Source organism: Halococcus sediminicola, assembly GCF_000755245.1.
GTDB classification, from domain to species: domain Archaea; phylum Halobacteriota; class Halobacteria; order Halobacteriales; family Halococcaceae; genus Halococcus; species Halococcus sediminicola.
Window position 1 is genome coordinate 1 of the sequence record NZ_BBMP01000025.1, and the last position, 57,286, is coordinate 57,286.

Sequence of the window (57,286 nt, forward strand, 5' to 3'; positions counted from 1 at the left end):
GGTCGACGACGGATTCTGGCTGTACGGCAGCATACCGGTTTGGATCACTTGACTGCCGCCAAATCAGATTTCGAGCCTCGAGTCCGTTCACCACGTCGTAAATACGGCCTTTTGGAACACCACTTGTATCGGAGAGCTCAGCCGCGGTTACTGATCCGGTGACCAGAAGCGTCCGATAAACCTTCTCCTCGTAACTTGAGAGCCCAAGTTCGCCCAGTACCGTCATCAATTGTTGTTGGGCACCCAAACGAATTGTAAGTGCCGTTTTGTTTCAATAGGCGTATATCGAAGACTTCGGGATATAGCGATATGCATCCGTACATGCTGCTCGCTGGTGCAATACTCTCCGAACTAATCGGGACAACTGCCCTCAAACTCTCCGAGGCATCCGTTCTAGGCTAACTCGGAAGCAGGCGAAGAACGCCAGCCGTTAGCGCTCTGAGAGGCCGGTGGGAAGTGTATGCAGCTTCCACCGGATTCGGTAATCGAGGAACGGTTGGTGAAGACGTTTCCGAACACCCGGCTGCGCGAGCTTGCTCGCGCAACCGGGCTGATCCAACGCGAGAGCGGGAAACTGAAAGCTGACGCTCTTTTCTGGTCGCTCGCTATTGGCTTCCTCTCTGGCAACTACAGAACTCTCGAAGAGTTCCGGCAGGAGTACATCGACACCTTCGGCGGGTCGCTCGAATACTCCTCCTTCCACGAGTGGTTCATGCCTTCTCTCTGTGAGTTCCTTCGAGAGGTCCTCCAGCGCGCGCTGGAGGACCTCGAACACGAGAATGACCGTCTTCAGGGTCGCTTCGAGCAGTTCCGTGAGGTCTTCATCGCCGATATGACCGTCATTACGCTGTATCAGTCGTTATTCGAGACGTTTCCCGGCTATGGCGACGACCACGCTGGAGCGAAGCTCCACGTGGTCGAAGCCGTTAGTAGCGGCCTCCCGGCTGAATTCAGCATCACTGACGCGCGCACGCACGAGTTCACGCAACTCTCCACTGGACCGTGGGTAGAGAACGCGTTGCTGCTGTTCGATCAGGCCTACTTCGATTACCGGACGATGGACCTGATCGACACCAACGGCGGCTGGTTCCTCACGCGGCTCAAACCCAACGCAAACCCGGAAATAACGGCTGAACTCAGGAAATGGCGTGGCGACGCCATTTCCCTCGAAGGCAAGCAGGTGCAGAATATCCTCGACGATCTTCACCGCGACGTCATCGACGTCGACGGTGAAGTGGGGTTCAAACGTCGCATCTACAACGGCACGCGGAGCCGTGCCGTTGAGACATTCCGTGTCGTCGGCGTTTGGAACGACGAGGAGGAGCGCTACCACCTCTACATCACGAATCTGCCCGCAGAAAATTACTGCGCGGCTGATATAGCGAAGCTCTATCAGGCGCGCTGGGAGGTGGAGCTTCTATTTCGGGAACTCAAGACCACGTATGGACTCGACGAGCTCAACTCGGGAAAACCGGAGGTAGTGGAAGCGTTGATCTTGATCGGGCTGCTTTCGTTGGTGGTAAGCCGCACTCTGAGAGAGCTGTTCATCGAGATCATCGAGGAACAGCAGGATGACGACAGCGACGACGTTGAAGCGTCGTCGCTTCTTCCTCGGGAGCGGTGGGCACGGGCGTTCGGTCGGCGAAGTGACCGGATTCTCCGCCGAGTCGCCAAGCGACTCGGCTACGAACCGCCGAAGTTGGTCAAATCACTGCTCAACGATGCGTTGAATCCGAACGCGCACCGCATCTCGTTGCTCGACGAGGTGCAGCACGAACCGTTCGCCGCTGATCTCGCGTAATCCGGCGCGACGCGCCGGATTCGTGAGGTTCCCCAGCTACAGCACTCGGGTTCATCGAAGATTTTGGAGCGCTCACGCCGATGAGCGCTCCTGAATACGTCTTCATCGGTGAATATCGCCAACAGGCGTTCCGAATTTCTCATCGAAGAGCGGAGTTCAGACCAATTCGTCTCGATCACGATGGGATTAGCCTAGAACGGATGGGGTTCAGCTGTATCTTCGATATTGAGTCCACAAGCGGCGGTGAACTAGTCAAGATGGTTGTCACGGCCAATGAGAGGGGGAGTGTATTGATCCAAGAGGAGAAATGGGATTGTGAGACTCCCGTGAGAGTTGAGATCAGTATGTCGCCGATCCCGTGTCGGCGACATACCGAAATGGCTCACAACGATCCTTATCAGGCGTCCGAGTACCGAATCAGATCGAGCTCTGCCAGCTGTGCCAAAAAGTACGACAGGGTGTCGCCGACGGGCTCGATGCGCTCTTCGGGGACGGTCGCGGCGAGTTCGTCGGCGAGCTCGGCCACCGTGGTCTCGCCGTCGCAGTGACACCAGACGACACTGCCGACCGAATCGAGTTCAAGTTCGCGTTCGGTCGGTGTGTCGAACAAGTCAAAGAACAACTTGTCGACGCGGTTCCGCGGCCGGCGCGGCCGCTGGATCGTCACGCTGGGGTTACCATCGACGTGTTCACAGTTCCAATCCTCGGTCGTCCGGATTGGGGTCACGCTTTGAGACTGGCCCGACATGGCGCTCAGTATAGCTCCTCCGTATCGCCCGTATCTTTCGCCCCGCGAATCGTGCTCGCGGCGATGAACGTGAGCAGTCCGCCGACGGCGGCGACGCCGAGCCACAGCGAGAACTGGTTGCTGATGCCGACTGGGAACGGGATCTCGCCACCGGAACCGACACCGAGAATGCGGATCGCGCCGACGACGATGCCCATGATCGCTTCACCGGCAATCAGGCCCGCGGCCACGATACGACCGTTAAGGGTGGCCCGTTCGGTCGCCGCCTCGTCGCCCGTCCGCTCGACGTAGCGAGTGACGACTGCCTTCAACACGCCGCCGAGGAAGATCGGCGTCGCCAGGCTGATCGGGAGATACATTCCGACCGCGAACGGCAACACCGGAACGTCCATCATAATGAGGATGACCGCAAACGTCGCGCCAATCAGCACCATCCCCCAATTCGCGGTCCCGTTGAGGACGCTCTCGGCGATCAACGCCATGAGCCCGGCCTGGGGCGCGGGGAGGGTCTGACTACCGAGCCCGTAGGCTTGGTTAAAGAAGACGATAATCCCGCCAGCGAACAGCGCCGATAGTCCGATTCCGACGAGTTGGGCAATCTGCTGTTTTCGCGGTGTCGCGCCGAGCAGATAGCCGGTCTTGAGGTCTTGTGAGGTGTCGCCAGCGACTGCAGCCGCGATGGCCACGACCGATCCCGTGACGAGCACGACGACTGGGTCCGAAACGCCGATAGAGCGGAGCACGACCGCGGCGATCAGGATCGTCGCGACGGTCATTCCCGAGACGGGGTTCGACGAACTCCCGACGATGCCGACGAGATACGAGGAGACCGCGACGAACAGGAACGCCGCGAGCACTGCGATGACCGCCCCCAACAGCCCGACGCGGACCTGGGGAATGACAACAAGCAAGATTGCGACGATGGCCGCGCCGACGACGACGATCGCCATCGGGAGGTCGCGAGCGGTGCGTTTGTAATCCGTGTTCCCGTTGAGCCCCTCGCTGAACTCCGCACTCGCCAACCGGATAGCGTCGAAGATCGTTGAGCGCATCGAGGCGATCGCGTACAGCCCGCCGACGATCATTGCGCCCGCGCCGACGTAGCGGATGTAGCTGCTCCAGACAGCGTTCGCCTGCTCGAACAGCGTCCCGCCGACCGCATCGGGCGGCACCATCCCGCCGGTGACGAGCAGCGGGATCAGCATCATCCACGAGACTAGGCCGCCACCGAGGATGTACGCCGCGATGCGCGGCCCGATGATGTAGCCGACGCCGATGAGCGCGGGGGTGAAGTCCCCGCCGAGCGCGAACCCTCGAGTGTTGGTCACCGAGAACGCCCCCTGAATCGTCGTCTGAATCACGCCCCAGATGTTCGCGAGCGCCGTGTAGACCGCGCCCACGACGAACCCGACCGAGACGAACCGGACTCCGCGCCCGCCGTGTTCGCCCGCTTGGAGCACGTCCGCACACGCGGTCCCCTCGGGATAGGGGAGCTCTTGGTGCTGTTCGACGATGAGGTAGCGTCGCATCGGGATCATGAACAGCACGCCGAGGATCCCGCCGAGCAGCGATACCACCGCGGTGGTCACGACATCGATCGACTCGCCGAGGAAGGCGACGCCGGCGAGCGAGAAGATCACGCCGGCGGTCAGCGACGAGCCGGCCGACGTCATCGTCTGGACAATGTTGTTCTCTAGGATTGTCCCCTGGATGCCGATACGCGAGAGACTGTAAAACAGCCCCATACTGATGACCGCCGCCGGGATAGAGGCACTGATCGTCAGCCCGGCACGCAGCCCGAGATAGGCGTTTGCCGCCATCAGTACGACGTTGAGCAAGAGTCCGAGTAGGACCGCCTTCACTGTGAGTTCGGCCATGCTGGTGTCGGCCGCAACATACGGGTCAACCGCTGTCGTCTCCGTGGATTTGCCACGCTCGGATACCATATAAAAGTATAATCGACTACTTTCCAGAATTGGGAAAACATTACGTTTTCCCCTCTATCGCAGTGTCGGTAGTTCCCAATTGAAATCTCACCATCTCCTCTGAACCGGTGAGCTGTCGAGGTGAACGTAGTAGTGGACCGGTTCACTGGAGTTCAGAAGCGCTGCTGTGTACTCAACGACCCACAGCACCGATTTCTCACGAACCCAGCTGACAGCTGGTGCTCACGAAGGGCACCCTGAGGCCGCGGGCTGGCTCAGCCCGCGGCCGCGGTGTACGCATCCGGCACGCCGACTCCGTTCATCTCGATCTTCCACCGCCGCTCCAACTCCTGCTCCAGAGCATGTCGGATCCAGTCGCAAAACACCGAGAACGTGAACTCCTCGGGCAGGTCGCGCCCGCCCCGGCGAGGGCGGGCGACGACCGCCCATCGTATACTCTCGGCCGGAAGTTTCGATAACCTCCAGCAGCAAGCCAGAGCATGACGAAATCCGGAAACAAGATTTCCGGTTTGACGAAAGAACGAGTCCGCGAGCAACTCGCGGACGAGGCTGATCCGAAGGCGATCAAGCGCCTTACCGCTGCCCGCGAGTACTTAGAGGGACTTTCGCCAGAAACAATCGAAGACAAGTACGGCTGGCACCACCAGACCGTCTACAACTGGTTGAACCGCTTCGAAGAGCGCGGCTTCGACGCCGCGCTCTACGATAAATCTCGTCCCGGGCGACCTTCCGAACTTAGCGACGACCAGTTCGAACGGTTCACTACTGTACTCCATGAACCGCCTGAAGAAGCTGGATACGACGACCCAGCGTGGAGTACAGCTCTCGCCCAGCACTACCTCATCAAGGGGTTCGATATCGCTTTCTCCCGTCGTCACACTCGCCGACTCATGCACAAGGCCGGGGTCTCACCGAAGAGACCCCGGCCGGAGCCTGCCTCTGCCAGTGAAGCCGAACGCGAGGAGTTCGAAGAGACGGTCGAAAAAAAGTAGGCCGCCGTGACGAGGACGCCACGGTCGTCACGATCGACCAGACGCGAAAACGGTTGGAGCGGATCTCTACGCGGCATGGTATCCGGTTGGCGAGAGGCCGACCGTGGGCGTGTCGGCCTCTCGCGAGGGAGTGAACCTGCTGGGAGCAGTCACTGAGTACGGTGAGACGACGGTGCTGGAGTGTGGCGGATCGTTCACCGGTGAGGTGACGATCCGCTTTCTGGAGCATCTCCAAGCGGAGTTCGGCGAGAAGCTGGTCGTACTGCTGGACCAGGCGACGTACTTCACCGCTGGGGCGGTGAAGGACTTCGCCGCCGATGAGCCGATAGAGTTGGTGTATTTCCCGACTGGATCGCCGGATCTGAATCCAACCGAAGAATACTGGCGACGACTCAACTCGCCTTAGCAAACCGCTACTGCGGCAGTTGTGCCAAAATCCGATCAGCAGTCTGGACAGCACTCGAATCGATTAGTCCACCAGGTGTCTATCAATACCTCTGTCTCTGAGTATAGCACCAGCCATAAGTTTTCAAGGAGGAAGCTCACCACCACGAACGCAAACCGCACGATCGGGTCTTGCGTCGACGTTACCGCTCGTGCGCTCCGAAACAACCGATAGCTGGATTCGATCGCCGATCGCTTTCGGTAGCAGTGTTCGACCTGTGCAGGCGTGCGATCGTCCAGATCGCACGCCGCGTACCCTCGGACCACTTCACCATGCTTGCCGCGATTGCCGTTCTGATACGAAACTGAAACCGCGAGCGGGAAGCGTAGTTCCCGCTCGCTGTCTTTGTACATCCGGTAGGTCGTCATGTACGATTTGTGCGTCTCGAGTTTCTCTTCGAGCCGGTCGCCTTTCTCGGCGACCGGCACGACTGTCGCAGCAATCTCGCGTGAGCGGCGGATGATGCGCTCGTTGTAGAAGCCGGAATCAGCCAACAACAGCTCGATTTCGAAGGGATAGGCCTCGACGCGGTCGAGGACGCGCTCGACCGCGTCGGCTTGCTTCTCGTCGCTGCGGACGTACGTCATCGCGAGCGTGATCGGTTTGCCGTTCGAGACGAGGTAGGCGGTGCAGTATCGGTGGCAGGTCGTGGTACCATCTTTAGGGCTCATTCGACAGAGTTCGCCTATCTCGTCGCTGTAGGTGCCGTGATAGGGGTTATCGACGAAATCGATGGAGACGATCCTCGACCCTGAGCGGTCGAGGATCGTCATGGCCAACTGCATGAACAGGAGGTTAGCGGCGAATTCGAGCCAGCCTCGATCAAGCGTATGGAGCCAGTCGAAGACAGTATCGTCGCAGGGAGCCTCGTGGTTCTCGGCACAAACCTCTCGAACGGAGCTCTGATTGGTGCTGGCAAGTATAACGACGGACCAGATGTCGCCAGGATCGAGGGGCGAGCCCTCGATCCCTGGCAGAGGAAGCTCTCCGATCACATCCGCCGCTACACCTTTGACATCCCACGCCGAAAGGAATCCGTCTGGTTGGGGTAGCTGTAGCACATTCACTCAACCAGACATCTGCTCCAATCAGACCGATGCGTTAGCTCCGCCTCTCAACTCGATTGGGAACTACCGAGGATGTCGATGACACGAAAAAAAAAGCATGTCGTCGATCTCTCCAAGGATGAGCGCGATGAACTCGAATCATTCGTCTCCAGCGGCATTCATAGAGCCGAAGACATCACGAGAGCACGGATTTTACTCAAAGCTGACGACGGCGCGACTGATTTCAGCATCAGTCGCGCGCTTGAGTGTGGCGAATCAACTCCCTACCACGCACGCAAACGCTACGCTGACCGAGGGATTGCGGCGATTCATCGCCGCAACCCCGACCGTGAATACGAACGCAAACTCGATGGCGAAGACGAAGCTCATCTCATCGCCCTCGCGACCAGCGAGCCGCCCGACGGGCGCGCTCGCTGGTCGCTTCGCCTTCTCGCCGACGAACTCGTTGTTCTCGAAGAGATCGAGCACGAATCGGTCTCCTACGAAACCGTTCGCCAAGTCCTAAAAAACGAGCTACAGCCTCACCGATCCAAACAATGGGTGATCCCGCCGGAGCAGAACACCGAGTTCATCTACCACATGGAGGACGTCCTCTCGCTCTACCGCGAACCATACGACCCAGACCGGCCTCTTGTTTGTTTCGACGAGCATCCCAAACAGCTACTCAAGCAGGTCGGGCAACCGTGCCCGGTTGAGCCGGGCACGGTTGCCCGTGAAGACTACCAGTACGAGCGTAACGGCACCAAGAACCTGTTTCTGGCCTCCGAACCGCTCGCCAGCTGGCGAGCGGTCAGGGTCAAAGACCGCTGAACTACCGAAGACTGGGTACATTTCATCCAGCACCCCGTTGATCAGCACTACCCGGATGCGGACTGCATCCGGGTGGTGCTAGACAACCTCAACACGCACAATCCGGCAGCCTTCTACGAGTATTTCGAACCAGCCGAAGCACGTCGCTTGCTCGACAAGCTCGAATTTTACTTCACGCCGGTACATGGAAGCTGGCTCAACATGGCGGAGATCGAGTTCAATACGCTCCAGCAGCAGTGTCTCGACAGACGCATCCCCGACGCGGCGACGCTCCGTCAGGAGGTCGCCGCGTGGAAAAAGGAACGAAACAGCGCTGATACCGACATTGATTGGCGGTTCACGACCGACGATGCTCGCATCAAACTGAAGCGACTATACCCTTCATTTGATGACTGACAAGACACTAGGTAGATCTGACTTGTGCGATCGATGACCGCGTGTGACGCCCAAATCCGGATTCCAGCCGGTTTCGGGGTGTACAAATGCCCACTTCTGCCTGCACAAAAACGAGATTTCCGGCCGAAATACGTCCTTATAGCATTAATATTCTACCACAAATCAAACGTACATCTATTTAATGCCCAAAATATCCACTTTTGTAAACCGAGGGTTTATGTGCTACCATATTGTGACTCTTTCGCGTGGAACAGACGACAAATGCGGGCGAAAATTATGAAAATGTGGACGAATGGTGTATAGATAGCGTCAGATATTGCGAGGTGAGATACAAATGATAGACGTGTTCTTGCAGTCGGGAACCGATCTCAAGACGCTGGCCAGCGGCGTCAACAACGTATGGGTCCTAACGGTGACGTTCTTGATTTTCTTCATGCATGCGGGCTTCGCCATGCTGGAGGCCGGACAGGTTAGAGCGAAAAACGTCGCCAACCAGCTCACCAAGAACATGCTCACGTGGTCGATCGGCGTGATTGCCTTCTTTCTGCTCGGGCAGGGTATCGCCAACCTTACTGCCGGACTCACTGGTCCGGCTGGGATTGGCGGTGCGTTCGGTTACATCGGTGGTGGCTCTGATGGATGGATTAGCTGGCTGTTCGGCGCGGTTTTTGCGATGACCGCCGCGACCATCGTGAGCGGGGCAGTCGCGGGTCGGTGTAAGCTCCGTGCGTACGTCACCTACACCATCGCGCTCGCGGCGGTCATCTATCCCGTCGTCGTGGGCTTTACGTGGGGCGGCGGCTTGCTCGCCGACACAGGTTTGTTGGGTACTGGCTATCAGGACTTCGCCGGCGGGATGATCGTCCACGGACTCGGCGGTATCGCCGGGCTGACCGCGGCGTGGGTACTCGGTCCGCGCATGGGCCGGTTCAATGACGACGGGAGCGTGAACGTAATCCCCGGCCACTCGATGACCTTCGCCGTTCTAGGGACTCTCATCCTCTGCTTTGGGTGGTATGGCTTCAACGTGGGCACCGCTGCAACGGTGTTCGTCGTCGAGAACGACGTGCTCGCACTCGGTGCGTTCGCCAGCGACGTCGGGCGTGTCGCGCTCACGACCACCCTCGGGATGGCCGCCGGAGCACTCGGGGCGGGCGCAGTCTCGCTCGCCAAGACCGAGAAGGTTGATACGCTATTCGTCGCCAACGGCATGCTTGCCGGACTCGTGGCGATTACCGCAACCACGAACGCCATCACGTGGTGGGGTGGTCTCGTAGCCGGGCTGCTCGCGGGCGCACAGCTTCCGCTCGTCTTCGAGTTCGTCGAAAAGCGCCTCAAAATCGACGACGTCTGTGCGGTCTTCCCGGTCCACGGGTCGGCGGGCGTGCTCGGTGCGCTCTTGTTCCCGTTCATCGCCGTAGATGGGTTCTCAGTGGATGCACTGGTCGGTCAGGTCGCCCTCGTTGCGGTCATCGGCGTCTGGACCGTGGCAGCTACGGCGGCGATTTTCGGTGGCCTGAAAGCACTCGGGCAGGCTCGCGTGGCGCCCGAGCACGAACGCGACGGTCTCGACAGTTCCGAACACGGCGTTGATACCTACCCCGAATTCGGCTTCGGCGACTCGGGGGGACCGGTCACCGACGGCGGTACGCGGGTCTACTCGGCGGCGGATGGCGAGGAACTCCGTACTGATGGTGGGTCGCCGAACGGGGGCGATATCAAGATGGTGACGGCTATCGTCCGGCCCGACAAATTAGGTGCAGTCAAGAGCGCGCTTGCGGAGGTCGGTGCGCCCTCGCTTACTGTGACGAACGTCTCCGGCCGGGGAAGCCAGCCGGTCAAGAAGGGCCAGTGGCGTGGCGAGGAATACACTGTTGACCTCCACCAGAAGATCAAAGTCGAATGCGTGGTGGCCGACATCGCCGCCGAGGATGTGGTGGATGCAATCGTCGAGCGCGCCGCGACCGGCGAACCCGGCGACGGCAAAGTATTCGTCACACCGGTCGAGGACGCCGCACAGATCCGAAACGACGTTCGTGGAACAGAGGCTGTATAGATCTACAACATTCGTCTTTACCTATGGAAATTCTGCTGGCTAAGTAGACCACCGCCGTCAGTTAGTTGTTGCGGGAAACCACTTGCTGATGCGCTTGATACGGAAAACCGCCGGAAGGTGGTGCTGTCTATCCGCATGCGGTCGGTGCTGTGCGGTGCTGTCTGTGATCTCAGTTCATTGACCAGTTGCTCACCGACCGCAGCGCCCCGTTAGTGAGCGACGCCGCTCAGGCGTCGCTCACGCAGTTACTCCTGGCGGGTCATACACCTCCTCTCGGTCAAGCATGTGGTAGATAGATACCAGCAACTTATGACCAGTTGCGACGATTGCCTTCTGCGAACCCTTCTTTCCCACTAACCGATCATAGAACCGACTCAGATACTCATCTTCGCATGTATGGACGGCTGTCCGCGCACACTGGACAAGGATCCATCGTAACTGCCGTGAGCCTCACTTCGATATCCCGCCCTCGATCCGCGAGTCGCCTGGCTCGCGGATCACCGGATTCAACCCAGCGTAACTCACTACTTCTTTGTCCCGGTCAAATCGGTCTATCTCGCCCACCTCCGCATAGATCATCAGCGCTGGGCAGTAGCTCACACCGGGAATCGTCATTAACAGCTGGGTCTCAGGCAGAGACCCAGCGCGTTCTTCGATAGTAGCTTCGAGCCGTTCGATCTCATCAGTAAGCGTCTCGATCATCTCCAAGTACGACGCTAACAACGTGTTCCATGGCGTCGGGAGCGAGAGGTCCCGTAGGGATTCTCGTCCCGATACACTCAGGGGCTTGATCTCTTGGGTGATTCCATGATCAGACAGTAACCCGTGAATCTTGTTTGCGTACTCGGTGCGGTTCTCGACCAACTTCTGTCGCCCGCGCACGAGTGCGCGGGCTTCCCTGATCTCGTCGGTGGGGACGTAGCTCTCCGGCACTGAATCCAACCGAACCATCCGTGACAACTCTTTGGCATCAACGCGATCAGTCTTCTTGTCCGTGTTAGCGATCAGCGTCAGTTTGCTAGGGTGGGCAACAGTCACATCCAGATGTTCCGACAGCGTATCGTGGATGTGGTAGTAGTTGCTGGTGGCCTCGATCGCGGCTTCAGCTCCAGCATAGTGCTGGGCGAGTTCATCGAGGTTCGCGTTCTCAACGCGAACCTCTTCGACGATCTCACCAGCTTCGCCCATTACTGCCACCTGTGCGTACCGCTTGTGGATGTCTATTCCAAGATACATAAGCAATCACTCCGGGATGCCTGTGCGTGAAACAGAGGTTCACCTATTCGGGCTTTCCCGGCTGCCGCGCCACACGGCAGCCGGGTTGTATTGCCCAAGACTCGGCTTCCTACGCACTCGGACCAGTCAGCTAAACGTGCTCGATGGCACGAAAAACGCATCGGTCTCTTGCGTCCCATATCTTGTTTCACGCTCTCATGGGATAGCAGAATTTTTCATCGAGTCAGCTAACTCCAGCGGTTGGTTGAGCGGCGGTAGCGAACCACTCTTGGAAGATCGGACGCTCTTGATGGATCTTCTGTGCGTCGGCAACCATCCGATCTAACGGGCGATGAAGTATTGCCTATCATTACCCGAACTTGCCGGTGATGTAGTCCTCGACGCGCTGGCTCTCGGGGTTCTCGAAGATCTCGTTGGTGTCGCCGTACTCGACGAGCTCGCCGCCGGTGAGGAAGACCGCCGTTTGGTCCGAAATTCTCGCTGCCTGCTGCATGTTGTGGGTGACGACGACCACGGTGTAGTCGTCGGCGAGCTCCTCGATGAGGTCCTCGATCTTCGCGGTCGCGATCGGGTCGAGCGCGCTCGCGGGTTCGTCCATCAGAATGACTTCGGGGTCGACGGCGAGACAGCGTGCGATGCAAAGACGCTGTTGTTGTCCACCCGAGAGTCCGAGCGCGTTGTCGTCGAGCCGGTCGTCGACCTCCTCCCAGAGGGCGGCCTGCCGGAGCGCGTGCTCGACGAGTGCGTCCTCGTCGCCGGCGTCGTCGCCGAACAGCCGCGCGAGCAGCCCGGTCTCGACGTCGCCGTGTTTGCGCGGGCCGTACGAGACGTTCTTCCGGATGGACTTGGGGAACGGGTTCGGCTGCTGGAACACCATCCCGACGCGCTTTCTGAGCTCGACGAGGTCGACGTCGTCCGCATAGATCTTCTGGCCATCGAGCGCGACGCTGCCCTCGACACGCGCGGCCTTGATGCGGTCGTTCATCCGATTCAAACACCGAAGAAACGTCGATTTCCCGCAGCCCGACGGGCCGATGAGCGCCGTGACGCTCTCTGCGGGAATGTCGAGGCTGATCCCTTCGAGCGCCTGCTCGTCGCCGTAGAAGACGTCGAGGTCGTCGACGGCGAACTTCGTCCCGTTGTCGAGGTCGTAGTCGGTCCACTCGTCTTGACTCCGTTCGTCGCTTTCACCGACAAATGTCTCGACACTCGTTGTTCTGTTCCTTACTGAGGATTCCGTCGTGGTTCGGGTGTTTGTGGCCATTCGGAGGTCCTGATTGCTATTTTGTTCACTCATGATGGAGTTTCCCTCTGAAGTATTTGCGCAGCGCGATACCGACCGCATAGAACGACAGTACGACCAACAACAGCACAAGCGCTGTCCCCCAGCCGAACGCCTTCGCATCCGCCGCGCCGACGCCGGCAGTAATGGTCGCGTACAGCTGGTAGGGAAGCGCGCTCGTAGCAGTCAGAAGCGCGTCGTTGGTCACGAACGGCGGCGTTGTGCTGAACTCGAACGCCGAGAACACGCCCGGCGTGTCGCTTGGAAATGGCGAGCCGGCCATCACGAGCAACAGCGGCGCGGTCTCGCCCGCGATACGACCCACCCCGAGAATGACGCCCGTGATGACGCCGGGCAGCGCCGCCGGCAGCACGACACTCCTGATAGTCTGCCACTGACTCACCCCGAGCGCGGCGCTCGCGCCGCGGTACTCATCGGGGACGCTCTTGAGTGCCTCGCGGCTCGTGATGAGCACCAGTGGCAACAACATGAATCCGAGCACGAGAATGCCCGACAGCAACGAGTTTGTGTTGCCGAATCGTGGGACTAAGAACGCGGCTCCAAATAGCCCAAAGACGATGCTCGGCGTGCTCCAGAGGCCATTGGTCGTGACCTCCACGGTACGGGTGAACCGGCCCTGTTCGGCGTACTCGGTGAGGAACACGGCCGCCCCGACGCCGAGGGGCACCGCGAACAGTATCGTGCCGATGACGATCCAGACGGTGCCCATGATTGCCGGCAGCACGCCCGGAACATCGACGTAGATGCCTTGCGAGACGTTCATCACGAATGGCCAGTCGATGGGGAGACTCACGCCGAAGATTGCCGGCCCGACGCCGAGACCGCTCTCGATACCCTGCAACACCTTCGAAGCGCCCTTCATCACGACGAACGTGACGAGTGCGGCCATGATCGCGACCATCGACAGCGCGTTCAGCCCCATCAAGAGGTACGCCCCGTTCTGTCGGCCCCGACTGCCGAAACCCGAACTGGCTTTCGCGGCGGCCCACGTGACGGTCAGACTCGACAGTGCCACCAGCGCTCCCGCGACGAGCGGTGCATAGAAGGTCGCTTCGAGGTTTGTGGGGTCCCACGACCACTCCGAGCCGACGACCCCAGTGAGCAACACGGCACCGACGGCGATTGCGATGCCGCCGGCCGGAACCGTCGAACCGATGTCCTCGCGCGGGAGTACGGTGACGGCGACCATCCCGAGGGCAGCGAGCACCGAAATCGAGAGCCAGACCGCAATCCCGAGGGCGAACGTCTGCGAGGCAATGAGTCCGCCCGCCACCCCACCCAATATCCCGAAAACGCCGCCGACGGGAAGCCCCACCGTGTCACTGGGTGTCGTTTCGACTGCGCCCAGTCGAGAGGCGACACCCAGAGCGATGACGGCCCCGCCGGCCACACACAACACGATGGAGAAGAACGTGAACAGTCCAATGCCCAAAATTTGGGTTTCGAACCCCGTCACGTCGAACATCGACGCGATCGCGAACAAGAAGGTCAGGACGCCGAGACCGACGACGGTGGCGCTAGTTCGCTCGAACGCGGAACCTCGCCCGTTCACCAGCGCGGTCTCATGGGACTCGCTCATTGCTCACCTCCGAGCCGGCGCACCATCCGGAGCTCGATGAGCTGTGAGACCACCGAGATGGCCATCACGGTGACGAACAACACGACGCCGGCGGCGAACAGCGCGTTCACGTGCAGGCCGCTCGCGTTGCCGTATTGGCTGGCGATGAGGCTCGTGAGCGTGACCGTGTTGTCGAAGACGTCGAAAAACGGGTTCGGTAAGTCGGTCACGTTGCCGAGAATCACGGTCGCGGCCATCGTCTCGCCGACGGCACGGCCGACACCCAACAGGACGGCGGCGGAGATGCCCGAGAAAGCTGCCGGCATCGTAATCCCGGTCATCGTCTGCCACTCGGTCGCCCCGAGCGCGAGCGAGCCGCTTTTCATCGACTCGGGGACGCTCGAAATCGCGTCCTCGGCGACCGATACGACTGTGGGCAGCGCCATCACGCCGACGACCAGGCCCACAGCGAGCAGGCTGCCAAGCCCCGGCAGGCCGAACGCACTGCTCGACGAAAAGTACGGGTTGAGCACGACCAGCCCGAGATAACCGAACACGATTGAGGGGATGCCCGCGAGAATCTCGATGCCGGGTTTGAGTAGCTCGCGCAACCATCCCGGAGCGACCTCGCTAATGAACAGCGCACCGGCGATGCCGAGCGGCCCGGCGATGGCCACGGCGAGTAGCGTTTCGATGACCGTCCCGACGATTGCGGGCACGAGCGAGTAGATCTGCTCGCCGCCGGTTCGCCACATCGGCTCGCCGGTGTACGAGAGGAGGTCGACCAGTCCCATGTACCGAAAAGCAGACAGCGCCTCGCGCAGGATGAACGCGATGATCAGTCCCATCGTGAGCAGCGTCGAGACCGTCGCCAGGAACGTCAAGCTCTTCGCGGTGAGTGCTTGCCGGGCGTACCAGCCGTAGCCGACAGTGAGGAGAAAGCCGAGCAGAAACACGGCCGTCAGACTCGACTTGACGAGAAAGCCGACGAACGCGCCGAGGAGACACACCACGCCCGCAGCCCCCACAAAGAGTACCGTTCGGTCAATAGCCCTCATTGAGCGCGCGATTCGATTTGGCACCTTGTTATTTATGGAGGACATATGGATGAAGGGGTCACGTCAGTCGCTGACGGACCGATTCAATCGAAGTTAGTTGCTCTGTGTGGTCGTCTGATTCGCGTTCGTGCTCGCACCGTAGTTGACCTGTTTGTCCGGCTTGGGGAGCTTGCTGCGCTGCTTTTCCCGGCGCTCGGGCGGGAGCGTGAAGTAGTCGTTCGCCTCGACGAATTGTTTCTGACCGTACTCGGTGAGCAGCATATTGATGAAGGCGGCCTCCTTCTTGGAAGTCCCCTTCCACGTATAGCAGTGCAGGTCGCGTGAGAGCGGGTAGCCCTTCGCACCGAGGTTTTTCCCGAGTTTGTAGGTCGTTCCGTCGAGTTCGAGCGCGACGGCAGGAGCCTGTCCGCCGACGAACGCGAGCGCCATGTACGCGATGGCGTTGTCGCTCTGTTGTACGGACGTGCGGACCTGCTGGTTTTGGCCGATGCGCGAGTCGCACTTGATAGGCGCGTCGGGACTGCCGAAGAGGTTCGCGCGGAACGCCGTATCCGTCCCAGACCCTTCAGCGCGACAAATAGCTTGTATCTCTTTGCTCGGACCAGAATACCCATCAACATTCTTCCAGTCGGTGATTTCACCCTCGTAGATAGCCTTCAGCCGGTCGCCAGTAAGCTTCGTCACGCCAGCGTCGTAGATTGGCTTGCTGACGACGACCGGCTGGCCATCGACGCCGACCACATGATCGGTGAAGTTCTCGTAGCTCTTGCGCTCGGGCAGCTCATCTTGGACCGGCGCGCTGGAATCACCGATGTCGACCTGACCGTTCGTGAGCTTCTCGATGCCAGTGCCAGAGTGGCTGAGACCGACGTTGACCGAAAACGGTGGCTGACTCTCGTTACTCGCTTCGAAGCCGTAGATGCCAGCGAAGAAATCCGCCATCCGTTCTTTGGTGTTAAAACCGTACTGGTCCGGTCCCCAGTATTCCTCGTCGTCGGCCGGCGGGTTCGAGTTCCAGACTGACGCACCGTTGCTCGTGATTGGATACACCGTTGAAGAACCGTCGGCGGTCAGCGGCTCGCTGGCTGCCTGCTGGGAACCGCCACTGGTACTGTTTCCACCATCCCCACTCGCGGCGCTCCCATCTTCTGCGCTACTGCTTCCGCCGGTGTTCCTGGTTCCTCCCAAGCATCCGGCGGCTCCAATCGTGGTACTGGCCCCGACTCCCACTAAAACGCGGCGTCGCGTCGTTTTTCGCGTCATCACCAGAACCGTCCGCTGCTGAATATATAGTTGCTGCTAATTTTGATATATCTTACCCTAAATACCCATGTTCTTCTATATATACATATGATTCTGAGTTCGGAAGGAGGAATCAATTGTAGATCCAGTTCAATGAGCAATAGATCAGTATTCTGCGAAAGGACTACAACACCAAAAATCCTTCCTCAGTTCGCCAGCATGGAGTTCGCTTACAATGCTATCGACGCCGCCTACGTCTGGACCCGAGGCGGCTACCAAGTCTCGCGCAACGAAACGGACTACCCGCTGTTCATTGCTATCCTCGAACGGTTCGGGATTCCCACAGCTTAACAGCGCCAGTCACCCGACGAAATCGATGGGGCGCTACAAATCGTTCTCGAACCGCGTGCGCAGATCGATCCAGAGGCCATCGACGGGCGGCCAGTCATCTCTCGTTCGGAAACGTTGCGTTCGTGCGAACCATCTGTGTTCGGTTAAGCTGAGAAACCAAGAGACTGCGCCCTATTGATAAAGTTATCGCTGTAGGCCGCATGGGGAGAGATTGTGCTATCCGAACTCTCCCCGGACCTCATTCGACGGCGGCTGACTTCTCTCTTTCCAGCAGCGCTTATCGAAGACATCGCGCGCGCGAGCGCGATGTCGTCCAGCGCGAACGGACGATCGACATTACGATGCTCGTCTGGACGCTTATCGTGGGCTTCGCCGTCGACGGCGAAGCCCGCACTATCGCCGGATTTCAGCGCGCCTACTCCGCCGCTACCAACCAGACTGTTGCTCGCTCCAGCTTCTACGATCGGTTTACACCAGCACTCGCTGCATTGTTGAGCGACCTCCTCGAGCACGCTCTCGAGGAGGTCGCGGTTCCCCACACGATCGCTCCACAGTTCGAGTTGTTTCGTGAGGTACTGAGACTAGTGAGGCTGAGATTGGTCATGCGATTCGCACACGCCGCTGGAAGTACTCGGTTGCCGCACCGATAACCGACGGTTGGCGGGGTGGGATGGGCGAACAAGCTAGTGACTATTACGTCGAACGCTATCTCTACGATCTGTCATCCGATCCGGCCGAGACCGTGAATCTCGTTGGTCGGGCGGACTACCGTAGCGTGGCCGAGGACCTCCGAGAACAACTCCGTGAGCGAATCATCGCAGCCGGCGAACCGAACCCCGAGATTCATCCATTCGTGGACCTGGCTACCGGGAGTTCTGATGGCGAGACGCCACGTGTCACGAGATGTCGGTCCTGATCGTGTGCTCTCGTCTATCGGAGTTTCCTACGCTCATGTAGCATGTCGGCATTCACAAGAAAAGCCGACTAAGGGCAGCCTCAGCCGCCGCTGCAACAAGACAGGTAATGTTCTAATTTTTGAGTTCGTCTCGCGCCTCGTGATTCTTGCAGTGTTCATTCGTTTGCTACTACATGCCAAGAAGGACGTATCCTATAGTTCATCGCCACATTGACCATTTGGCACCGTTCTGCCTTGCGAATGGCTGAGAAACCCACTAGGTTGACACATTACTTCAATCGACTTACTTATGCTTAGCTCTCCAAGCTCGAGTTAAGCTCGATATCCGTTCTCAGCCAGTAAATCACGGAATCCAAACACAACAGGGATATCCGTTTCAACGCTATTCGCCGACGAATTGGTCATTAATCGCTACGGTTAGTCTCTCAAATACTTGTGACGGAGCCGGTTGAGGTACTGTTCATCCCACTGTTTCGTGTCGCCATAGTAACTCAGGGCAGCATCGACATACTCAGGAGGAATAATCCCTTGCGATGCAAACTTACAGAGCACGTGTGGCGTTGTAAACAGCGTATTGCGGTCATCGAGTGCCAGACTAACGAACAGATAGTTCGTTGAGTTGAACTCATCGGTAATGAACAACGCCGCCTCAAGATCGTTCGCTAGCCAGATACCATCTGATTCGCCTTGGTCAAGCCCATAGTCGAGTGGTTCGTCGATTTTGGCATCGACATCATGTGTCGTCAGGTGGTGAGACGCGTTCAACACCAGCTTAGCGGCCGCCGAGAGCAGATCATCACTCCCCGTCGCCATACTCAGTTCACCAACGACGCTCGCAGGCACATGAACGTTATAAGTGACGAGCAATGCTTTGAGCGGGTCGGCACCAGTGGGGGCCGCTGGTCTTCCATCGACAACTGGTGTTGCAAGGTTCAACAGGACATTGGTATCGACAACACTGATGGGTCTGTCAGCCACTGTTAGGCGCTTGACTCGACATCTTCGTTGTCGGCTGCCTCCTCAGACTGCCAGACAGGAACCTCGCCGTCGTAGAACTTTTCATCGGTGGGTAGTTCCGCTTTCAGCTGGGGTTCGGGTGGTTCCCTATCGATCGATGCTCGAAGGAGGTTCATTCGCATCGCTTCCTCCTGCCCGAGAACGGATTTCACGGTCTGAAAATCGATTCGCTCATCATAGTACGCGTCTCGAAGATGAGCTCGGAATCCTTCTTCGTTGATGAGTTCGTCGAGTTCGTCTTGGAGAGCATCGATAAGGAGTCGAGTGCGAGAGATGTCGAGCAACTCGGCGACATTGTCGGCCCGCTCGACGATCGAAGCAGGTGCGTTGAAATCAACCCGTGTTTTCTCTTCGGGCATATTCATGTGTAAAGTCTACACATGGATAACTGTTCTCCCTCTATTGTCGATAGGAGAGAATTCTATGATGACCACTCCGCATCGAGCAGCGTCTGCTGGACAACTTCTTCACCAACAGCGTTGATGAGCGCCTCGAAGCCCGCGCTCGCTCCGGTCACTCGCGTTCGCTACCAATCGTGAGACAGTGACGGACCCGTGGCTGGCAGGCGAAAGAGACGAACGAGGAGTTACAGAAAATATACACTCACCAACCCAAGGTACACACCAAGACTTGTTGCTACAGCTTGTCTCCCCGAACCGCCGAAAACCGACACCTCAACGAGCGTCAGCCCAACGAAAACGGAAAGCAGCCCATCGACTCCAAACGGTCGTCCGAACACTATAACCGTCGAGAACAACACCGTGACTCCGAGGAAACCAGCAACCAACCGCTGAGTGCGAGAGTTTTGCCAGAGTGCAGGCACTGCCGGCCTCAACAGCAACGGATCGTCCATACCTATCTCTCACCAACCTCACCACATGAATACTTTTATGAAATGCTGGTATAAAGCCACACTGTGGGAAAATACGCCTCTAGATACCGAATTACAAAAGTAAACGGCTGGAATTTTGTTTGTTTATATTCAATATGGAATCAGAATCTCATTACAGGAGGATTGCTCGCACAGCACAGTCACCGGTTTTCCAGATATGAGAGCGACCGAGATCGCGACCCCACTTGAGCACTGGCTCAGGTGTCATCCGTAGCGACCGATTGTCCGGCGGGTCGTGAATTCGCAATATCCCTCCGTCCGCCTCGGCCCCGACGAACAAACGTGAGTGCAACGGCGAGTGCTGCGAGCGTATGGAAGGCGTACCCAACGACGATTAGCAGACCAGCTGGGCTTCCGGCCCCAACGATTGTACCGAGGTAGATTCCGATCGGAACACCCCACTGGCCACCAAGGGCGGCGAGTGTCAGGAGGTCAACCCACCCTCGGAACACCTCGTCCAAGACTGTTCCATAGAATAGCACTGCGAGCGACCCACCAAGCAGGGGAAAGATGAGTTCACTCATCCATCCCGGCACGCTCTGTGCACCATCGAGAAGGATTGGATCTCGAAGTAATGCGATAGTGAGTTGGACAGCGAAGCTAGCGACTAACCCAACGAATCCGGAGGCTTTGAGTATGTATGTAAATCGGCTCATGATAGTGTGGAAACCAAGTGGCTTAGACCGTCGTGGTGGTTTCGTCCGCCGAATCGGCGCCGGTTGCGGCGGCGTTCGAGGAGTCGATGGTTGCGGTCATGGTCCCATCGGGGTTCTCAACAGTGACATCGAAGCTGAGGGTAGCTGCTTCGGCGGAGACGTTTGTTCCGCCCATCGAGGTAACACCGCTCGCAGCAAGCGAGAGGCCCACGGTCTGGGTTTCGGAAGCGCCCTGTGCGACCGAGGTCGGGAACGAGGAGCTCGAGATGGTGTTGCCCATAATGCTGGTTTCGGGGAACGTGACCGTAGTCGAGCCAGTGTAGTTTCCAGGACCGTCACCCTGAATCGACGCAACACCCGGAGATGCAAACGACCCACTGTCAGACGTGAGGTTCACATCGAGCGGTGTATTGGCATCTCCATTCACATCCGCGCTGACAGCTAGATCTAGCGCATCGACACCACCACCGAAGTTGTCCCAGTTGAGCGTGACAACGGGGGCGATCATGACGTCGATGACCTCACCGGCGTTGGTGGTGACGGTGACGTTCCCATCCTCGCCTGCTTCATAGGTGCTGGCGGCGAGGGCGGGCTGGGTCCCGTACCAGAGGCCCATGCCGGCGAGCGCGCCTGCGCCAATGACACCGGCGGCTCCTTTCATGACGCCGCGGCGGCTGAAGAAGGTGGTTGGTTCGGTAGTGGTGCTGCTGGATTGGGTGTCTGCGTTGTCTGCCATTGTCGATTTTCCTTGCACAGGCTTCATTCCCATGCGAAACCAAATGAATCCCAAGTTGTGTTAAGGCTGATTTGGTTATTACAATAGCCGTTCCGGAAGTATATATAATTATCTCTGTCCCCTGTGTTGACATAGCACTCTTTAGGGTTAGTATAATCTGTGATGATAGAAGAATACATTGTGCTTGATTCGGAATGAGCATGAGCTGACATCAGACGATATCGTTCTCAGGAGAGAGGTACAAAACCTGTGGACGCCGGATCGACAGCGAGCGCAACGGTTGTTGTGCATTACTCTCTGAAATCGTCCATCACGATCCAGAACATAAGCAACACCCGCAAGTTGCTCCAGTGCTCTACTCTTACACGATGACCGTCTACCAGCGCTGTCCATTTTGTCATCGAACATTCGAAATCGGCTCTACAGGCTACAAGCCACTAAAGAAGCATATCAGACACAAACACAGCGAGAAAAAACAGAAAATCCCCCTTGCGTGATATGTCCTGTATCCTCAACCCACATCAAGCAACACGAAGACGGACGAGAGCCCGAATGGGGAACAGCCACCGCGACAGCACCACCGAGGAATCCCGGCCCGAAGGGCCAGCCAAAGCCTGACCACGTACCCACGGAAGCCCTCACTGTCACGTCCTGCTCGCGCACAACGCGCTCTGTGGGCTTTCGTCGATAGAAATGAGAGAGCTACCCTCGAAGAGCCACTCGATACATACCCGTTAGGCCGGAACCGCCGAAGGTAGCTCCCGCACCACACTCGGCAACTCGTCGATATCCGCTTCACGCAGCCGATCATCGCCCACCAGCAAGCGCAACCGTGGCCGCCCAACGTCGATCGGCACTTTCTCGGTCTCAATCAACCCTCGCTCTTCGAGGCGGGTTTTCGTCCGCGAAAACGTCGCCTTGCTCGCCACGCCGGTGTCCTCGCCCCATTTCGAAATGTCGTACAACATCTTCTCATGTCTGGCTGCCACGAGTAAACTCACCCCTACCTCGTCCAGAACGGTCTCATCGCGCGTACTCCCGAGCGAGTCCAGTACCACCCGGAAGTCCGATTCGACCTCTGAGCCGAACTCCTCGCCAAGCGACTGCTCGACACGCGAGCGCGCTGGCGTCCGCAAATCGAACTCCTCGCTGCTCTCCCACGCGCTGTACCAGCGCTCGCGGGCCGCCTCGACGAACTCCGCATCGTCAGTCCCGAGTGCACCGACGAGTCCTTCCGATGTGACAACCGATACCACCGTCTCGTCGGTCACTAACAGCGTATTCTCTAACTCCTCTGTGGCGGCCCGTATTTCGAGCATCTCTGCTTCGATCAACTCCGCTGCCGTGCTCGCCAGCACGAAATCCTCCCGGAGCCATTTCAGCACGTCTTCTCTAACGAGCAAGCGTACTTCCGGTGACTCTTCACTCTCGGAGAGTACCTCGACGAGCCCACTCGTTGCCTGTTCGCTGAAGTTGACCGCGAGAATCTCCCCAACCTCTCCATCGAGAAGGGCGCGAAGACTCTTACTAACGGACGTCTCTATGCTGTGTGATGCTGTGGTCATACAGTATCAGTAAGCGGTGAAGCTATATCCCCATTGTGCCATTATCTTAGCTCACTCGACCATGCATCAATAGGATGGAGGTTCACACGCGACGGGTTCGGGATTCGCTCCCTTCGCCAGCAATCTATCACAAAAAACTCAATCGAGCCTCACGAGTGGCCAGCCCAGCCGCTGCTGCTGAACATCCTTATGTAACTCTTCGTGGGCAGTAGATGGCGATTGTTACACAAGGCGCGCTGGCTCGCTCACGGTTTTCCGAGGTACTCCGAAGTGAGCGTCCCGCCCTCGCGATAATATCGGTAGAGGTACGGCCCGTGCTTTTCGCCGTCGGTCATGCACGCACACGACTCGTCGCCACAGGTCACCATCTCCTCGACCACTGTTCCCTGCCCGTGGGTAGATTCGTCGACTGGCTCGGCTGCTTCAGGAAGATCGTCCTCGTCGACCGGCCGCTCTCTCCACGCGAGCAACTCCTCGATGTACTCGCGGGTCTCTGCAAGCGTCTCGCTGTCCTGTTTAGGCAGGCCTTCGGCGAGGTATTTCGGCAACCGCCCCGGCGGATCTGGTGGGTCCGGTTCGATCGTGGTTGCCTTATGTAGAATTCGAGGGCACATGAAGCCATCGGGTGTTACATAAGGTCAAATCCTAACGCCCTGCAAGGAGAGATCACCACCAGAACACAACCGTCCGTAGTCGCCGTCTCAACCGCTTTCCACCTGCGTCTCGAACGAACTCGCCAGCGAGAACGAATTAATGGCTTCCAGTATATTTATCAGACAGTTGTGAGAGAAATTACGGTACGATGAGCATGTCGAATGTCTCCGAGGAAGAGATGGAAAGCGCTCGTTCACCAGGAGTGATTGAGGTTCTCAAAGAAGGGGCGTCAATTGCGACAAACGTCCCGATCCTGTTTGGTCTCTACGTTATTGCGGCTATAGCAACCGTCTTCTCAAGCAGTCTCAGCGGATTCGTCTCGATAATCGTCACCGCGATCGGGACGCTAGTCGCCTACAAAGGGATGGGGAAAAACATCGATACGGAGGGGTCGCGGGTCATCTTGATCGTGTACACGTTTCTCGCATCGTTGGTTGCGGGTATTATCGGTGGATTCGCGACGCTTCTGTTAGTGATACCGGGTATCTACGTTACATTGCGATTCCAGTTCACGACGGCGGCTGTGATGCTCGATGAGCGGGGTCCGAGCAGCGGTCTCCAGCAAAGCTGGGCGATCAGTAGTGGGAATGTCTGGACGATTTTCGGTATCGCTGCGGTGTTTTTCGGTATCTCGCTGGTCTTTTCGGGTGGCTCGATTCTCGCGACAGGGGGTATTCCGATGGGAACGACTACAGAGGTGGTCGAGAGCCTTTCCAACCAGATTGTCTATGGGAGCGCTGTTCAGTCAGTCCTGCTCGGGCCGGTACAGCTTTGCTGTACGGTCTATATGTATGAAGCCTTCCGAGCAAAGTAAGTCGAAAACCAGCTCTTCGAAGAATCCGATGAGCTTCGAAACCTGCTCTCGCTGTACTCAATTCCATTGAATCGTTGAACCTATTCACGTATTGCGTCCGTGAATATCTGATAGCTGTAATCAGCCCCTGACATCACATCTTCCGTCATCATTCCACTCAGGAATTGGTGTTGATTCCAGCCGCAGTCATGCGATTCGTCTCTTAGCTAACGACAGATGGCTTTATGCTACCGTATCGAAAGCAAGCAAAATCAGTCAGCGTGCTATCCGCGACTCAGGACATTCGCACTCCCACACTCCGGACACTGTGTCATCGTTCCGAGCGGCGGAGCCTCCACGTGGTCCCACTCGTCGCTACCAGGGGCTGCTTCGAATCTACACTCCAGACACCGCGACGGCAACACTGTCGAGTCACGCTGACTCATATCGATTCCCTGGTTGTGGGAGCGACTCCAACGCTTCGATTTCCGACTCTGCATCGTCATCAACCCGGATGAGTCCTCCTATCATACTGACAGCCACCACGCCATACTCTGTAAAAGTTGCTCCCACCCCTCAGAATGATCGTTCGACCCGCTCCGTTGGTTAAGCCGGAACCGCCGACAACAACTCACGAGCGACGCTTGCTAACTCCTCAGCATCCGCCTCGCGCAGGCGCTCATCGCCCAGCAGTAGACGCAAGCGCGGACGTCCGACCTCAATCGGTACCTTCTCCGTCTCGATCAACCCCTGCTCTTCGAGGCGGGTCTTCGTTCGTGAGAACGTCGCCCTACTCGCGACGCCAATATCCTCACCCCACTGAGAAATATCGTACAGTAACTGGTTGTGTTTCGCTGCCACCAGCAGGCTCACGTCGACCTCATCCAGTTCATCGTCGTCCATCTCCCCAACTGACTCCAGCACAGTCCGAAACTCCGACACCATCTCCGAGCTGAATTCCTCGCCGAGCGAGTCCAAGACGCGCGTGTACGCCGGCGTTCGCAGAGCGAACTCCTCACCGCCCTCCCAGAGGTCGTTCCGGTGGTTACGAGCCGTCCCAACGAATTCCTCGTCGTCGGTCACAAGCGCGGCACTATGCTCGTCATCCGGCGTCAGAAGCGAGATAACTCTCTCCCCAGTCACCACTACCGCGCCATCTAACCGATCGGTGGCCGCCCGTACTTCCAGGATATCCGATTCGAGCAATTCCGCCGCTGTACTCGCCAGTTCGAAATCATCGCGCACCCATTTCAGCACGTCTTCCTCGACGAGCAGGCGCGCTTTCGGCGGGTCGTCGCTCTCGGCGAGTATCTCGACGAGCTCGCGCGTCGAATCTTCGTCGAGATCGACAGCAATGATCTCTCCACTCTCCTCGGCAAGGATCGTCCGGAGGTTCTTGTCAACCGATGTTCTCACTTGGCTCGATCTAATTGTCATAGAGTATCGGTAGCCGTTGAAGCTACATCCACCTTTTGGCTATATTAATGAAAATCTACGAGAATGAATATGGTAGAGAATCTCAAACGCCTGTTTTCGAACGAACGCTTCTCAAGGGAAATCAGCAGCGCACAATAGCTGAACCAACTGACGAGATAGGGAATCCATGCTCTCTTCTCAGCCTTGCTCTGGCTGTGTCTCGAACGAACTCGCCGGCGAGAACTCGGTCAGCTCCTCGATCTCCTGCTCTAAGCGCTCGACTTCCTGCCGGAGGACATCCGCCTCGGGATCATCGCTGACCGCCAGCCGATCTTTCAACCCCTGTAAGCGCGTCTCTTTGCGCTGTTCATCCACCTCAGCCTTGCGCACGTACTCGCTCTCGCTCACGTCGTACACCGCTGATTCGGACACTGGGACGACATCCAGCGCTTCCTCGACCTTGCTCCGATCGACACCGAGCAGTTGCTCGCGGCCGATGCCAGTCTTCGCGAACGCCTCGAGCACTTCCTCGTCGTCCTTGAGCGAGCGGTTCCGCCGTGTCGTTCGCTGGACCGATCCATACTGACCGTGCAGCGGCCGGTCGTGTCCGACACGCTCTAACAGAACATCGGTTACATCCTTGCGCAGGTCGTTGGCGTTGCGCTGGACATCCGAGAGTAGCGTGTAGAGGTTGACCAACACGGGCGTCTCGACATCGCTGAGAGCACTCATATCTTCGCGTTCGAGTGCATCGATCAACAGCAGCATGTCCGAGTAGACATCGATCTCGGGCACCTCGCGGGAACTATCCTGTTGATCGTCTGTACCCGCAGTCGTCGACAGGTGGGGTTCATCATCCAACACCGCGCTCTCGTCAGCCTCGTCAAGCTCGGTTAACGTGTTCTCGCGTTCGTCGAGTACGTAGCGTGGATGGAGTGCGAGCACTGCGGCATACGGCTCGGCTTTCGGCGGGAGGCGTTCGAGGTCGTAGCCCTCGCTCGCGTCGCGTGTGTGCTCGACGAGCGCTTCGAACTGCTCACGCTGGAGAGGTTGTGATTCGCCCGAATCGACGTCCTCGATAATGATGCGCTGGTCCTGGACACCGGTCACTCGGAATCGTTTCGACGCCAACGGCGTGATGAGCGTCGCCTCTGCAGGGAGTTCCTCGCAACGCTCGATCAACGTTCCCCACGTCGCGCCGAACGGAATCGTCATGCCACTACTCAGAGAGGCGCTATCTAAAGAGCCGTGGGCCACACACCCGATTCCGAGTGTAAGTCCAGCGCTTCGAACGATCTGCCGCACGACGAGAGCAAATTATCAATGGCCGCTCATTCGTCGGTTGGGGTGATGCGGACCTGCTCTTCGACGAAGTAGATGTAGCCGCGGCTTTCGAGCTGGGCGAGCGCGTCTTCGGCGTCCGCTTCGGTGAAATGCTCGACGTCGGTGATCGCGTCGACAGCTTCGTCTCTCGGAAGTTCTTCGCCGGTCCCGCCGGCCGCTTCCGTCAACAGGGCAAGCGTATCTTCGGCGAACGGCGGTATCCGCCGCTCCTCATCCATACTTAGTGTTTCAGCCGGCTGTATATGTATCTGTATTCGTCAACCGAGATTACAATTCTTCAAGATGCTCGATACCCTCTTTCGAGACGTTCGCTTCGGTAATCGTCTCAGGCATCCAGTCGGGTTTGTCATCTGGGGCGTCGCTGCGCCACGCCCACCCCTCGTAGTTGTGCAGTTTCTTCGTTCCTTTCTCCCGGAGACGGAACTGACTGCGTGATGCCTGTTCTTCGCTCTCTGCCGGGTCGAATTTCCGAGCGGCTTTGAGCGCTGCCTGTCGTGGTACCTGTCCCGAGTACACGCTCGTCTCCTCGCCGTTCTCCTCGCGCAAAACGAAGTTTCGCTTGTCGCTTGCCATGAGTTTCTCACCCGAATATCGCACTACTATGTGATAAATGTACTCCAGTCCAGCGATTTTCCACGACAGATAGCCGCTCTCTACGGCCGAATAGGACTGTTATCGATCTGGAGAACTGTCTGAGTCGTTCTGCACTCGCGTGAACGCGAAATTCTCGCGAACATCGGTGATCTCGACGGTCACTTCATCCTCGGGGCGCGCTTCTGGGACGATCAGCACGTATCCGCGCTCGACTTTCGCGATCCCATCGCCTTGGTCGCCCAGCGTCTCGATGGTCACCTCGCGGATGTCACCGCTCGATACCGGTGGCGTTGACGGCGACGACGTCACTGCTGTCGCCGACGGTTCAGCCGGTTGACTCTCACTTCTTGGCTGGGGCTCGTCCAAGATCACCACGCGATAGGTCTCGCCAGCCGAAACCCGCCCCATGTCGAGTTCCTCTCGTGGTATCTCGATACTGTAAGAGCCTTCATCCTCTTCGACCGATGCGGTGAACAGACACTCCAGCTGGTCAGGGATCTCGACCATTAGACGCTCTCCGTACTGGTAGTGTTCAATACCGTTCTTGAGGAGTAGCTTCCCAAAGATCGAATACCGCGAAGAGAAACCCTATTCATGGATTTCAGGCTTCGGCTTCAACAGTCACGTACTGCTCTTCCCACTCGCGGCGGGCTTCGATCTCGCGGTGGCCTCGCTGGGTGACCTCGTAGGAGTTCGTTCGCTTGTCGATCTGGTCCTTCTCGATAAGTCCCTTCTCGACGAGTGTATCGAGGTTCGGGTAGAGGCGTCCATGGTGGACTTCTGTCTCATAGTAGTCGTCGAGTTCGTCCTTGATTGCCAGCCCTTTCGGCTCGTCTTGTCCGGCAGCAGCGTACAGCAGATCGCGCTGGAAGCCAGTCAGATCATACATGCTCCAAAGGTGGTTGTTCTATCAGTTAAAATATATCGATATACAGATGTCGGGCGAACTATTGAACCTATACACTCTTCGAAACTGCCAAGAAACTTCATAACAGAGGCGTTGTCCTGCCAACTCTCATCACACATCATCTCCGAGAAGACGGTTTGCACCTTAGACCAATCCTAACCAGGCGAATTTCTCAAAGTCGCACTCTCGCCGAAGATGAATAGGTCAGCTGTGAACAACGGGGGTTGGAGCTACTCCCAACAACGATGTGAGTGGCACCAGTGGATCTTTTTGTCATGACTACCTTGTGTAACAGACGAAGGTCATAGGGCCACCAATTGTTACACAAGGCTAGCTGTCAACGTCAGAAGGTAGATCCATCCCCCTGAGACGCAGCATCCTCGGTATCTCTCATCCCACCTGCTTTCTGCCGGTCTCGAACGTGCTCCATACAGTCCAAATTTCGATAATTGGTCGATAGAATAAAGTGTCACGGCTCAACCGACTCTACTATGCCCGACTGTCTGAATTGTGGTGCGGTCGTCACCGAACAGTACGTTCGCGTGTTCGCTCCCACGGGAATGGAATCAGTCCGCGTCTGTCCGAACTGCCCCGACATGGTTCGAGAGGGAAGCGAAGTGCGCGAGGCGAGATCGTCTCGACAGTGACCGCTGACCGCTCCGCTGATCACCCCGACATCAGTCCCTCTCAATAGCGACGAGTGTCGAAACAACCACCTATGTGCCAGAGAGTAGCATTGCCATCTGAGTCTCACATCGCAGGGTGCTGTCTTGTTGAAATCGGCCTGCGAGATGGAGCGAGAGTGCCTGCTACCCTGTTGCAGTTGGGTTCGTATTCGGGGGCAAAAACGAGTTCCGCATAGTCATTATAGCCGTTGTTGGAGGATGAGACGTAGCTTTGAGTGCTCGGGTTCAGTTGTTGAGGTCAAATCACGTCGTCTGGATCGTGAGTGTCTTGCATTCGCTGTACTTCGGCAGTGTATTGCTCTTGAAGGTCGGGATCGTCGACAGAGCCGAGATTGTTCGGATCAGCGTTGACGGCCGCCGTGGTGTCGCGGGCATCAGTAAAGGAGGTTAGTGCCCGTTCTTTGCGGTAGTACTGCTCACCATCGGGAGTTGCGTAGGTGAGGATAATCAGATTCTGCTCGTCGTCAGAGTAGGTTCGTTCGACCAGCCATACACGGACACCATTGTCCAGTTGCTCCGTCATATTCGCCTGATTACTGCGCCGCAGGATTAAATGGTGGAGATGGTAGATGAGTGAATTGCCAGACACACAGAAAACAGATTTGCAAGATACGCGCCCTGTATCTCACACGCTGTATCTCTCAACTGCTGGAGAGGACTCGTGCAAAACTATGGATTGTTCCGATAATCCCCATAGCTTCTTCCGTATTCAGAGTCCATCGACCGTCGATCTAGATGCTCCCCCATTCCGGCTCAGAGAAGCCACTCAGTTCATGGGTCGATCTCGTAGTGTGCGATCTCAGTCGAGGCGCAGAATGGGCATGTCTCAGTCTTCGGTTCGACGTTCGCCCCGCAGTTGCGGCACTCGACGACGGACTCCTGTGTCGAGTGTGAGAGCATCCGTTTGACTGTCTGTATCATGAAAGGGAAAGAGAGCGTGTGACAGTGCTCTTTCGAGGTCCAGACTGTGGTCCTCAGCGTGGATAGCTCCCAGCTGATTATAGAAGCTTTCGAAGCGCACTGAAAGTGAACTCTCGTCAATTTCGATGTGCTGGTCACCCGTCGGTCGGCGTAATGCGAACCTGCTCGTCGACGAAGTAAATGTACCCGCGGCTTTCGAACTGTGCGAGCGCGTCTTCAGCGTCCGCCTTGAAGGCCCGGTGCGAGCAATACTATTCATACTATCTATACTAGCCATTCAACTCATATTTTCCATAAGATTCATGGCAAGAGAGATGATATAACCACGTGAACCAATGCGACCGTTTTCGCGCCGATGTCAACGACGACTTCGACGAGGTGGAGTATGAGAGTTAATCGGCGAGGGGGACGGCAGTGATGCACCGCCGCGGTCATATCGGAATAACGATGCTCGCGTACGCCCCTATCGCTTTCTTTCTCCTTCGTGAGCGCCGATTGAGTCTCGCTTTGCTGGGCTTATTAGGTGTGATCGTCGTCGAGCCGCTCCCAGACAACGATATGTGGATTCCTGGTCTCTCTCATCGTGGAACCAGCCACTCGCTGTTCGCAGCACTGGTAATCGGAAGCGTGCTCGGAGCGCTCGGCTGGGCCGTTGGCGACCAACTGGGCGCGTTCCTCGCCGGTCTCGACCCATCGGCGATCGGACCCTTCGCCGCTGTCTTCGAGATCGTCGGCGAGCAGCTGCGCGGACTCGACGAGCGTGCGCTCGCCACGTTCGGCTTTGCGGTCGGAGTCTTCGGTGTTCTCGGTCATCTGCTCGGCGACGTCATCACCGTTTCCGGCATCAAGCCACTCCTCCCGCTCTCACGCTGGCGTCTCTCGCTCAGTTCACTCCGCGCCAAGAACACGCTCGCGAACAACACGCTGCTCATCCTCGGTGTGGGGGTGCTCGTGCTCATCGCGTTCATAACTGCGCCGGCAGGCATCGCGATGCCTGCCGATGTCTCGCCGGTCGGAACCGCCGCTGGCCAGAGCACCAACGCGACGAACGCGACTATCGAGTTCGCAAACCAGACGTCTAACGGGTCGAACGTCACTATCAAGAGCGTAACGCTCCCCGAGGGCGGCTTCATTGCGCTTCACAGCAGCGGCTATACGACCGGAGCCGCGTCCGCAGAATCCTCGATTATCGCTACGTCAGGATATCTCGACGCGGGCGAGCACACGAACCTCACTCTCCCAGTTGACCAAGCACCGTGGGGCAACTATCCGGGCTTGAATCGTTCACAACTGAACGAATCGGCACCGCTGACGATGGTCGCCTACCGGGACACGAACAATAACGAGCGGATGGACTACGTCGCCTCAGTCGGCGCGAACGATACGGCCTACACCATCAATGGAAGCCCGGTTGCAGACTCGGCGGGCGTCAGCGTGCCGACCAAATCCCCCGAGCAAGCATCGGTGACCGTTCGTAACCAGACGTTTCAGGATGATTCGCTGACGATCGAGAACGCGACGCTCCCCGAGGGTGGATACATCGTCATCCACAACGACAGTTACCTCCCGCCGGAGAGCGCGCCCACCGAGAGCGCGGTCGGCATCACGTCATATCTCGAACCGGGCAACTACACCAACGTCGACGCCCCGCTGATTAAGGGCGCTGTCGCATCCGATCAGACGCTGGTCGCGGTGCCCTACCGAGACACGAACGACAACCAGCGCTACGATTACGTCGCCAGTGATGGCTTCCAAGACACAGCCTACGAGAACCGAACGCGAAACCAGACAACAGTCGTCAACGACACGGCCAGCATCGTCGTCGAGGAGGCTGAAAGCGGCTCCGAGAGCATGGCGGGTACGGAGACCACCGAACGCCCAGCCAATACCTCGACGCCGTTCCTCATCACGAACCTCTCGGTGAGCAACCGGACAGCGTACGTCGACGACGAAATCATGGTCACAGCATGGGTTGAAAATCCCACGAACAGCCGTCTCGAAGGCGAGCTCGCGCTCGCTACGGCTGGAGACACGGCCGAGACACAGGACGTTGCGCTCTTTCCGGACGAGAGCCGGGCCGTAACGTTCGAACATTCGTACGATTCGGCCGGCGAGTACGTCATCAAGGTCGGGAACCGGACCGAGCGCGTTCGCATCGCCGAAGAGGGCGCACCGCTGACCACGACCGCAGCCCCGGAGACGAACGCGAGCGCGAACGGGTCGGCGAAGGGTGCTCAGTCCGGCGGGGCAATCGGCCTTACCAGTCCGCCGGTCCTCATCGCGGCGGCGCTCCTGCTCATCGGGGTTGGCTGGTACGTCAAGCGCCAACAGAATCAGAACGATTTCTGATATGGGGACGTCCAGACGGAGGTTCCTTGCCGGATGCGCTGGCTGCGCGGCGGCGGTAGCGATGCCGACCGCGGCCGAAGCGCGGACGTTCGGCGACGAGAACGGGCCGAGTAGGCCGGATTTGCCGAGTTCGTCAGTAGGAGATGTCTCGCTTGAAGGCCAAGCGGCGATGGCCGATGTCGGGCGTCGCTTTCAGCAGCAGCGCCCGCAGATGCAGCGCACGGTCAGCGCCGTCGACGATCTTGGTCTTGATCCCACAGGCAACGAGCCGGTCAACGGCACGCTCGGTTCGGCCCTGTCGGGCATGTCGAACACGCGCGTCGTCTTTCCGAGCGGCGGGACGTTCGCTCTCTCAGGACAAGTGACGGCCCGGCCGAGCGGTCCTATCGAACTCGTCGGCAACGGTAGTTCGTTCGTCATTCCAGCAGGAGAGGAGACAAAGAGTCTGACGCTCGTATTGGAGGGCGGCAGTCTCGTACGCGATATCGTTATCGACCAGAGCACCGAGGGAGTCGTCCAAGAACTCAGCATTCAGGCGGGTAACGGGGTTGTTCGTGCCGAGAACGTGACTATCAAAGGCTACGCGCCGGCGAAGTCGAACGTCGGCCCGACGGGCAATGACCCGGAGGTGGACGCAATGTTTTCGCCCATCGCACGGAGTAGTGGTTCGGTCGTTCAGGTCCGTAACCTCACCGCGGTCGGTGGGACGGCCGCCGGGACGCACGACGAGGCGGACCTCCCCGAATCAGCGCCGGAAAATCGTCTCGGAGCGCCGATGGGGGTCTGGGTCGGGAAGGCCAACGCGGGCACGATCCAACTCGTTAATCCAGAACTCCGGGCTTGGTCGAACGGCATCTACGGCGGACGGACAACCGGAATCGTCGAAATCCGTGGCGGGACGTTCGTCAACAACTTCAACGCACAGACGCGCGTCGGCGGTGGATCGGTCGTCGACGGGGCCTCGATGCTACTCGATGACCGCCAGTGGTCGGACAAGGGACCGTTCAAAATCGGCCATCAGGGCGTCTATGCGGTGCGAGTAGATGCGAAATACGGGAACCAAACCGACCCGGCGGAGTTCAAGAATCTCAAGATAGTGGCGAACTCGATGCGCGAAGGATCCTCGCTATTCGATTGGGAGAGCGCGTCTGGCCCCGGTATCGTTCGCAACTGCCACATTACGAACCACCTCGACCGCCCGGTGTTCCTCGGTGAGAGTCCGTCGGCTCCGGCAACGACGAACATCATGGTCGACCAGTGCCTCATCGACGGGAACTCCTCAGCGGCTGTGATGGAGATGCAGGGCCGTCCGCAGTCGAAGATTCAGCGAACATGCGTCACGACGCCCGAGGCGGGCCCAGAAGGCGTCAGCGGGGCGCAAATCGGGCCGGGGATGAGTTTCGGGCAGTGCACGAGCGCGGGTGGATTGGCTGCGCCGGACAAGGTCGGTGCCGGCGGAAACATCAGCGCGCTCCCCGCGCCGAGCTACAACGGCACCGGAGCGGCTGGCATGGGCGGAATGGGTGGGGCTGGCATCGGAAAAGCAGCGCTCGCCGCGGCTGGGTTACTGGTTCTCGTCGGGGCTGCTATCCTAATCGGCGTGCCGGCGGGAGCGGCGGGGCTGGGGGTGCTCTCGTCGCTGATTTTAAGCTATCTCCTCGACGATGACTGACCCGAAACGCTTCGTCAGACCCACGGACGAGCAACGAGTACCGTGGCGAACACGAGCGCCGCCCACAGGAGCAGCGACACGAAGTCGTGTAGATGGCGACCGACTCTCAGCTGGCCGAGCGTCACAATCGGGCGCGTCAGCGGGAATGCGACCGCGCCCGCGACTATCATCGGAATCGCTGCCCACAGGTAGCCAGTCATCACGAGCATCCAGACGCCCAACAGCAGGCAGAACCCGCCGACGAGGGTCGCCGACGTCGAGTCGACACTCGACCGGAGACTCTGTGGCTGATTCGTTCTCATGCCGGCCTTTTCACGTCGCTGACCTTTATTGTTCCGACGATTCAATACATACGTCGTATGGGAAATATTGGTAGCAAAATATTTATGCACCGAATTCAAAGCGGAAAATGGACATGGCAGACAGACCGGACGAATGGATTGAGGAGGCAAAACACATCGTAACTGAGCATGAACGGCCGGCTGGAGCGGCCCTCATCGTCCAAGGAGTGGCGCTGGCGCTACTCTACTTCTCGGCTGCAATCCCCGCAGCGGCACAGGAGAACGTCTGTGCAACGCCAATCGGCGACTTCACGAACGGGCTGATTACGGCCGCACTCGGAGTCGGGCTGGCGCTGGTGTTTCTGGGCCTCATCGTGAGCTTTGGCGGCCGCCCGCTCGCCTTTTCGGGGAACGCAATGGGCAAGCTCTCGTCGATGTCTTCGAACGCCATCATTGGCCTCATCGGCATCGTGTTCGTCGCCGTGATTTTCTCGTGGGTGCTCGCGTACGCGCCCATCGACATCCCGCAGGGCTGCGTCCCGCTGGGAGGATAGTGACCCGAGCAGCTGCCCGACGGCTCTGTGTTGTTGCTGTCGGATTTTTTCTCGTCGCAAGCCTCGCCACCATGGGTATCTCCGGCGGTGGAGTAGTAGCGGGGCAGGCGACAAACGGGACGAACGCCTCCGCGACCACACCCGACGGGCAACTCGGCCAGCTCAACGGATCGAACGATACCGACACGGATTCAAACCAGACGACGCCGCTCGATGCGTCGAATCAGCGCAATCAGACGGGTGCTATCGGCGGGGCGAGCGGTGGGCTGACCGGCGGGAACGTGAGTGCGAGCATTCAGGGAAACGGCAGTAGCACCACCAGCGGCAGCAGCGGTGGCGGGCTGTTCGGCTTCTCGATGAAGAAGGACGTCATTCGGCCGACGATGAACTCGACGCGGACGATGCTCGCCAACGGCACGGTGTGGATGCTCAATCAGTCGCTCGAAACGACTGTCGGCACGCCGGTCCCACAGGACGACAACGACGACGGTATCGTGTTCGTGCCGACGAACGACCCGTGGCAGGGTCTCTACAACGACTTCTTCATCCCGTACATCTTCCCGCTGGCGACCGTCCTCGCACTGCTCGGGATGATCATCGAGTGTGGTATCATGCCATGGGAGGCGCTGCGGAATCCGACCTACTCACAAACCCGCGCGTTCGTCACGTTCGTGCTGACGCTCGTGGCGATTGTATTCACGATGCCGATTATCACCGTGATGCACGCCTTCGTCGACGTGCTGGCGACGAACGTCGCACCCGATGCGGCGGAGCTGATCCAGAGTACGAAGGGATTGATGAACCTCGGTGCGGGGTCGATTCTCGGCATCGTCACCGCCTACGCAGTTGGCTACACCGAGGTACTCATCCTCGCGTTCATCTACGCGCTTCGCTACGGCGCGCTGTTCATCCTGCCGTGGTTCCTCCCGCTACTGATTGCGCTTGCGTACAACGCGCCGCACGACCGCCTGTCGAACCTCTCGTCGGAGCTGCTCTGGCAGTACATTGGCCTGTTGATTCAGGCGGTGCCGGTGGCCTTCCTGTTCCGCGGCGCGTACGAGATGGAATGGGACTTCGGCATCGGCGGGCTAATGGGACTGCTGGCTTCGGCGGCCATCTTCCTCGTCGCGGCCGCACTCCCGATTGTCACGTCGATTGGGATGTTCAAAGCAGCCCCATCAGTCCAGTCGGTAGCATCGGGCGCGGCCGGCTACGTCGCCGGTTCGTCGGCGAGTGACTACGCTCGCCAAGCGCCCGGACAAGCCGCTCGCGGTGGCTATCAGCGCATGGCGAACGTGAAAACAAGCATTAAGGAGCGTGTGGCATCGCTCACCGAAACGGACGAAGACGGGGATCCATACAGAAACGGAATCCCCGCAAGTGGAGAACTCTAAACCATGTCACACCAAGACACACCCAGCGAGGAGCACGTTGACGACCGCATCCTGTCGGATTTTTCGACTGACCCGGAGCTGGTCGGCTATTCACACAAGACGTGGGCGCTGGCAGTCCTGTTCGTCGGTATCATGACGTTCGTGCTGCCGCAGTTCTTCCCGTTGCCCGTCGCCCTCATTGGCGGTCTCGGGGTCGTGGCCGGTGTCGGCATCCTCTTTTCGGCGACGCCGCCGCATCTCACCCCATGGGAGTTCGCCTATCGGCGTCTCACTTCCCATACTCAGCAGCAAATTTATGTTCCAGATGGAAGTGGTAGCGGATGGAGCAGACATACAGACCATACCAAGTATACTAACAATGAGTGATGACGCTACGAATCCAAACTCGAACTCGCAGCAGCGCGGTAGCGACGGCGGTATCGAGCAGCCGGCCAACGAGACGGTTCCGGGGAGAATCGCCCGGCTCCCGGGCGTGCGCTCGATGCCGGTCATTGGTGCCGGGCGACCAACGTCCGGCGAGGATCACATCCCACTTCAGGACGCCGTTCGCGGCGAGTACGCCATCCGACGCGACGACGGGACGTATATCGGGGTCATCGAGGTCGAGCCGGCGAACATGGCGACCGTCGACGATAGCGAGTGGGAGGCGCAGGTCGAGCGCTTATCAAGCGTCCTAATGTCGAACACGAACGGCTCGGTCCAGATTTACTCTCCGATGCGCTCAGTCGACTACGGTGACCGCCACGAGACCTACAGCGAGCAGGCCCAAGAGCGCCATCTCACCGGCGATACGACCAACAGCAAAGCTCTCGCGGACATCGCCCAAGAGCGCGCGAAGAACGTCAGCCTCCACGAACAGACCACGCTCTCGCGCACGCACTACGTCATCGTCTCGGTTTCGGAGCTGGATACGACCGCACGATTCACCGAAGATCGCGGCGGGCTAGCGACGGTGCCCGTCGTCGGGTCGATGGTTAAACAGCACGAGCGCGAACAGAAAGACGACGCCGCTCACGCGCGAGCGATGTGCGATAAGCTCACCACGCGCGTCGAGCAGATGGCATCGGCGATTCGTGGAATGGAGGGCGTCTCGGCGACACCGCTCTCCTCGACGAAGGCGACGCAGGTCATCGACGACCACTACGGCCGCGGCGATGCCTTCGCCTACGACGACTACGCCAGCCTCGTCCGACAGGCTCCGCTCGTCTACGGTGACGAGGATGACCCCGAGTACCCAATCGCCCACGAACATGAGCAGGTCGAAGGCGACGCCACGGGCGGGCGTGCAGTCGCTGACGACGGCGCGCAGGCCCGATACCAGCCCGGCGTCTCGCCGCCCGATCGGACGACCGCCGACGTCGTGCGCGACGAGCCGGATGCGCTCGCCGATCACTACAAGTCGCTACTCGCGGCGAAGTTCGACACTACCGACCCCGGCCATGTCCGCATCGACGACCGGACGCTCACCAGTACCATCGCCGTTCGCAATTGGCCGCGCGTGCCGACCTACGGGATGTTCAGCCACATTCTGGCGTCCTCGAAGCCGGGCGTCGAGGTCATCCTCTCGGTGCAGGCCGAGCGCGACGAGACCGACGACATGGACCAGAAGGTGCTCTCGCTTGAGCAGAAGTGGAAGAAGGCGGAGGAAAAGGAGTCGTTCACCCGCGACCGCGATCGCCAGAAATACGAGACGGCGAAGGACATCAACGAGACCCGGAAGGCCCCGAACAAGGCGATGTTCGAAGTCGCGGCCTACATCACGGTCAAATCCGACGTCACCGCCGCACCCAGCAACGAGGACCGCGTAGAGTGGCACAACGACACGGTGGCGAGCGTCAAGCGCAAGCTCCAGGAAAAGCCGGCGAACGCCGGCGGGGTGCGCGTCGACCACAACCAGATGAACGGGCTGCACTCTTCGGCCCCGATAGCGAAAGACGTCATCGGCGAGACGGCGCTCATGAAGGACATGGGCCTCGCGTCGGTCTATCCGTGGCACGCGAAGAATCTCACCGAGCCGAACGGCGTGGTCGTCGGCAAGCACCGCGAGCGCGACGAGCCGACGGTGCTCGACATCTACAACCGGCCGACGGGCTACAACATCGGCATCTTCGGCACCATTGGCAGCGGGAAGACGACCTCGCTCAAGCAGTTGCTCACACGGCGAAAACTCCGCAACCCCGAGACCACTATCGTTGTCATCGACCCGTTGCAGGATTTCGCCGGACTCACCAAACTGTTCGACGGTGAGCGCATCGTCATCGGCGGCGACACGGCCATTAATCCCTTCCACATCGAGCCGACGCCCGAGGACGTGCTACGGGACATCGGCCGCGAGATACCGTTCAAGACGGCCGTCCGGCAGGCGAAAGCGTTCGTCGAGACCTACTACCAGCTGGAGGGGATGAACTACGAGAACCGTAAGGGTACGTGGGAGAAGGCCATCAAGCTCGCCTACAAGTGGGCGGGCATCACCGAAGATCCCGACACCCACGACCGAAAGAGTCCAACGGTCATGACCGCCATCTGGTTCATCCGCGACATGGCCCGTAACCCCGGCAACTACGTCGACGACGCGCTCGAAAACGTCGAATCGGCGAAGAAAAACCGGGAACAAACCGCGGTCGAGATTCTCAACAACGACATCGAGCCACTACTGGAGGGCGGCGAGTACCACAACCTCACCCAGCAGACCGACATCACGGACATTGAGAACACCGGCTTCCTGTATCTCGACCTCCAGCAGTACGATTCGGACCGCGAGGCCGGCGGGCTGATGATGCAACTGCTGATTTCGCAGGTCTACGAGCAAGCGAAAACATCGGCGAACCCGACCGTGACGGCCTTCGACGAGGCTCACTACATGTTCTCGAACACGGCCGACCTGCGCTTCCTGCGCCAGATCGTTCGCCACTCCCGGCATTACGACCTCTCGATGATATTCAGCACCCAGCAGATGGGCGATTTCTTTGAGGAGCGCGAAGACGAGGGTGAGACGGTCAAAGAGTCGGCGAAGGACATCATCGACAACACCTCGATGACACTCTTTCACTACCTGAAAGAGATGAACAGCACATGGGGCAAAGCATTCGACCTCAGTGAGGCCGAACAGAAGTTCATCAAGGACGCCGAGCCAGGCGAGCGCGAAATCGGCTACGCCGAGGCGCTCCTACAGATCGACCGTGAGGGCTGCTTCCCGCTGCGTGTCGAGATGGACGAGGACGTGAACCCGCGCGAGTTCGCTCTCTATCGTTACGATCCGCAGAAACACGGCGAGGACATGGCCGCCTACCTTCGCCATCACGACGACGTGTGTAACTGGCGCTGGGCGAGCGAATCGGGCTTCCGGCCGGAGTTGGCGGACGAAACGGAACCGGATTCGGAACCATCCACACAGCCCGCTCAGAGCGACGAGGGCGACGGCACGGACGACGAAAGGGAGGCTGGGCCATCGGACCCAGAAGCCACTGAGGGTGATGAGCGAGCCACTGGGAGCATAGATGACGCCGAGAGGCGAGCCGACGCGAGCGGCATCAGGAGCGCCGAAGAGGTCATCGCACAGACCGGCGCAGCGGACAGAAAGCAGTCGGACAAGCCAACGGATGAACTGACGCTCGGTGACATCCACGGCACCGTTGACGCGCCCGTTGCCGCTTCGCTCCGCGACGCTGGCTTCGAAAGTGTCGAGGCAGTCTATGGGGCCGACAACAGCGCGCTCGCTGACGTCGAGGGCTTCGACCCCACTAAGGCCGCGTGGCTCCAACGGAACGCAGCACGGACACTCGGGTGGTCCGAGGATCTCATCGAGGATCCAGAGAGTGCGGAGACTAACGAACGCCAGCAACAAAAAGACGAATCGAGCGATGAGAATGCGAATGGAGAAACCAAGGACGGCGCTCAGCCCGCGCTGACGGACATCAAACACATTGGTGAGGACCGTGCAGCCACACTCCGCGAAGCCAGCTTCGAGTCGGTTGGCGACGTAGCAAGTGCCGAGTGCGACGAGCTGACCGTGGTTGGAGGCGTCGGCCCGACGCGCGCCGAGCAACTCATCGAGAGCGCAAGCGACCTTCTCGCCGAATGGCCGGCAAAAGATAAAATATCCGCCGGTGAGAGTCGAAGCGAATGAGCGACGACAGTAGTTCAGGACGAAGCTCGATTTCGACCAGTTCGGAAACCAAATCGCGTTTTGATTCGTTTCGGCGGCAACTTTCCGCACACATTGACAAAGACATGACGGGTGACGATACGCTTGCGTACCTACTGGATGAGTTCGAAGACGAATACGACTGGGTTAACTTGGGCGGTGGCGATTCGTGAGTCTACTTGGCAGCCGACAATCTCCCGATACTGCTGAAGTGACCCGCGAACTCGCCGACGATGTTCACGAGTCGGTTGCCGAGCACGGTGACGTGCTGAACGTTCGCCCCTACCGCGATGATGGAGATATGCGGGCGGCAAAGCAATTGCTCACCGCTATTCACGACGTTAAGTCATCGGATGGGCTTCGAAGTACGAATGAGACACCACCCATCGCCTTCGAGCCGACCTACGCGAATGAAGGTATCGGGTATCGGTTCGCGCCCGTCGACGAGCATGTGCTCGAAGAACTGGAGCGGCTCGTCCCGAACTTCTACCGCGACGCCGATGTGACGCGCGATCCGGCCGAATTCATCCCAATCAAAGAGGGCCAGTATCTGGCGGCTGCACGGCTTGAACTCGCCGATGATAACTACTTCAAGCCCATCAAGCATTTCGAAATCGATCCCGAGGAGTTCGAGACTGATCCCTACGGAGCCATCATCCCTGAGATGATCGGCCGGCGCGAGGGCGGTGATGATGTCTCGACGATGGTGCAAGTACTAATTCGGCCGGCGTGGTCGAACCATTCACGCGACCGCAAGAACTGGTATCACGGCGTCGGGCACACCGCCGAGCAGTTGAAGAAAGGCGAGGTAGGCTGGCGGCCCAGTGCCGTCCTCGAAGGCTTCGCCACGGCGCTCACCGGCGGCAATGCTGAGGAAATCGATCACACGAAGAAGCGACCGACGACGAGCGCACAGAAGCAGGCCGCCGACGTCGTTGGTGACCAGCGCGGCGCGAAGGGCTACCATCTAAACGTGCGCGTCATCGCCACCGCGAACAGCCCCGAGGAAGCCGAAGAGCGCGTACGAGACACCGCCGGAATGTACCGTCGGTTCTATACTAGCACCTACGAGCAGGGCTTCGAGCCGATTTGGGCCGGCCCAGATGGCGCGACGACGCTCGTTCGCCGGATGGCAAAGCGCGAGTGGGTCGACCGAGAGATGATACTCTCGGCGGGTGCTCTCGCTGGTGTCTGTCACGTCCCGACGACGCTCGCCACACCCGAAATCGACTACTCGCGAACAAGCGGTTCGGGGAGCACGCCGAGCGAAGCGCCCGCGTTCGAATCGTTCCAGGACGAAGCCGATAGCGAGAGCGAAAGCGGGGCAAGCGGCGAATGAAACCGAAGCCCCACTCCGTGCTCCTGTTCGCTGGCATAGCGGTGTACGTCGGCCGTGGCGCGCTGCTGGGCGGGTGGACAGTCCACCCCGGCCATCTCGTGGCGTTCGCCGCCCTCTACGTTGGCGTGTACGCGCTCCGAGACGACCACCATCCCATCCATGAGTGAAACAGCTGACACCGAAACCGAGGCCGAAGCAGAGACCGAAGACTGGCCGTATGCAGTAACGCCGGCGAGCGAAGACGAACAGCGCCAATTCACGCGCCGGGAGATGAAGATGATAGCGGAGAACGGCAACATCTACGCCGGATCTCGAGCGCGGGCGATGGTCGAGTACGCCGAGCAGGTTCCCGACCAGCCGCGCTGGATAGGTGCAACCGAGCGCGACAACAAAGACGTCTCGCTGCCGTACAGCCTACTCTTTCGGCACATCTTCATTGGCGGACTGACTGGAATGGGGAAGTCGACGCTGGAGAAGAACATCGTCCAGCAGCACATCTACGCCGGAAAGGGCGTCTGCTATATCGACCCGAAGGGCGATGACGTGCTTGACATCCTCATGTCGATTCCCAAAGAACGCTGGGACGACGTGATCTTCATCTCGCCGGGCAGCGACGCTTTCCGCAAACAGGTCGGTTTCAACCTGCTGGAGACTCATTCTGATCCCGGCGATCCCGGATTCGACGGCGAGGTAGAGGGCATCGTCAACGACCTCAAAGCGTTGCTCGCCGCCGACGACTATTGGGGGCCGCGCATGGACGGGATCGCCTCCAATATGCTGCGCGGGATGATTCGCCACGAGTTCGATTTCACACTCGCCGATATGTTCGGCGCACTGCTTGATGAGGAGAGCCGGGCGGAGTACGCGAACCTGATTCAAGCCAGCGACGAAGACCTCTCGTTCATTCAGGGCTATACGAAGAAAATTGCCGAACTCGATGACATCGACCTCGACGCGATTCGCCGGCGATTGAAGGATTGGGTCGAGGAGCCGACCATGCGCCAAATCGTCGCCCAGCGCGACGCGAAGACGTCCATCCCGCAGGCCGTCGAGGACGAGAAAATCATCCTCGTGAACAACAACCTCCCCGACGAGCCGAAGGAAGCGGTTGCGACCGCGATACTCCGCCAGATATGGACTGCCGTGGATTCGCGGCCATCCGCACGCGACCAGCTGATGCAGGACATGGCCGAGGCCGACGACGGCGGCGTGGGCGAGTTCGACGAGGAGGCCGTCGACGAGGCTGTCCGAGAGCACGAGGAGAGCGGTGGGTCGTTCGACGCGGACTACACCCCCTACTTCCTCGTCATCGACGAGGCCCACGACGTGCTCAGCGAGGGGAGCAAGGTCGAGAAGATGCTGGCGAAGGCACGCTCGAAGCGGCTGGGCCTGACCATCGCCACGCAGCAGCTACGGCAGTTGGACCAAGACGCGCAGGATGCAATTCTCGGCAACTGTAATTCTCTCATCTCCTACGACCCCGGCCACCCGGATGAGGCGAAACTGCTCTCGCGGCGCTTCGGCGAAAAAGACGACCAAGACCTACTGGAGACCGACCAGTTCCACGCATGGATGCGGACGGCGACCGGACCGGGTAAGCGCTCGCGGCCGTTCCTCGCCGAAGCGTTTCCACCGTACCCACCGCTGCATAGCATCAAGGACGCCTACCGGCTCATCGTCAAGAGCCTCGACGAGTATGGGACAGTCCCGCCAACGAGTGAGGAGGTGCAGGACAAGATGCACTTCTCGACGGCTGGCAGTGTTGAGGAACAAGTTGAGGAGAGCCAAGAGATAGACGATCAGCAGGCCGCGCAGGTCGCAAAGGCCGCCTACGACGAGTGGCTTCGCCGGGAGAACAAGGAGAGCCAGAACAACGAGAGAAACCAGCAAAACCAGAACAACGAAGATAACGAGGACAGCCAGCAGAACGGAGAGGGCGAGCGCTGGGTCCTGGTCGAGAAGCCGGCGATCCGGAAGCGGGTGGACCGCTACCTGCCGACCGTCGACGTCAGCCACGTCAGCCTACTCTGGCACGTCATCGACCACGTTCCCGATGACCTGCTGGAGGTCGCCGAACGCGACGGCAAGATGTTCATGCGCTGCACCGAGCGCGGCAAGAACAGGATCTTCGAGACCGGTTCGGCGGGGAGCGCTGGCGGTGGCAAGCACCGGACGCTACTGAAGGACGGCTACGCGCCGCTGTTTCGGGCAGGGATGGTCGTCTCGCTACCGACGCAGGGAGACGGTGATATGCCCGACGGCGTGGCCGACCTCTCGGACGTGGCGATGCTCGATTTCGAGATCGGCGAGCGCACCCACCGGGATGTCCGCAACGTCAGCCAGCAGTTCGAGCAGCAGTACCCGCTGCTGGACCGTTTCGCCATCCCCCAGGGTGCGAACCCGGTCATCATACGGCGGACGGACGGCCCGGCGGTCGCCATCGAGGCCGAGAGCAGCACCGGCGACTCGAAGCCGGCGCAGTCGCTGTTCAACCTCGCACAGGCGTACAACAAGGGCCAGCACTGCCTGTTTACCTGTCGTGAGCGCGTCGCCGGAACGCTCTGGCAGACGCTCACCGAGAACAGCTACTACTCGCACAGCTGGGACGGCGAGCACCAGCGCTGCTACAACAGTGGCGAGCTCATGGTCAACGGCCAGATGATGCTTCGCCCGAAGGGCGCTCGCCAGACCGTCTGGCTCCACGATGAGGAAAGCGGCGAGTACCTGCTCCGAGATAGCGATGGTGAGGAACACGCCCGCTTCGAGAGCGCCACCGAGGTGTTCGAGCAGCCCGAGAAGTACCCGGCGACCAGTGAGGTCGTGCCGGACGACCAGCGTGACAAGTACGTGCCCGTGTACCGGCCGTTCATCCCGGAGTACCACTTTGACCGAAGGGTGTCCGAGAGCGCGTGGGACATCGTAGTGGTTCCCGAGGACGCGGACCAACCCGAGGACCTGCACCTCTACCGTGGCCCCGATGTCGAGCAGCTGCCCATCACCGAAGCCGTCGGCGAGGAGCAGTCGGCGAGCGTGAGCGTTGACGAGAACGAGGACGATAGTAGGGCCGAGCCGGCGGACGCGGGCGCTGCGCGCGAAGAGACGGCGACCAGCGGTAGTGAGCTATCCGACGAGCAGCGCGAACAGATGGAAAAAGCGTTCCCCGGCGACGAAGACAGCGACAGTTCTCCGGTACTCGAAAAACTCTGAGCTACTGCTCGGGGGCCTGTCCTTCATCGAGGTCTCGAATCACATCGACCATATCGTTGTAGGCCTCGTGCATCCGCTCTATCTCACTCTCCAACTCCTTGACGTTGGCTTCCAATTCCTCGATGCGCTCGTGGTCCGTCTCCTGCCCAGCTCCGGACCCAGCTTCCAGTTTATCGACGCGCTGCTGGAGGTCGCGGACATCGCTGGCCTGCACGCCGACATCATCTACCAACTCCTCGAACAGTCTTTCACCCGTCTCAGTTAGCCCGAACTGACGGGCCGGAACAGGGGTGCCGACGTGGGCCTCCCCGACGACCTCAACCGGTGGCTCACCGTCCATCCACTCGACCGACGCCCACAGGTCTTCCGGTGGATTGAGTAGCGCATTTATGTGGTGGTTGAAGCTCCCACGCTCCAGCCCAGTGTATTCTCTGAGTTCTGAGGTGTTGGCCTCGCCGCTGTGGAAGCGTAGTGCCTGTAGGATGACCCGGCGACGGCCGCTCACCCACGCGGCGAGGTCCGGTTCCGACTCTTGCTCGTCAGCAGTGGTCGCCATACAACATGCAATAACTCCCTACTGTAAATAACAAACGTGTCCTACTGAAAGGCTCCCCAGTAGCGAAGGCAGTAGCTGTGAAGACAGGGGGAGGGGGTGGCTGAAACGAGGCCAAGGCCGAGGAAAATAGCGGTGGCGAACAAACGTAGAAAACTGGGCGAACTGGACGAACAAGTTAGGCAAGATGAACCGGGCAAACCGGCTGTGCGAGGAGAGCCGAGCAAACGAAACGAACTGAGTGAGCCGGGCGAAGAGTATATATCAGTAAGGTGGTATCACAACGGTCACGGGTCGAACTCAGCGAGACGCTCTTCCAACGCATTGTCATCCATATTCTCGATAGCCTCCAGACCGAGCGCGACGACTAGCGGCTCAAAATGCCGTATCTTCTCGACCTTCTTTCCGTTCCGACGCTGACGCTGTGTGTCTATTTCACTGGCGACGAGATCGAACTCCTGACGGAGGTCTTCAGGGAGATACATATACGTACCCTGATATAGGTCCTTGGCGCTCTGTGGCTTCTCCTGTTGTTCTTGTTCTTCTGGTTCTGCTGATTGTTCTGGTTTTTCTTGTTCTTCCGATTCTGCTGGCTGTTCCGAGGACCGACCCTTCCGACGACTGCTCAGTCTGTCAGCGCGGTCTCCCATTACTGGGCCTCCCGAATGGATGCTGTTTCTGCCGGGGGCAGTCCAAACTGCTCATCGAGCGTGGCGGCAATCTCTAAGAAGACGTCGCACATGTCCACTCCCGGGTCATACTCGAAAAGCGAGCTGCCGGCACTGTGTGCACGCTGGAGGGCGACCCGTTTCCGAACCTCGAAGCGGGGCGTGTCATCGAATGCGCGAGCGAACCAGTCCATCATTTCCGATGCTTCATTGGTCTGCTCGACTCTGTTGGCGACGAGCGCACGCTCCTGAATCGAGATGTCGAAGTCCCGCTCTATCGAGGTCACGTGGTCGAACAGTAGCTCCACAGCGCGCTTACTGGTAGATTCTGCGAGCGCCGGGATGAGAAGGTTCTGGGCAGCATAGAGCGCGTTGTCCGTCAGATGGCCAAGCGACGGAGGGCAGTCAATCAGCACGTAATCATACTGCTGGTCGAGTTCCTCAAGCGCGAGCGCCAACTGCTCCGTGGGTCGGCGGACATGGGTCATCTCGCGTTCCGTATGGTGATGGTCGACGTTGCTGGGTACGATGTCCATCTCCGCGTGCTCCTCAACGAGGCGCTTGATTTCTCCGCGCTGTTCCGAGTCCGTCAGCACGTCGAAGAGGCTAGGCGGTTCCGCGTCGTAGGCCTCAGCGAATCCGAGGCCCTCCGTGGCGTTGCCCTGTGGGTCGAGGTCGACGAGCAGGACGTCACGACCGCGCTGATTCAGCGCCCCGGCGACGTTCACGGCAATCGTGGTCTTTCCGACGCCGCCTTTCTGGTTGCTCACGGCGATTGTAACCGGGTGTTTCACGTCATCGAGTTCTTCTGGTTCTGCTTGTTTTTCTGGTTGTGCCATACGAACCGATTTTCATAGGCAAACCACTTAGTTCTACGTCAGACGCCACACCGGATTTCGAGTGTAACACCCCGATAGAGCCAGCGAGAGTCGTGAGAATAGACAGTTTGACGGAGACAGACACGAGAAATCGTCTGTGACGAACCTCATCGTCAAATCGGCTGTGAAGGACAAGCTGAGCGATATGAACGTGTCCTCGGATTTCTACGACGCCCTCGACGAGGACGTGAGCGAACTGCTCGAAAACGCGGCCCAGCGAGCTGATGCAAACGAGCGGAAGACGGTGCAGGCGCGCGACCTGTAGGGATCGACGTCGTCGACGCTGGGACCGAACCGAGAGCATTCTTTCCGAAGCAGCGCAATAGCCAGCCGGACTGCCAGCGAGCAGTAGCCAGCGATAGCCAGTGGGGATGACGAGTGGGTGTAGAGAGCGAGAGATAGGAGATTTCACGATGGCACAGATCGTATGGTAGGATTGGGATTGGAACAAGAGAGAAGGGTAGAAGCGAGACTCCATAGCAGATAGGTGCGGACGAGACGGAAAGCAGCGAGCCTTGAAAGAAATCGAGAGCAGCGGGAGATAGTCAAACCGTCCAGTAGGGAGATTATCCAATCCAGCGGTCCACTGGAGCGCTTGACGACAAGAGATTATCAGAGCAACCCATAGTTTTGCGCGAATCCATCCTATAGGGATCAGCAGAGTATCTCGTAGATGCTCGTCTGCACTTGCTACCGTTGTCCGTTGAGTGTGAGTTTGTCGCCACGTTGTCGGATACACTGAAAGAGAAACTCCGAGAATGAGTTCTGATTCCTATAATATTGTATAGAGAGAATGATTTGTCACCGCTGGTGATCTAGTTCCAAGTTAAGATGGATTAGACCGTGTGAGATGGCGAGGTTCGAGAGACTAGCCTTTGTCAGACGCGGGGCCGACGCTAAACTTGACTACGACTGCAGTGGGAGTCCATCCACCGTCTCGGTGTAGCTCGGATGAGACGGCTGCTGCCGGGCCGTCGACGTCAAGTGATCGACCACGTACTCCGCATCCCTGCCGACACCGGTGAACAGCCCTGACGTCATCGCATACAGGAAGAATAGGCCGACGAAGTACAATCCTGGCTCATCCGGAACGACGCCGCGAACGTGGATAGGCTCCTTAGGCCGTTCTTTTCCGTCGAATATCGAGAGATCTATCCACGAAAAGTCAGGGTGAAATCCAGTGCACCAGATGACGTTCTCAACGTCGAGAACGGCATCTCCGACGACGGGGCGGCCGTCGCGGACGCCAGTCATTCGAGGCACCCGCTCGACGCCAGCCGCGTCTAAGTCATTTGGTTTGACCCGGACTAGCTGGATACCCTGGGACAGCATCTTCGGACGCTTGCGGCGCCCGATGGGCGTCCCCGTCGTGAGGATCCGATGGAAGAGCACGCGCATCACAAACGGAATCCCAAGGTGGCGGCCCACCCACGAGTCGATCTGGAACGGCACGTGGCCGACGTCCCGGCCCGACAACTTCGTCTCGTGCTCGTCGGCGACGTCAAGTGCGATCTCGGCACCGGAGTTGCCCGCCCCGACGACGAGCACGTCCCCGTCCTGGAGCTGATCGGGGTTGCGGTAGTCACTCGTGTGCAGTTGGACGACGTCGTCGGGGAGATCCGCTGCGAAATCCGGGATCTTCGGGACCTGGTAACTTGCCATCGCCACTACGACGTTGTCCGTCTCGATCCGTCGGTCACTCGCAGTGACGAGGAAGCCATCGTCGCTCCGTTCCAGCCCGTCCACGCGGACGCCGAGTTCGACGGGCAGGTCGAACCGTTGGGCGTAAGTCTCCAAGTAGTCGGCCACCTCGTCCTTCGTGGGGAAGGCGTACGGTGAGCTCAGATAGTCCATCCCCGGTAGGCTCGAGTAGCGGGCGGGGGTGAACACTCGGAGGGAGTCCCAGCGGGCTCGCCATGCGTCGCCAACGTGGTCGCTCGCATCAAGGATTACGAAATCTTGATCATGCTGCTGCAGGTAGTACCCGGTTGCCAGTCCGGCCTGGCCACCACCGATAACGACGGTATCGTATTGTTCGATCATGCATTTGTTCCTCGATGAGCGTACGCGTTGCTGGAAAGTGATGATGCCGGATGCAAGATTTCACGCCCTGAAATCTCGGGTAAGTCAGGTGTCTGCTACGTCAGGGTTCCCGGCTGACCGGTTTACAAGTCTGATGGTGGTGGTCATCGCTAGGGCGTTATGACGACTCGTGGGAATCGAAGGCGGCAGGGTCGACCGGCGTCGCCTCCTCGCGAACCTGCTCGAAGACTGAAATGGCCCACTCGCGGGCCTCTGGGGCGTCGGTGTCGATGATCGCCGTCAGCGCCCCGGTCTCGGCGTCGTGACAGCAGATGCCGGCCCGGTCGTCCACGATGCCGAGGCCGCAGCGGTCGCCGTCGGGAAGGTGGTCGTGGACGAGGACGGTAGCGTTCTCACAGGCGGTGACTTCCATGATCCGATCAGGATTCCAGGCGAACGTCCCCTCCAGGGCCTTGGGCGTGAACACGTACTCGAACGTCATTCCTTCGAGGACCGCTCCGCAGGCCGTCTCCAGGTTGCTTGATTTGTAGACGATGTTGTCGAACCCGCGCAACGAGGAGGTCGACGCGATGAGCTGGCCGAGACGCTCAACGGGCTCGTAGGGGTAGCCTGGTCCAGGGTAGGAAACCACCGCGTCGGCGAAGAGCTCGGCGGAGAAGCCCGGCATCTCGCCCGGCAGCCACTGCCAGACATCGCGAAGCTTCTCCTCGATCTCCATCGCGTCCCTGAAAGCCAGGAACCGGTCGGCGACGTATTCACCGAGGGGGGTCAGTCCGTACGTGGGGCCATCCCTGTTGAGCCACCGACGCTCTTTGAAGTCGGCGAGCACCCGTCCGACGGTTGGCGAGGAGGCGCCGGTGGCCTCACAAAGCTCTCGACGGTCGGTTGGTCCGTCGGCCAACGCTTCGAGGACGCCGACGCGGTGGGCCGACGTGGCTAGGAATTGGATGTTGTCGATTCCCGCGGTCATATGTGATGAAGGGAGGCGAGGAGCTTAGCGCTTCTCCGTGGGAGAGATACAGGCGACTCTACGATCGAGGGGTTCGGGCGGTTCGAGTGGCGTGCCCTATGCCTGCTTCCCAGCCCGCACCGATTGTGGCGACGCACTCGGCCGTGGTGCTATCGTGGCAGTACCACTTACTGCATTCGCACTCTGTATCTCGCACGCAGAGTTCAACAGGGCAATAGTCGTATGATATGAGAACTCCGAAGATGAGTGCTAGCTTCGGTCATTGCTCTGAAAAACCGAAATCCCTCCCTTCATGAAGGCAAAATTAATGTGTTAATTAGCTAATAAACACAATTACATGCCCAACTCAAAAGCGAATTTGTGGACTACATGGCTGGAAAATAATATGCTCCAAGATATCCAGGACTCCAACCGCCCGGATCCGGTCCCATTCTTGATGACAGTCGACGAACAACTCGACACCACTGATGCAGTCGATAGCTATCGATACGGGAAAAACGACGGCGAGTACCTGTATCTCATCTACTTAGCGGATGATCCACTCGACACTGCGTCCGATATCACCCCCGTCTACGTCGGTGAATCGCGCAACATCGGCTCCCGGATCTACCAACACTACAAGAAAATCGACGACGCGCTCCCGGTCGATGGCTGGGAAGACGACGGCTCGTGGGGTAGCTTCTCGAAATACGACCACATCGCTGCGGTCCGGGATGCCGCCGACTCACAACTCTACGTGTGGATTCTCGACGTCGATACGGTAGAGAAATCGCCCTACGGTGTGGAGACGTACCGACAGGAACTCGAGGCGAAGCTGGTCGGACTCATCTTCGCACATCCGAAGTATCGACAAACGATGACGAACCGTGAGTTCGCACCGAATCAAGCGCTCTACGAGATCGGCAACGCCGGTCACGAGTGGCTCACGACCGATTTCGCGAGACCAGGAACTTCGACTGAGCCCCCTCGAGAAACAGTACCCACCACAGAAAACTCGAAAGCGGAACTCTGGGACCACTGGCTCGAAAAGTACGTTTACACTGACCTTACGGACGAATCGACAGCTGACCCGATCCCCTTGTTCGCCACCGATGAACAACTAACGGTCGAACGGACCGACACGGGTCGTCTCAAACGCTCGGCAGCCATCGACGAGCGAATTCGCACAGAGGGGAAAAAGTGCGTCCATGCCGGGGGACTGAGAGAAGATGGGTATGAGGGAGTCATCTATCTCATGTATCAGCTCGAAGACTTCGAAGAGCGCAGTCGGCCGAGCATCGTGCCGCGATACATTGGGAAAGCAGAAGCGTACGGGAAGAAAAACGAGCTGAGCGCGAACTTCACAGAAATCGCCGCTGAACGGTCGAGTACTCGGAGCTTCGCTCGCTGGGGCGATGGGGACTACTGGCACATCGGCGAACTCTCCATGGCACTCTTCGAAAACGATTCGCGGAAAGTGGCGTGGGCGAGCGAGCTGTTCGAACCAGGGACCCACCGACTCAAGGAACAGACGTACCTCTGGGTGCGGGCATGGGAACAGGGCGTGGACACCGGACCATATGGTTACGAGGCGTATCTCGCCGAGCTCGAACCACAGCTCATCGGCGTTGCTCAGGCTAGCCACCCGAAGCAATTACTGAACAAGAGCAACGTCCCCGATGACGCTCCAATCAATTCGGCTGAATTCTCGTTCGAAGGTGTCCAGGAACTATCGTAGTTGCTGCCACTCAGGACCTTCGCGTCTAAGGACGGCAAGACAGCGCAAATCCAGGCCGGTGCCGAGACGGCTCAATCAATCGGGGACAATCCCGAGTCCGATCGCGTCGGCCTGAAAGAGGCCGACGAGATCGAGAGTGGGTCGATGCAGAATCCCCACGACATGGACGCGACTTACCACCGGAAGGGCGGTGAGTCTCACCGCGGGTACAAATCGAACGTTGCAGAGACCTGTGGCGGTGAAAACCCATTTCGGCTGATCACGACGGTTCGGGTTGGTACAAACAACACCGACGATGGTGACCTGCTAGCCGAAGATGTCGCCGAGTTACCGAACGAGACCGGATTGAGTGATCTCCTCGTTGACGGTGGCTACACGCACAGAGACGTCGAGTCGCGCTGCGGTGATCACGAGATCACGCAGCACTTTACGGGATTGACGGGACAGCGACCGTCTGCGGAGAAGTTGTCGCTGGCAGATGCGGAGTGGGACGGGCACCGAATGGTTGCGTGTCCTGCCAGCAAAACACCCTCGATGAGCCGATGTGCAAGAGATGCGCTATCTATTCAGCACCATCTTACAGAACTACCGTACCTCTGCCAGTTCTCGCCTGACCGATTCAGAGGATGTATTCGGCAGACAATCGTCGTCGGTCTCAGTCTGTCAGCACCAATAACGGGGTCAAGTGAGATAGACGAGTTCGTTATGAGGATTATTCTGGTGACCACTCGCAAGCGTCACCGTAGGTCAGTTGGTTCTCATTGATGTACGTCGACAGACAGGCATAATTGCAAAAGTAACTGGGCGACCCACAGTCAGCGGTGCAGTCACGCACGCAAATCGGGTCGTGGCCGAAGATGTGTGAACCACAATATGCACACGTCTCGTCAGTGTCGGGGGTTTCGATTGTCGTGGACATACGACCCATTGCCAATTGATGACTGAAAGCATTGCGACGGTCCTTCAACGATAGTAGACGGAAGCACTATCCCAAATGCAGAGATCGCGTGACCGATACGCGCCCTGTATCTCGCACGCAGAGTTGAACAGGGCAAAAATATTATGATAGAAGAGCTCCGAAGATGAGTGCTATTCTCGTACCATCGAGTGAACTGTATCCCACTTGTTGACTCCTTGCCCACGAGAATGGGCTACGAAGATCAGAAGAGAGTGTATTATTCTGTCTGATCGGGCCTGAACGACCAAGAGGGCGCTGGCCCGTACAGTCGCTCGTCAGTATCGTCAGCGTACGGCATTCTGTCGGGTGTTTCGAGAAGTTCAACGTAGAGTCCCCATTCCACCCGACAGTACACGTACTGCAACCCCTCTGTCGGCCCACTATCGTTCGTCTTCGGTTCATTGAGGACCGTCACATCACCCCGATCAGCCATTGTATCTACTGCTGTCCCAAGATCTTCAACGTGAAGCGCGAGGTGCATCCCTCCGACGTCGGAATTTTTCGGCGGCGTTTCGTCTTGATCGGGAGCATCCCATTCGAACAGTTCGAGATTCAGTGTCGGTCCACAGCGCAACATCGCCAGTGACGCCCGTGCGTCAGGATGGACATCGAGACGTCGCTCCATCGAATCGCCATCGGGGTCGCCGAATGGACCCTTTCGATACAGGACATCGCAATCGAGAGCATCGACGAAGAACGTGACCGCTTCGTCAAGATCTGGAACCGTGACTCCAACGTGGTGAACGTTTCTCGCCGTCAAGGGATGATCGTTGGCCACATTACTTCACCGCAACCACGAGAGGAACACTCTTGGCATCGAAAACATGCTCGTTGCCGACGATTTTCTCTTTGAGACGCTCCATTTGCTCCGACATGGTCTCGTAAAGGCGTTTGTCGTCTCTCGTCGCGTTATCTCGTTCGGCGCGAACTTTCGCATAGTGTAGCCGATTAGAGTGGAAGACGTTCCAGTAGTTACGTCGCTCCGAACGATCTCGTCCTGCAGTATGGTAATTTTGCAGATCCAGCCAGACGTCGGTTGGTGGAGGCGAGAGACGCTTCATGTGGGTCGGGAGTCGTCGACCGTGTGTTCGATCACTACTGCCGGGAATTTCATCGGTAATATCGACAATCCAGTCCATATCCTCATCAGGTGGATAATGCAGGTGCTGTCCGTCGTCACAGCTTCGTATTGCCATGGTACCGTCCTCCCGAACGTGCTCCCAGAGAAGGGACAGTACAGCTTCTTGATTGGCAATATGGTGGAAGAGATAGCTTACGAAGACGACGTCAAACGTACCGAGGTCCGCTTCGTCGATGTTGTTGACGTCCAACCAACGGTATTGGATATTCTCCGCTGGATAGCTCTCCTTGGCAATCTTCAGTACTTCCTGAGCGTCATCGATCGCTACAACCTTAAACCGGTCATCGTCGCCAAATCGGGACTGTGTCACGGTCCCGTATCCGCATCCCGCGTCAAGGACACGATAGGGTTGTTCAATACCACTGCACTGGAGATGCTCGGCGATTTGATTGAGATTGCGGTCGTCTTGCTCTCGATGTACCTCTGCTGAGAGCTGGAGGCGGTCGTGGTCGACTTCTGGGTCATATTCACTTGGCCCTTCGTCTTCTTCGAAGGTTCGTGAAACAGATTCTGATGAGAGCAGCTGATCCATTACTCGCGCCAGTGCGTTTTCCAAGCGTTCTTCGTACTCTTCGTCGTCAGCATAAGTAAAATAGCCCGCTTCACGACACTCATCTCTGAATTCTTGCAATCGTTCGTACTCTTCGGCGTCTAGCCGATTAGTTGGGATATCGCGTTCCGAGAACCCGATCATCGCTGGAATGTCGTCGTCAATTGCGAGTTCTCTTACGACATCAGCAAGGTTCGTACCGCTCGCTGTCTCATCAGCTTTAGTCCAGAACGACCCCAATACGATATCGACGTCTTCTGCGAGATCCGCTCGATCCGTATCGACATGTCTGGCATCAATTGGTCCTAGATGGATGTTTTGTTGTCGTCCAACTGCAGTATTCCAGTTTAGAAGAACACTTTTAGCAAGCCGTCGTTCTTCTAGTAGCTCAGAGGGCATAACCAGCAGTACTCGGTATACAGTAGACTCGACTGGCATCGATATTCTCTAGTCCAAATCCCGGGATAAAATGCGTACCGACTCATATATCCGAAGGATCAAAATCCTCTAACTGCTGACGTTCGTCGTCCGTCAAATCGCCAGCTAAATAGCGTTTACCTGTGGCTGTGATTCGGTAGTAGCCACGGTCGTCATCAGTCCGATCAATAAGTCCAGCAGCATTCAGCACTCGCACTCGATTCCAGACGGTACCTTCAGCTAGATCCATGTTGACCGCAATAACGGTAGGCGGAACCTCATAGTTTTCAAGCGAATGGCCATCGAGAAATTCGAGAATATCCAGGTCGCTCATTCGCAACCATGCGATTCGCGCTCTCATAGGAGTAGCAAGTACTCCGTTATTGGATAGCATTGGCTAAAAACCCCTGCAAAGCCATTTTCACTATTTGCTTGCTCATTAGTATATGCTCATTCGAAATAGGGCATATCCAAACAATTTATTGCAGATGCCTACGTGGTGGAGGATGTGAGCCAATTCAACGTCGCACCTGGTGGGTGTAGACAGAATCAACAAACGCCATCAAACAGGTGCGCTGAGGCGCGGCTCACTGGTGTTCTATGTCGGTGCGGAGATCGACTTCCCAACCTGAATGGAAACCAGCCATTCAGAATCCGTCGAACCCGCACAGGACACCTCTAGCGCTACCGAATCCCGGTCACGAATCCATAGTGAATTCAAGACCGGACTCCTAAGACAATGCACCAGAGCAATCACACTCTCACGTCGAACACATGTAAAGCTACCGCGAAGGCGTCCTCTCGTCGAACCGACGTCGACCGCAGTCGGATAGACGAATTCGCCGCGGAGAGACAGAAGCGTAGAAGCACGACTGAGAGTTGCACGCCCGGTGGATGGATATATTCTGAACATCGTGAATACTACTGGAGTAGACAGACCATTGATCAGATCGCGCCATCTGCTATTCCTTCAATAGCAATTATCCAGCAGCAAGTATACGATCGTCGCTATCACGGTGGTAGGAGGCGGCGATGAGTGACGATCGAGTAACAGCATCGGCGTTTTGCTGGTCAAAGTATGCCACCCGATTTGGCTGGAGAGGGACAATGCTATTTGAGAGTTCCAAGCGGGCCCAACACGGGCAGTGGAGCGCTGCACAAGAAACCATCACTGTGGACGGTGAGGGCGAATGAGTGCTCTCACCTTTGTATCGCGCTCTATAGTTTATCAGTGTGATAGCAAACAATCACTCATCGTCAAGCGCAGCCTCTCGTCGGTCTTTGTCGATGAGAGCCTGCTGAACTTGGTGACGCAGCGATGCGCCGCTGGGATCGTAGGGAAAGTCGTCGACAGTCTCCTGGACGACGATAGCGAGCCGCATCGCTTCTTTGATCTCCTCGGAGCGCGACCCCGCGTGGTTTGGGCCGCATTCGAGAGTGTCGTCGAAGCGCTCCAAGACATCGTCGCGTTCGCCGATCCAGACGCCGATAGTCTGGCCGCTGTCGTCTGCCATGCGCCGAGTGAGACCTGCAAGGACCTAAAGTCCTGCGAGAGGGTTCAAACGATAGATGGTACACCGCTGCGCGAACAGGTAAGAGTTGGACAGGAATTCGCTCGCGAACAGCGCCGCCGTGGCTTTGGCGGATCGGGTTGTGTCGACTGTGGTGTCGTTCCGGCTTCCGCGTGGGAGATGATCGGCACGGCTGTCGCGCGCCTGCGACTGTGTTCGGAGTGTCGGATATACCGTGAGATCGCTGAGCGCAGGGAGTCCGTCAATGAGTAATGCACGCACGCGCCCGCGACAACCGGGCGACATCCGCTGTCCCGAATGCGACGCCGTCGTCGAGGATCGTGACGAGTTGGCCGACCACCTGACCGAGGTCCACGACGCCTTTGACTGGCTCATGAAGGGACGGCCCGTGGGGTTTAAGGAGGCGGGCGGCCAGTGAATCGTGACTCGGTGGTTCGGTCCGGGATCGAAAATCCGGTCCGGACCTGCAAGCCTTGCAGCCAATCCTTGCAGGAACGCCCGCACCCACCTGCAAGGACGCGCGAGAACCGCCATACTGCGTGGGGTTTTCGTTATACCACATTGCTCGATAAGAACGCTTATAGAGTAAGGGAGAACGTTGATTGGGAAGGAGGTCGTTCAGCCGGCGATGAGCGAGAGCGACACCGAACGAACGGTCGTCAAGACGTACGTTCCAGCCTACCAGAAAGAGCGGTGGCGCGAGCACGCAGACGAACTGGCGATGAGCCAGAGCGAGTTCGTGCGGTCGATGATACAGGCCGGCCGACGCGACTTCACCATCGATGACGACGAACCCGGGCAAGAGGGTGCTGA

51 protein-coding genes and 8 pseudogenes (1 of these 59 cut by a window edge) are annotated in these 57,286 nt (G+C 58.5%); 25 read left to right on the top strand and 34 right to left on the bottom strand.

The window, feature by feature from the left end; all coding sequences use genetic code 11:
- Positions 1 to 226: TrmB family transcriptional regulator (locus ACP97_RS19335; protein WP_161782639.1), on the bottom strand; the 226-nt coding region annotated here is incomplete at its 3' end.
- 83 nt (positions 227 to 309) lie between these two features.
- On the opposite strand from ACP97_RS19335, the pseudogene ACP97_RS21305 reads away from it, so the two are divergent.
- Positions 310 to 384 (top strand): annotated as a pseudogene (locus ACP97_RS21305) (QacE family quaternary ammonium compound efflux SMR transporter); the annotation flags it as partial.
- Between the two features lie 76 nt (positions 385 to 460).
- Positions 461 to 1,801: an IS4 family transposase gene (locus ACP97_RS15870; protein WP_237561214.1), complete on the top strand. Its 1,341-nt coding sequence runs from the start codon at positions 461 to 463 to the stop codon at positions 1,799 to 1,801.
- 397 nt (positions 1,802 to 2,198) lie between these two features.
- Here the strand turns inward: ACP97_RS15870 and ACP97_RS15875 are convergent, their stop codons facing one another.
- From ACP97_RS15875 to ACP97_RS19340, 3 genes and pseudogenes are all read right to left on the bottom strand, one after another.
- On the bottom strand, positions 2,199 to 2,549 hold the full coding sequence (locus tag ACP97_RS15875) for a PqqD family protein (protein WP_049998825.1): 351 nt from the start codon (positions 2,547 to 2,549) through the stop codon (positions 2,199 to 2,201).
- A 5-nt stretch (positions 2,550 to 2,554) separates the two neighbouring features.
- Entirely contained in the window at positions 2,555 to 4,495 is a 1,941-nt protein-coding gene (locus tag ACP97_RS15880) for an OPT family oligopeptide transporter (RefSeq protein WP_049998826.1), read from the bottom strand.
- Positions 4,496 to 4,749: 254 nt separating this feature from the next.
- Positions 4,750 to 4,929 (bottom strand): annotated as a pseudogene (locus ACP97_RS19340) (ISH3 family transposase); the annotation flags it as partial.
- A gap of 45 nt (positions 4,930 to 4,974) precedes the next feature.
- Here ACP97_RS19340 and ACP97_RS19345 point away from each other — a divergent pair.
- Positions 4,975 to 5,994: pseudogene (locus tag ACP97_RS19345) on the top strand (IS630 family transposase).
- 3 nt (positions 5,995 to 5,997) lie between these two features.
- Here ACP97_RS19345 and ACP97_RS15895 read toward each other — a convergent pair.
- Positions 5,998 to 6,993 (bottom strand): annotated as a pseudogene (locus ACP97_RS15895) (ISH3 family transposase); the annotation flags it as partial.
- Positions 6,994 to 7,077: 84 nt separating this feature from the next.
- Here ACP97_RS15895 and ACP97_RS19350 point away from each other — a divergent pair.
- Positions 7,078 to 8,205: pseudogene (locus tag ACP97_RS19350) on the top strand (IS630 family transposase).
- 334 nt (positions 8,206 to 8,539) lie between these two features.
- A complete protein-coding gene (locus ACP97_RS15905) occupies positions 8,540 to 10,261 on the top strand; it encodes an ammonium transporter (RefSeq protein WP_049998828.1) in 1,722 nt (573 codons plus the stop codon).
- A 237-nt stretch (positions 10,262 to 10,498) separates the two neighbouring features.
- Here ACP97_RS15905 and ACP97_RS15910 read toward each other — a convergent pair.
- The 5 genes and pseudogenes from ACP97_RS15910 to ACP97_RS15930 all read right to left on the bottom strand — a co-directional run bounded on the left by ACP97_RS15910 (position 10,499) and on the right by ACP97_RS15930 (position 16,679).
- Positions 10,499 to 11,497, bottom strand: a pseudogene (locus tag ACP97_RS15910) (IS110 family transposase).
- 349 nt (positions 11,498 to 11,846) lie between these two features.
- Positions 11,847 to 12,761: a phosphate ABC transporter ATP-binding protein PstB gene (gene pstB / locus ACP97_RS15915; RefSeq protein ID WP_049998829.1), complete on the bottom strand. Its 915-nt coding sequence runs from the start codon at positions 12,759 to 12,761 to the stop codon at positions 11,847 to 11,849.
- A 25-nt stretch (positions 12,762 to 12,786) separates the two neighbouring features.
- A complete protein-coding gene (gene pstA, locus ACP97_RS15920; RefSeq protein WP_049998830.1) occupies positions 12,787 to 14,379 on the bottom strand; it encodes a phosphate ABC transporter permease PstA in 1,593 nt (530 codons plus the stop codon).
- Positions 14,376 to 15,416: a phosphate ABC transporter permease subunit PstC gene (gene pstC, locus ACP97_RS15925; protein ID WP_394297711.1), complete on the bottom strand. Its 1,041-nt coding sequence runs from the start codon at positions 15,414 to 15,416 to the stop codon at positions 14,376 to 14,378. The genes pstA and pstC overlap by 4 nt, the downstream gene beginning before the upstream one ends.
- 93 nt (positions 15,417 to 15,509) lie before the next feature.
- Positions 15,510 to 16,679, bottom strand: coding sequence for a PstS family phosphate ABC transporter substrate-binding protein (locus ACP97_RS15930; protein WP_049998832.1), 1,170 nt, complete (start codon positions 16,677 to 16,679; stop codon positions 15,510 to 15,512).
- A gap of 177 nt (positions 16,680 to 16,856) precedes the next feature.
- Between ACP97_RS15930 and ACP97_RS21310 the strand changes: the two are divergent.
- The 3 genes and pseudogenes from ACP97_RS21310 to ACP97_RS15945 all read left to right on the top strand — a co-directional run.
- A pseudogene (locus ACP97_RS21310) lies at positions 16,857 to 17,126 on the top strand (RNA polymerase subunit sigma-70); the annotation flags it as partial.
- A 96-nt stretch (positions 17,127 to 17,222) separates the two neighbouring features.
- A pseudogene (locus ACP97_RS15940) lies at positions 17,223 to 17,587 on the top strand (IS4 family transposase); the annotation flags it as partial.
- Between the two features lie 92 nt (positions 17,588 to 17,679).
- Positions 17,680 to 17,925: a hypothetical protein gene (locus ACP97_RS15945; RefSeq protein WP_049998834.1), complete on the top strand. Its 246-nt coding sequence runs from the start codon at positions 17,680 to 17,682 to the stop codon at positions 17,923 to 17,925.
- A gap of 417 nt (positions 17,926 to 18,342) precedes the next feature.
- Here ACP97_RS15945 and ACP97_RS15950 read toward each other — a convergent pair whose 3' ends face one another.
- From ACP97_RS15950 to ACP97_RS15980, 6 genes are all read right to left on the bottom strand, one after another.
- Positions 18,343 to 18,903 (bottom strand): hypothetical protein, encoded by a 561-nt coding sequence (locus ACP97_RS15950; protein ID WP_049998835.1) that lies wholly within the window; start codon positions 18,901 to 18,903, stop codon positions 18,343 to 18,345.
- A gap of 2 nt (positions 18,904 to 18,905) precedes the next feature.
- Positions 18,906 to 19,301 (bottom strand): hypothetical protein, encoded by a 396-nt coding sequence (locus ACP97_RS15955; RefSeq protein WP_049998836.1) that lies wholly within the window; start codon positions 19,299 to 19,301, stop codon positions 18,906 to 18,908.
- A gap of 227 nt (positions 19,302 to 19,528) precedes the next feature.
- Positions 19,529 to 19,795 carry a hypothetical protein gene (locus ACP97_RS15960; protein ID WP_049998837.1) on the bottom strand — a complete coding sequence of 89 codons (267 nt, stop codon included), beginning with the start codon at positions 19,793 to 19,795 and terminating at the stop codon, positions 19,529 to 19,531.
- Between the two features lie 717 nt (positions 19,796 to 20,512).
- Positions 20,513 to 21,226, bottom strand: coding sequence for a twin-arginine translocation signal domain-containing protein (locus ACP97_RS15970; protein WP_049998838.1), 714 nt, complete (start codon positions 21,224 to 21,226; stop codon positions 20,513 to 20,515).
- A gap of 734 nt (positions 21,227 to 21,960) precedes the next feature.
- Positions 21,961 to 22,791 (bottom strand): transcriptional regulator TbsP, encoded by an 831-nt coding sequence (gene tbsP, locus ACP97_RS15975; RefSeq protein WP_049998839.1) that lies wholly within the window; start codon positions 22,789 to 22,791, stop codon positions 21,961 to 21,963.
- 245 nt (positions 22,792 to 23,036) lie between these two features.
- On the bottom strand, positions 23,037 to 23,405 hold the full coding sequence (locus ACP97_RS15980) for a DUF6788 family protein (protein ID WP_049998840.1): 369 nt from the start codon (positions 23,403 to 23,405) through the stop codon (positions 23,037 to 23,039).
- Between the two features lie 188 nt (positions 23,406 to 23,593).
- Between ACP97_RS15980 and ACP97_RS15985 the strand changes: the two genes are divergently transcribed.
- A complete protein-coding gene (locus tag ACP97_RS15985; RefSeq protein ID WP_237561216.1) occupies positions 23,594 to 24,259 on the top strand; it encodes a hypothetical protein in 666 nt (221 codons plus the stop codon).
- A gap of 585 nt (positions 24,260 to 24,844) precedes the next feature.
- On the opposite strand, the gene tbsP (ACP97_RS15990) is transcribed toward ACP97_RS15985, so the two are convergent.
- From tbsP (ACP97_RS15990) to ACP97_RS16015, 6 genes are all read right to left on the bottom strand, one after another.
- Complete coding sequence (gene tbsP / locus ACP97_RS15990) at positions 24,845 to 25,675, bottom strand: transcriptional regulator TbsP (RefSeq protein WP_049998841.1); 831 nt, start codon at positions 25,673 to 25,675, stop codon at positions 24,845 to 24,847.
- A gap of 177 nt (positions 25,676 to 25,852) precedes the next feature.
- On the bottom strand, positions 25,853 to 26,869 hold the full coding sequence (locus ACP97_RS15995; RefSeq protein WP_049998842.1) for a hypothetical protein: 1,017 nt from the start codon (positions 26,867 to 26,869) through the stop codon (positions 25,853 to 25,855).
- A 116-nt stretch (positions 26,870 to 26,985) separates the two neighbouring features.
- The gene (locus tag ACP97_RS16000) at positions 26,986 to 27,216 is read right to left on the bottom strand and encodes a hypothetical protein (protein ID WP_049998843.1); all 231 of its coding nucleotides are present in this window, start codon (positions 27,214 to 27,216) and stop codon (positions 26,986 to 26,988) included.
- 49 nt (positions 27,217 to 27,265) lie between these two features.
- Positions 27,266 to 27,571 (bottom strand): non-histone chromosomal MC1 family protein, encoded by a 306-nt coding sequence (locus ACP97_RS16005; RefSeq protein ID WP_049998913.1) that lies wholly within the window; start codon positions 27,569 to 27,571, stop codon positions 27,266 to 27,268.
- A gap of 99 nt (positions 27,572 to 27,670) precedes the next feature.
- Positions 27,671 to 28,099 carry a TRAM domain-containing protein gene (locus ACP97_RS16010; RefSeq protein ID WP_049998844.1) on the bottom strand — a complete coding sequence of 143 codons (429 nt, stop codon included), beginning with the start codon at positions 28,097 to 28,099 and terminating at the stop codon, positions 27,671 to 27,673.
- A 94-nt stretch (positions 28,100 to 28,193) separates the two neighbouring features.
- Positions 28,194 to 28,481 carry a helix-turn-helix transcriptional regulator gene (locus ACP97_RS16015; protein WP_049998845.1) on the bottom strand — a complete coding sequence of 96 codons (288 nt, stop codon included), beginning with the start codon at positions 28,479 to 28,481 and terminating at the stop codon, positions 28,194 to 28,196.
- Positions 28,482 to 28,990: 509 nt separating this feature from the next.
- Here ACP97_RS16015 and ACP97_RS20545 point away from each other — a divergent pair.
- Positions 28,991 to 29,146 carry a DUF7563 family protein gene (locus tag ACP97_RS20545; RefSeq protein ID WP_202593646.1) on the top strand — a complete coding sequence of 52 codons (156 nt, stop codon included), beginning with the start codon at positions 28,991 to 28,993 and terminating at the stop codon, positions 29,144 to 29,146.
- A 277-nt stretch (positions 29,147 to 29,423) separates the two neighbouring features.
- Here ACP97_RS20545 and ACP97_RS16020 read toward each other — a convergent pair whose 3' ends face one another.
- On the bottom strand, positions 29,424 to 29,708 hold the full coding sequence (locus ACP97_RS16020) for a hypothetical protein (RefSeq protein ID WP_049998846.1): 285 nt from the start codon (positions 29,706 to 29,708) through the stop codon (positions 29,424 to 29,426).
- 815 nt (positions 29,709 to 30,523) lie between these two features.
- On the opposite strand from ACP97_RS16020, the gene ACP97_RS16025 reads away from it, so the two are divergent.
- Positions 30,524 to 32,455 carry a metal-dependent hydrolase gene (locus tag ACP97_RS16025; RefSeq protein WP_079977689.1) on the top strand — a complete coding sequence of 644 codons (1,932 nt, stop codon included), beginning with the start codon at positions 30,524 to 30,526 and terminating at the stop codon, positions 32,453 to 32,455.
- Positions 32,456 to 32,516: 61 nt separating this feature from the next.
- Complete coding sequence (locus tag ACP97_RS16030; RefSeq protein ID WP_154020050.1) at positions 32,517 to 34,127, top strand: hypothetical protein; 1,611 nt, start codon at positions 32,517 to 32,519, stop codon at positions 34,125 to 34,127.
- Between the two features lie 14 nt (positions 34,128 to 34,141).
- On the opposite strand, the gene ACP97_RS16035 is transcribed toward ACP97_RS16030, so the two are convergent.
- Entirely contained in the window at positions 34,142 to 34,429 is a 288-nt protein-coding gene (locus tag ACP97_RS16035) for a hypothetical protein (RefSeq protein WP_049998849.1), read from the bottom strand.
- A 113-nt stretch (positions 34,430 to 34,542) separates the two neighbouring features.
- Here ACP97_RS16035 and ACP97_RS16040 point away from each other — a divergent pair, with 113 nt between their 5' ends.
- From ACP97_RS16040 to ACP97_RS16070, 8 genes are all read left to right on the top strand, one after another.
- Positions 34,543 to 34,962 (top strand): hypothetical protein, encoded by a 420-nt coding sequence (locus ACP97_RS16040; protein WP_154020051.1) that lies wholly within the window; start codon positions 34,543 to 34,545, stop codon positions 34,960 to 34,962.
- Positions 34,963 to 35,033: 71 nt separating this feature from the next.
- Positions 35,034 to 36,356: a hypothetical protein gene (locus tag ACP97_RS16045; protein WP_049998851.1), complete on the top strand. Its 1,323-nt coding sequence runs from the start codon at positions 35,034 to 35,036 to the stop codon at positions 36,354 to 36,356.
- Between the two features lie 3 nt (positions 36,357 to 36,359).
- Positions 36,360 to 36,722 (top strand): hypothetical protein, encoded by a 363-nt coding sequence (locus tag ACP97_RS20065; protein WP_049998852.1) that lies wholly within the window; start codon positions 36,360 to 36,362, stop codon positions 36,720 to 36,722.
- A complete protein-coding gene (locus tag ACP97_RS16055) occupies positions 36,715 to 40,482 on the top strand; it encodes a helix-hairpin-helix domain-containing protein (protein WP_049998853.1) in 3,768 nt (1,255 codons plus the stop codon). The genes ACP97_RS20065 and ACP97_RS16055 overlap by 8 nt, the downstream gene beginning before the upstream one ends.
- Complete coding sequence (locus ACP97_RS16060) at positions 40,479 to 40,673, top strand: hypothetical protein (RefSeq protein WP_049998854.1); 195 nt, start codon at positions 40,479 to 40,481, stop codon at positions 40,671 to 40,673. The genes ACP97_RS16055 and ACP97_RS16060 overlap by 4 nt, the downstream gene beginning before the upstream one ends.
- A complete protein-coding gene (locus tag ACP97_RS16065; protein ID WP_154020052.1) occupies positions 40,670 to 41,839 on the top strand; it encodes a hypothetical protein in 1,170 nt (389 codons plus the stop codon). Before ACP97_RS16060 ends, ACP97_RS16065 begins: the two co-directional genes overlap by 4 nt.
- Complete coding sequence (locus ACP97_RS20070) at positions 41,836 to 42,006, top strand: hypothetical protein (protein WP_154020053.1); 171 nt, start codon at positions 41,836 to 41,838, stop codon at positions 42,004 to 42,006. The genes ACP97_RS16065 and ACP97_RS20070 overlap by 4 nt, the downstream gene beginning before the upstream one ends.
- Positions 41,999 to 45,046 (top strand): type IV secretory system conjugative DNA transfer family protein, encoded by a 3,048-nt coding sequence (locus tag ACP97_RS16070; protein ID WP_049998856.1) that lies wholly within the window; start codon positions 41,999 to 42,001, stop codon positions 45,044 to 45,046. The genes ACP97_RS20070 and ACP97_RS16070 overlap by 8 nt, the downstream gene beginning before the upstream one ends.
- 1 nt (position 45,047) lies before the next feature.
- Here the strand turns inward: ACP97_RS16070 and ACP97_RS16075 are convergent, their stop codons facing one another.
- From ACP97_RS16075 to ACP97_RS16085, 3 genes are all read right to left on the bottom strand, one after another.
- A complete protein-coding gene (locus ACP97_RS16075; protein WP_049998857.1) occupies positions 45,048 to 45,602 on the bottom strand; it encodes a hypothetical protein in 555 nt (184 codons plus the stop codon).
- 284 nt (positions 45,603 to 45,886) lie between these two features.
- On the bottom strand, positions 45,887 to 46,249 hold the full coding sequence (locus tag ACP97_RS20075; RefSeq protein ID WP_154020054.1) for a hypothetical protein: 363 nt from the start codon (positions 46,247 to 46,249) through the stop codon (positions 45,887 to 45,889).
- Complete coding sequence (locus ACP97_RS16085) at positions 46,249 to 47,106, bottom strand: ParA family protein (protein ID WP_237561217.1); 858 nt, start codon at positions 47,104 to 47,106, stop codon at positions 46,249 to 46,251. The genes ACP97_RS20075 and ACP97_RS16085 overlap by 1 nt, the downstream gene beginning before the upstream one ends.
- A gap of 136 nt (positions 47,107 to 47,242) precedes the next feature.
- Between ACP97_RS16085 and ACP97_RS16090 the strand changes: the two genes are divergently transcribed.
- Entirely contained in the window at positions 47,243 to 47,410 is a 168-nt protein-coding gene (locus ACP97_RS16090; protein WP_049998859.1) for a DNA-binding protein, read from the top strand.
- 641 nt (positions 47,411 to 48,051) lie between these two features.
- On the opposite strand, the gene ACP97_RS16095 is transcribed toward ACP97_RS16090, so the two are convergent.
- On the bottom strand, positions 48,052 to 49,188 hold the full coding sequence (locus ACP97_RS16095; protein ID WP_049998860.1) for a flavin-containing monooxygenase: 1,137 nt from the start codon (positions 49,186 to 49,188) through the stop codon (positions 48,052 to 48,054).
- A 157-nt stretch (positions 49,189 to 49,345) separates the two neighbouring features.
- A complete protein-coding gene (locus ACP97_RS16100; protein WP_049998861.1) occupies positions 49,346 to 50,158 on the bottom strand; it encodes a helix-turn-helix transcriptional regulator in 813 nt (270 codons plus the stop codon).
- Positions 50,159 to 50,543: 385 nt separating this feature from the next.
- Here ACP97_RS16100 and ACP97_RS16105 point away from each other — a divergent pair, with 385 nt between their 5' ends.
- Entirely contained in the window at positions 50,544 to 51,875 is a 1,332-nt protein-coding gene (locus tag ACP97_RS16105; protein ID WP_237561218.1) for a GIY-YIG nuclease family protein, read from the top strand.
- A complete protein-coding gene (locus ACP97_RS20550; RefSeq protein ID WP_049998863.1) occupies positions 51,876 to 52,640 on the top strand; it encodes a hypothetical protein in 765 nt (254 codons plus the stop codon).
- Here the strand turns inward: ACP97_RS20550 and ACP97_RS20925 are convergent.
- From ACP97_RS20925 to ACP97_RS16130, 5 genes are all read right to left on the bottom strand, one after another.
- Complete coding sequence (locus ACP97_RS20925) at positions 52,588 to 52,794, bottom strand: hypothetical protein (RefSeq protein ID WP_079977691.1); 207 nt, start codon at positions 52,792 to 52,794, stop codon at positions 52,588 to 52,590. The two genes, ACP97_RS20550 and ACP97_RS20925, sit on opposite strands and share 53 nt — an antisense overlap.
- A gap of 256 nt (positions 52,795 to 53,050) precedes the next feature.
- Positions 53,051 to 53,611, bottom strand: a complete 561-nt coding sequence (locus ACP97_RS16115) for a VOC family protein (protein ID WP_049998864.1) — start codon at positions 53,609 to 53,611, stop codon at positions 53,051 to 53,053.
- A gap of 1 nt (position 53,612) precedes the next feature.
- Entirely contained in the window at positions 53,613 to 54,923 is a 1,311-nt protein-coding gene (locus ACP97_RS16120) for a class I SAM-dependent methyltransferase (protein WP_161782641.1), read from the bottom strand.
- 82 nt (positions 54,924 to 55,005) lie between these two features.
- Positions 55,006 to 55,275 (bottom strand): helix-turn-helix domain-containing protein, encoded by a 270-nt coding sequence (locus ACP97_RS16125; protein ID WP_049998866.1) that lies wholly within the window; start codon positions 55,273 to 55,275, stop codon positions 55,006 to 55,008.
- A 913-nt stretch (positions 55,276 to 56,188) separates the two neighbouring features.
- On the bottom strand, positions 56,189 to 56,455 hold the full coding sequence (locus ACP97_RS16130) for a hypothetical protein (RefSeq protein WP_049998867.1): 267 nt from the start codon (positions 56,453 to 56,455) through the stop codon (positions 56,189 to 56,191).
- A gap of 262 nt (positions 56,456 to 56,717) precedes the next feature.
- Here ACP97_RS16130 and ACP97_RS20555 point away from each other — a divergent pair, with 262 nt between their 5' ends.
- Both ACP97_RS20555 and ACP97_RS16135 read left to right on the top strand, forming a co-directional pair.
- The gene (locus tag ACP97_RS20555; protein WP_154020056.1) at positions 56,718 to 56,891 is read left to right on the top strand and encodes a hypothetical protein; all 174 of its coding nucleotides are present in this window, start codon (positions 56,718 to 56,720) and stop codon (positions 56,889 to 56,891) included.
- Between the two features lie 210 nt (positions 56,892 to 57,101).
- Positions 57,102 to 57,286: the 5' portion of a DUF5805 domain-containing protein gene (locus ACP97_RS16135; protein WP_049998868.1), read on the top strand. The gene runs 211 nt beyond the window's last position; 185 of the gene's 396 nt are visible here — the first part of the coding sequence; its start codon is at positions 57,102 to 57,104; the stop codon falls past the right edge of the window.

Bases quoted from the DNA above. Each gene is read 5' to 3' on its own strand.
- ACP97_RS16060 (WP_049998854.1), top strand. From the start codon at position 40,479: ATGAGCGACGACAGTAGTTCAGGACGAAGCTCGATTTCGACCAGTTCG.
- ACP97_RS16055 (WP_049998853.1), top strand. From the start codon at position 36,715: ATGAGTGATGACGCTACGAATCCAAACTCGAACTCGCAGCAGCGCGGT.
- ACP97_RS20555 (WP_154020056.1), top strand. From the start codon at position 56,718: ATGAGTAATGCACGCACGCGCCCGCGACAACCGGGCGACATCCGCTGT.
- ACP97_RS20925 (WP_079977691.1), bottom strand. From the start codon at position 52,794: ATGTCCACGACAATCGAAACCCCCGACACTGACGAGACGTGTGCATAT.
- ACP97_RS15960 (WP_049998837.1), bottom strand. From the start codon at position 19,795: ATGGACGATCCGTTGCTGTTGAGGCCGGCAGTGCCTGCACTCTGGCAA.
- ACP97_RS16125 (WP_049998866.1), bottom strand. From the start codon at position 55,275: ATGAGCGACCTGGATATTCTCGAATTTCTCGATGGCCATTCGCTTGAA.
- tbsP (WP_049998839.1), bottom strand. From the start codon at position 22,791: ATGACCACAGCATCACACAGCATAGAGACGTCCGTTAGTAAGAGTCTT.
- ACP97_RS15880 (WP_049998826.1), bottom strand. From the start codon at position 4,495: ATGGTATCCGAGCGTGGCAAATCCACGGAGACGACAGCGGTTGACCCG.
- ACP97_RS16120 (WP_161782641.1), bottom strand. From the start codon at position 54,923: ATGCCCTCTGAGCTACTAGAAGAACGACGGCTTGCTAAAAGTGTTCTT.
- ACP97_RS16000 (WP_049998843.1), bottom strand. From the start codon at position 27,216: ATGGATGAGGAGCGGCGGATACCGCCGTTCGCCGAAGATACGCTTGCC.
- ACP97_RS16020 (WP_049998846.1), bottom strand. From the start codon at position 29,708: ATGACGGAGCAACTGGACAATGGTGTCCGTGTATGGCTGGTCGAACGA.
- ACP97_RS15945 (WP_049998834.1), top strand. From the start codon at position 17,680: ATGGGCGAACAAGCTAGTGACTATTACGTCGAACGCTATCTCTACGAT.
- ACP97_RS16085 (WP_237561217.1), bottom strand. From the start codon at position 47,106: ATGGCACAACCAGAAAAACAAGCAGAACCAGAAGAACTCGATGACGTG.
- ACP97_RS15905 (WP_049998828.1), top strand. From the start codon at position 8,540: ATGATAGACGTGTTCTTGCAGTCGGGAACCGATCTCAAGACGCTGGCC.
- ACP97_RS16015 (WP_049998845.1), bottom strand. From the start codon at position 28,481: ATGTATGATCTGACTGGCTTCCAGCGCGATCTGCTGTACGCTGCTGCC.
- ACP97_RS15870 (WP_237561214.1), top strand. From the start codon at position 461: ATGCAGCTTCCACCGGATTCGGTAATCGAGGAACGGTTGGTGAAGACG.
- tbsP (WP_049998841.1), bottom strand. From the start codon at position 25,675: ATGACAATTAGATCGAGCCAAGTGAGAACATCGGTTGACAAGAACCTC.
- ACP97_RS16025 (WP_079977689.1), top strand. From the start codon at position 30,524: ATGCACCGCCGCGGTCATATCGGAATAACGATGCTCGCGTACGCCCCT.
- ACP97_RS16040 (WP_154020051.1), top strand. From the start codon at position 34,543: ATGGCAGACAGACCGGACGAATGGATTGAGGAGGCAAAACACATCGTA.
- ACP97_RS20545 (WP_202593646.1), top strand. From the start codon at position 28,991: ATGCCCGACTGTCTGAATTGTGGTGCGGTCGTCACCGAACAGTACGTT.
- ACP97_RS15970 (WP_049998838.1), bottom strand. From the start codon at position 21,226: ATGGCAGACAACGCAGACACCCAATCCAGCAGCACCACTACCGAACCA.
- ACP97_RS15980 (WP_049998840.1), bottom strand. From the start codon at position 23,405: ATGTGCCCTCGAATTCTACATAAGGCAACCACGATCGAACCGGACCCA.
- ACP97_RS16100 (WP_049998861.1), bottom strand. From the start codon at position 50,158: ATGACCGCGGGAATCGACAACATCCAATTCCTAGCCACGTCGGCCCAC.
- ACP97_RS15955 (WP_049998836.1), bottom strand. From the start codon at position 19,301: ATGCCCGAAGAGAAAACACGGGTTGATTTCAACGCACCTGCTTCGATC.
- ACP97_RS16130 (WP_049998867.1), bottom strand. From the start codon at position 56,455: ATGGCAGACGACAGCGGCCAGACTATCGGCGTCTGGATCGGCGAACGC.
- ACP97_RS20075 (WP_154020054.1), bottom strand. From the start codon at position 46,249: ATGGGAGACCGCGCTGACAGACTGAGCAGTCGTCGGAAGGGTCGGTCC.
- ACP97_RS16095 (WP_049998860.1), bottom strand. From the start codon at position 49,188: ATGATCGAACAATACGATACCGTCGTTATCGGTGGTGGCCAGGCCGGA.
- pstC (WP_394297711.1), bottom strand. From the start codon at position 15,416: ATGAGGGCTATTGACCGAACGGTACTCTTTGTGGGGGCTGCGGGCGTG.
- ACP97_RS16010 (WP_049998844.1), bottom strand. From the start codon at position 28,099: ATGGTCGAGATCCCTGACCAGCTGGAGTGTCTGTTCACCGCATCGGTC.
- pstB (WP_049998829.1), bottom strand. From the start codon at position 12,761: ATGGCCACAAACACCCGAACCACGACGGAATCCTCAGTAAGGAACAGA.
- pstA (WP_049998830.1), bottom strand. From the start codon at position 14,379: ATGAGCGAGTCCCATGAGACCGCGCTGGTGAACGGGCGAGGTTCCGCG.
- ACP97_RS20065 (WP_049998852.1), top strand. From the start codon at position 36,360: ATGTCACACCAAGACACACCCAGCGAGGAGCACGTTGACGACCGCATC.
- ACP97_RS16045 (WP_049998851.1), top strand. From the start codon at position 35,034: ATGGGTATCTCCGGCGGTGGAGTAGTAGCGGGGCAGGCGACAAACGGG.
- ACP97_RS15985 (WP_237561216.1), top strand. From the start codon at position 23,594: ATGAGCATGTCGAATGTCTCCGAGGAAGAGATGGAAAGCGCTCGTTCA.
- ACP97_RS16035 (WP_049998849.1), bottom strand. From the start codon at position 34,429: ATGAGAACGAATCAGCCACAGAGTCTCCGGTCGAGTGTCGACTCGACG.
- ACP97_RS16075 (WP_049998857.1), bottom strand. From the start codon at position 45,602: ATGGCGACCACTGCTGACGAGCAAGAGTCGGAACCGGACCTCGCCGCG.
- ACP97_RS20070 (WP_154020053.1), top strand. From the start codon at position 41,836: ATGAAACCGAAGCCCCACTCCGTGCTCCTGTTCGCTGGCATAGCGGTG.
- ACP97_RS16070 (WP_049998856.1), top strand. From the start codon at position 41,999: ATGAGTGAAACAGCTGACACCGAAACCGAGGCCGAAGCAGAGACCGAA.
- ACP97_RS16030 (WP_154020050.1), top strand. From the start codon at position 32,517: ATGCCGACCGCGGCCGAAGCGCGGACGTTCGGCGACGAGAACGGGCCG.
- ACP97_RS16005 (WP_049998913.1), bottom strand. From the start codon at position 27,571: ATGGCAAGCGACAAGCGAAACTTCGTTTTGCGCGAGGAGAACGGCGAG.
- ACP97_RS16105 (WP_237561218.1), top strand. From the start codon at position 50,544: ATGCTCCAAGATATCCAGGACTCCAACCGCCCGGATCCGGTCCCATTC.
- ACP97_RS15875 (WP_049998825.1), bottom strand. From the start codon at position 2,549: ATGTCGGGCCAGTCTCAAAGCGTGACCCCAATCCGGACGACCGAGGAT.
- ACP97_RS15995 (WP_049998842.1), bottom strand. From the start codon at position 26,869: ATGACGATTCCGTTCGGCGCGACGTGGGGAACGTTGATCGAGCGTTGC.
- ACP97_RS15930 (WP_049998832.1), bottom strand. From the start codon at position 16,679: ATGACGCGAAAAACGACGCGACGCCGCGTTTTAGTGGGAGTCGGGGCC.